The sequence below is a fragment of the Streptomyces sp. NPDC058045 genome, from assembly GCF_042885635.1.
In the GTDB taxonomy this organism is placed as follows: domain Bacteria; phylum Actinomycetota; class Actinomycetes; order Streptomycetales; family Streptomycetaceae; genus Streptomyces.
This window is the reverse complement of the sequence record NZ_JBHVRR010000020.1, coordinates 1-57,671: the sequence shown is the minus strand read 5'-3', so window position 1 is coordinate 57,671 and position 57,671 is coordinate 1. Positions and strand designations below refer to the sequence as shown.

The window sequence follows — 57,671 nt, the reverse complement described above, 5'->3', positions numbered from 1 at the left end:
AGCAGTGCCGTCCACCCCGGGGACCCGGTGTGACGGTAGACGAAGCTGCTCAGGGCGACGAAGGTGAACCAGTCACCTGTCAGGCTGAGCGCGGAAGCAGCGAAGAGACGTCGGAAGTCGGCGTTGCCGCGGATGAGCGCGACAAAGCCGACGGCCGAGCGCCGTCGGGCGAGGAACACCAGTGACTCCAGCGGTGCCACGTCCCGGCCGATACCGGGACGAACGACGGAAAGGACGTCGTGAGTGCCCCGCGGCCACCCGAGAAGGGACCGCGGAACGGCGGGGCTGGTCAGTCACCGAGGCGATGCATGGGCGGCATCGTACCGACCGCCGGAGGACAGGGGGAACGGGGGCCGGGAGGATCGGGAGGGCTCCGGCCCCGGCCGGTCACGTCTTCGTCCACACACCTTCCGCGGCGGCGTGGGCCGCTGCCCGGGCGGCGCGGTCGGCGTCGGCCCGGGTCGGGGGGCGACCAGTGTTGATCAGGGCGTAGTAGAGGGGGGCGGAGACGGCGGCGATGACGGGGTGCGGGTCGGTGCCCTCGGGGACTTCGCCGCGTCGGACGGCGTCCGTGACACAGCCCGCCCACTCTCGGATGCGGACGTCGTAGAAGCGGTAAAGGGCCTGCGCCGCCTGCTCGTTGCAGAGTGAGGCGGCGATGAGGGATCTGAAGAGGGGGCCCTGGCGCTCGTCCGTCAGGGTCTCGGCGACGAGGCGGGCGTTGGCCCGCAGGTCGCCGAGCAGGCTGCCGGTGTCGGCGCGGGCCACGGACTGCTCGGCCATGTCCGCGAGCAGATCCGCGGCGAGCGCGCCGGGGGTGCCCCAGCGGCGGTAGAGGGTGGTCTTCCCCACGTCGGCCTGCCGGGCGATGTCCGCCAGGTCCAGGGAGTCGAAGCCGGACCTGGCCAGGGTGTCACCGGCGGCGCTCAGCACCGCCTCCCGCACCCGGGCGGTACGGCCTCCGGGACGGACGGTGCCGGGCGACTGCGGGGCTGCCGAGGGACGGGGCACGGGCTTCCTCCTGATCCTGCTGACTCTGCGATGGCCAGCCTATCGGATCCACAGTTCCCTTACCCGCCTTAACGGTGCTACAGTCCCGATTCATAACGGGACTCCAGACCCTTTACTGGTTCTGGTGCGCCCCCGTACGAGCCGTCCCACCCCGCAGTAAGAGAGGGAACCGCCATGTCCACCACCGAAGCCGAACCCGGCGCCGAATCCGGAGCCGTCGACAGGGAGAGAGGGGCGAGAGGTACGGGTGCGGAGCCGGTGCCCGCCGGGCTCACCGGGCGGCTGAAACTGGTCCTGGCCGTGCTGCTCGTCGCGCAGTTCATGCTCGCCGTGGACTTCTCGATCCTCAATGTGGCCCTGCCCGCCATCGGCGACGGCCTCGGCTTCAGCCTCGCCAACCTCCAGTGGATCGCCACCTCCTTCGCCCTCTGCGCGGCCGGCTTCACCCTCTTCTTCGGCCGCATCGGCGACCTGCTCGGCCGCAAGCGGATCTTCATCGGCTCGCTCGCCCTGCTGGGCGCCGCCTCGGTCCTCGGCGGACTCGCCACCTCGCCCGCCGTACTGATCACCGCCCGGGTCCTCCAGGGCCTGGCCACCGCCGCCGCCACCCCGGCCGGGCTGTCCCTGCTGACGACATCCTTCCCCGAAGGGCCGCTGCGGCAGAAGGCGTTGGGGATGAACGGGGCCCTGATGTCGGCCGGGTTCACCGCCGGTGCCGTCCTCGGCGGCGTCCTCACCGACCTGCTGTCCTGGCGGTGGGCGTTCTTCATCAATGTGCCGGTCGCCGCGGCCGTCGTGGCCATCGCCCCGGCGATCATCAAGGAGTCCCGGCCCACCGAACGCCCCAGGCTGGATCTGCCCGGTGCGCTGGCCGTGACCCTGGGTCTGCTGGGCCTGGTCTTCGGCCTCACCCAGGCCGGGGAGTTCGGCTGGGGCGATCCGCGGGCCGTCCTCGGGCTGATCGCCGGAGTGGTCCTGCTCGCCGGGTTCTTCGCCGTCGAGCGCCGGGCCGAACAGCCGCTGGTCCCACTGAACGTCCTGGGGCGCCGGAACATCGCCTGGGGCAACCTGGCCGGGCTGCTGGCCTTCGTCACCGAGACCTCGCTGGTCTACCTGCTCACCCTGTATCTGCAGAAGACGCTCGGCTTCTCCCCGCTGGCCGCCGGTGCCACCTTCGGGGTGCTGGGCGCGGGCACCGTGGTCGGCGGCCTGCTCGCCCCCAGGGTGATCGCCCGGCGGGGCACCCTGCCGACGCTGGTGACCGGGGCGCTGGTCCAGGCCGGGTTCACCGCCGCGCTGCTGTTCCTCGGTGAACAGACCGGCCCCGCACTGGCGTTGCTGCTTCCGGCCACCTTCCTCGGCGGGGTGGGCAACATGCTCACCATCGTCGGTTTCATGGTGACCGCGACGACCGGTCTGCCCGACCGCGAACAGGGCCTTGCCACCGGACTCGCCTCCATGTCCCAGCAGGTCGGCATCACCATGGGCACCCCCATCATGTCCGCCGTCGCCACCGCGGCCACCGTGGGTGCCACGGGTACGGCCATCCACCACGGCATCACCGTCGCCATCGCCGTCAACGCCGCGCTGGTCCTGCTCACCGCCGTCCTCGCCGCCACCTTCCTCCGCACGGGCAGCGGAAAATGACGGGCGTCCGCCCGCCCCGTACTGCTAGCGTCCCCGCCATGAAGCGCGCTGCGAGGACGACGACGCCGGAGAGTGTCCCGGCGCGCTGACAGTCGATCCGACAGTTGATCTGATCCGAAGCCCCGGGGCGAGTGCCCCGGGGCTTCGCCGTGCGGTCACTCCCCCATCCCTTGAGGAGACCGCATATGAACGACCACCGCCGACTCGGCCGCGAACTGGGCCTGTTCGACACCGATCCGCTGATCGGCGCCGGGCTGCCGTACTGGCTGCCCGACGGTGCGACCGTACGGCACACCCTGGAGGAGTACATCCGGGACGTCGAGCGGCGGGCCGGGTACCGGCATGTGTACTCGCCGGTGCTGGGCAAACGGGAGCTGTACGAGATCTCGGGGCACTGGGCGCACTACCGCGACGACATGTTCCCGCCGATGGAACTCGGCGGGGAGCAGGTCGTGCTGCGGCCGAGCCTCTGCCCCCATCATGCGGTGATCTACCGCTCCCGGGCGCGCAGTTACCGTGAGCTGCCGCTGCGCCTGGCCGAACTCGGCGGGATGTACCGTTCCGAACTCTCGGGCGTACTGGGCGGGTTGACCCGGGTGCGGGCCATCCAGCTCAATGACGCGCATGTCTTCTGCACCCTGGACCAGGTCGCCGAGGAGGCGGCGGCAGCGCTGGAGCTGATCCGCCGGGCGTACCGGGCTCTCGGCATCACCCCGGTCCGCTACCGGCTCTCGCTGCCCGGCCCCGGCGCCAAGTACGTGGCCGCACCCGGGAAATGGCGGCGGTCCACCGCCCTGCTGACCGATGTGCTGGACGGCTCCGGGCTGCCGTACGAGGCGGTCGAGGGGGAGGCCGCGTTCTACGGGCCCAAGATCGACGTGCAGGTGGCGGACGGCGCGGGCCGCGAATCCACCCTGTCCACCGTCCAGGTCGACTTCCACCAGCCCGAGCGGTTCGAGCTGCACTACATCGGGGCGGACGGGGACCGGCACCGCCCGGTGATGGTGCACCGCAGCATCATCGGCAGTGTGGAACGCGCCGTCGCCCACCTCATCGAGGAACACGGCGGCGCCTTCCCACCCTGGCTGGCCCCCTTCCAACTGGTGGCCCTCCCGGTGTCCGAGGCCGAACTCCCGGGCGCGCAGGCCCTGTTGCGGGAGTGCGCGCGCCTCGGGCTGCGGGCCGAGATCGCCGGTCCGGAACGCGGCAGCCTGGGTGCCCGGATCCGGGCGGCGCGGCTGGTCCCCTACCAGGCCGTGATCGGCGCCCGGGAGGCGACCGCCGGCCAGGTCGCCCTGCGCCTGCGGGACGGACGGCGCCTCGAACCGCGGCCGGCCGCCGACGTACTCTCCCGTGTCAGCGGTCCCGTCCAGGGCAACAGCACCGAACTGTGGGCCGTCGATTCGTAGTTGGCGGCACCGCGTGGTGACCGGGCAGGGGCGACACGCGCGACGCCCATACCCGGATATGCGTTCCGTTATCCATATGGCGGGAAAAGGCCACGGCGCAAACCCGCCTTGTACATCGCGCCCTTACCGCCCGTCACTCTGCCAAGGTGACGCCATCGCAGCGACAACACCCGCAGGGGACACGGGGCTTGGGGCCCCGGTGTCCACCTGCGCAGTCACCTAGGGAGAGCGATGCGCACGATATCGCGAGTGGCACTGGGGACGGCAACAGCCGCAGCCCTGGCCGTCACTGCGGCCATTCCGACCGGAGCCGTGGCGAACGCCACCGCGGACGAGGGACGGCCCCTGGTCGGCAGCCCCGCCGCCCACAAGGGAAAGTCCGCCACGGTCACCCTGGTGACCGGCGACCGCGTCCTGGTCACCACCACCGCCGACGGCACCAGCACCGCCACGGCCCTGCCCGCGGAGGACGGCAGCACACCACTGCTGCAGACCCGGCAGGAGGGCAAGAACCTCTACGCCTACCCGGACAGCGCCGTCACCGCGCTCGCCGCGGGCCGCGTCGACAAGGAACTCTTCAACGTCACCGCACTCATCCGGCAGGGCTACGACGACGCCCGCAGCAAGTCGCTGCCGCTGATCGCCACTTACGACAAGTCCGTGGACGTGGCCCGCAGTGTGCCCGCCACACCGAGCGGCGCCGAGCGCGGGCAGGTGCTGGAGCCGGTCGACGGTGTGGCCCTGCGCGCCGACAAGAAGAAGGCCGCCGCGTTCTGGGCCGATGTCACCAGCACCGAGTCCCGCGCCGGCGGCAAACTGAAGAAGCTATGGCTGGACGCCAAGGTGAAGGCGCTGCTCGACAGGTCGACCAAGCAGGTGCACGCCGACCAGGCGTGGGCCGCCGGGTTCGACGGCAAGGGCACCAAGGTCGCCGTCCTCGACACCGGCGTCGACACCGACCACCCCGACCTCAAGGGGCGGGTCTCCGAGTCGAAGAACTTCACCGACTCCGACGACACCGGCGACCAGCACGGCCACGGCACCCACACCACGTCCACCGTCGGCGGCAGCGGTGCCGCGAGCGACGGCAAGAAGAAGGGTGTCGCCCCCGGCACCACCCTCCTCAACGGCAAGGTCCTCAACGACTATGGCAACGGCGCCACTTCGTGGATCATCGCCGGTATGCAGTGGGCCGTCGACCAGAAGGCCGACGTCATCTCCATGAGCCTCGGCAACCCGTCCGAGCTGGACTGCTCCGATCCCATGTCGCAGGCCACCGCGGAGCTGGCGAAGTCCGCGAAGGACACCCTCTTCGTCATCGCCGCGGGCAACGCGGGCCCGAGCAACAACACCGTGTCCTCGCCCGGTTGCGTACCCGAGGTCCTCACCGTGGGCGCCGTCGACCGCGACGACTCCACGGCCGGTTTCTCCAGCCGCAGCCCCGTGCAGCGCACCCACACCCTCAAGCCGGAGATCGCCGCCCCCGGTGTCGCCATCTCCGCCGCGGCGGCGGGCGGCCGCGGTGTGTACGCCTACCAGTCCATGAGCGGTACCTCGATGGCCACCCCGCATGTCGCGGGTGCCGCCGCCATCGTCAAGCAGCGCCACCCCGACTGGGACGCGCAGCAGATCAAGGCGGCACTGGTCTCCTCCGCCAAGAGCGACATCCCCGGTGACGTCCGGGAGACCGGCGGCGGGCGGCTCGATGTGAAGGCCGCCATCGACCAGACCGTGTTCGGCGCGGACGCCGTCCAAGCCGGCACCTTCAACTGGCCGCAGAGCAGCGCCGACCGCACCACCGTCCAGGTGCCGTACACCAACACCACTGACAAACCAGTGGAGTTGAAGCTGGCCGTCGACCGGGTCACCGGCAACGACGGGTCCACCGTGTCCACCCCGGTCGCCAAGCTCGACCGCAATGTCACCGTCCCGGCGAACGGCACCGTCAAGGTCCCGCTGGCCGTCGACTCCACCGCCAACCTCAAGGCCGCCCAGTACGGCGACGTCACCGGACGGGTGCTGGCCACCGGGCCCGGCGGGGTGCACATCAGCACACCCTTCTCGCTGTATGTGCAGCCCGAGACGGTCACCCTGCGCGTCAAGGTCATCGACCGGCGCGGCAAGCCCGCCGCCGGCGTCACCTCCATCGATGTGATCGGCACCGACGACGCCACCGGCCAGCGCAGCTACAACAACGGTGCGGACGAGCAGACCTACCGCATCCGGCCGGGCGCCTACTTCCTGTCCAGCTTCGTGGAGACGCGGAACGCGGCCGGTAACGCCACCGACTCCGCGACCTTCCTGGGCCGCCCGCAGGTGGACATCACCAAGGACACCACCGTCGTCCTGGACGCCCGCGAGGCCCACCGGCTCGACATCAAGACCGACCGGCCCACCGAAGTGCGCGGCGCCACCCTCGGGTTCGCCCGCACCTGGGACAACTGGGTGCACGCGGCCACCATCCAGGGCGGCCGCCAGCTCAACGGCTACTACGCCGACGTCCAGGGCCGCGCCCGGGACGGTGCGTTCGAGTTCGACAGCTTCTGGCGTGCCGCGGCACCGCAGATCTCCGAACTCGCCGTCGAGGGCGGCCCCGTGCTGCACCCGACGACCGGCACCACCGCATCCACCAACCTCGACGGCACCGGCTCCGCCCAGCTCATCGACGCCCAGTCCGGCACGGCAGAGCAACTGGCCGCCGCCAAGGGCAAGTTGGCGCTGGTGAAGCTCGGCGACAACGACTCGGTGTACTCCATCGCCTCGAACGCCGCGAAGGCCGGCGCGAAGGCGCTCATCCTCCACCGGGAGGCCGCGGGCCGCTGGTTCCCGAGCGTCAGCTTCACCGGCTCCCCGCTGCCCGTCCTCGGCGTCGACAAGGCCGAGGGCACCGACCTCGTCGCCCGTGCCGCCGCCGGGGACACCACTCTGCGCTGGAAGGCGACGGCCAAGAGCCCGTACATCTACACCCTGGCCTTCCCCGAGACCGGCCAGATCCGCTCCGACCAGACCTACCGGGTCGAGGACGCGGACCTCGCCACCAACAAGGCGACCTACCGCGCCATGGGCAAGCAGGCCGACTACCTCGACTGGCCCACCATCAGCCGCCCCAGCGGACTCTCCGCCGGCTTCGGCGAATACGCCACCGTGCCCACCCCGTTCACCCGTACCGAGCTGTACTCCCCCGGCACCGGCTTCGGCCACATGGTGTCCAGCAGCTTCCCCTGGGGCGAGTTCATGCTCAGCCCGGACCACACCTACAAGAAGGGCGAGCAGCGCACCGAGGAGTGGTACGGCGGTGTGGTGGCACCGACCACCCCGCTCGACGACAACGGCAAGCAGGTACTCGCCGCCGAGCGCCAGGGCAACCTGATCGGTGTCGCCCCCGGCTTCTGGGGCGACACCGAACACCTGGGAGTCCAGGGCGGGTTCGGCGACCTGGGCAGTGTGTCCCTGGACCGCGACGGCGAGCGCATCGGCTTCAGCTCCTGGCCGTACGGGGTCTTCAGGGTGCCGTCCGACGACGCCGCGTACGACCTCACCCTGAACACCAGGAAGCTCGACAACAGCGGGGTGTGGAGCCGCTCGAAGGCCACCACCACCGTGTGGTCGTTCCGCTCCCACCTCGACGAGAAGGTCTACTCGCAGGGCATCCCGCTCCTCTTCCCGCACCTCACACTCCCCGAGGACGGGCTGAAGACCCTCCCCGCCGAGGCCGGCCAGACCATCGGCATCACCGCCACCGGCCACACCGGCTACACCCCCGGCACCCTCACCAAGGTCTCCCTCGCGTACTCCTACGACGACGGCAAGACCTGGACCGAGGCCAAGACCGCCCAGCAGAACGGCACTTGGACCGCCACCGTCGACCACACCGGTGCCACCGGCAAGGGCGTCACCCTCAAGACCACCCTCACCGACTCCCACCACAACTCCGTCACCCAGACCGTCACCAGGGCCTACGACATCCGCTGACCCACCGTGAAACGGCCGGGCCCGACTCCCAGAACCCCAGGGAGCCGGGCCCGGCCCACGTGCGTGGACCACCCTCACTGCTCCCCCCACAGATAACTCTCCGGCAGCAAGCCGGTGATGGGCACGGTGTGGCGCTCGGGGCCGTTACCGACGATGACGTGCAGGGTCGGGAAGTAGTCCAGAAGCGTCTGCCGGCATCGACCGCACGGCGGGATGACCCCCCGCTCCCGGTCCCCCACGGCCACCATGGTGTCGAGTTCATACGCCCCCTGCCCCGCCGCCGCCCCGATGACGACAAGCTCCGCACAGGGCCCACCGGTGAAGTGGTAGGCGTTCACCCCGGTGACGATCCGCCCGTCCCGAGCCCGCGCCGCAGCCGCCACGGTGTGATTGTCCCGACGACACCACCTACGAGCCACCTCAACGGCAGCCTCCACCAACTCCCGGTCATACCCGCCCCGTTCACCGTCCCCCTGGGACCGAGTGCTCATCTACGCCCCCTTCACTCCGCACTCCGAACCGCCTGCCGGGGTCAGCGTGTCACGGGGAAGGGGGGCGATCGCTTCGCGACAGGGGTCGTGAGGCTTCCGCTCTCTGCCGGGTCCGCCGGACCCGGCGACCTGCTCGATACCTGGCTGGAACGCCCCGGCGAATGCCGTGACCCGCTCCAGGAGAAGGAAACGGGAAACAGCATCGATCGCCTTGTCCGCCCGAGCAGGCGTGCCGCACGCTCTTGTGCAGCACCAACTCGCCCTGGGTGGAGGGGCTTTGGAGGAAACCCATGACGGATCCGTCCACCGAGTTCGGCGAGGAACTGAGGAAACGGCGCCTGCGGGCGGGACTGAGCCTCACGGCCCTCGCCGGCGCCGTGCACTACAGCAAGGCCCAACTGAGCAAGGTCGAACGAGGCCTCAAGACACCCAGCCGCGACCTGGTGCGGCTGTGCGACGCGGCACTCGGCGCCGACGGAGCCCTGGTCGCCCTGGCCACCAGGACCGCCCCCGCCACACCCGACGAAGACGAACCCGGCCAACTCGAAGAGGAGGAGTGGATCATGGAACTCTCACCGGACGGCCCGAACCGGTTCCGAACGGTGGGTCGGCGCAAGGTCATGGGTGCCGGGGTCACCTCGCTCATGACCTGGGGAACGGCCGGCGCCGCACCTGCCGCCGCGGCCTCCGGCGCCGGAATGCTGGAAGCCTCCCGTTCCCTCTTCACGCACTACCGCAGACTCGGCCAGTCGGTGGCACCCGCACTGCTGCTGCCCGCTCTGATCGCACAGACCCACACCCTGCGGGAACTGTCCGCACACAGCAACGCCACCGACCGCCGCCAGTTACTCGCCCTCGGCTCCCGCTACGCCGAGTACGTGGGCTGGCTGGTGCAGGAGACCGGGGACGAACAGGCCGCGCTGTGGTGGACCCGGCGCGCGGTGGACCTGGCGGCGGCCGGCGGCGACCAGGCACTGGCCGGCTACGCACTGGTCCGCAGGGCCCTGATCACCATGTACCGGGAGGACGCCGAGCAGACCATCGCCCTCGCCCGCCGCGCGCAGAGCGGCGCCCTGCCACCGCGGATCCGGGGCCTGGCCGCACAGCGCGAGGCGCAGGGGCACGCCCTCGCCGGCGACCGCACCTCCTGCCTGCACGCCCTGGACCGCGCCCGCGCACTCCTCGCCCGCCATGAGGAGGGGTCCGAGGAACCCGTCATCGGCACCATGCACGTCCCCGATCCGGTCAGCATGGCCACCGGCTGGTGCCTGGTCGACCTGGGCCGCCCGGCGGAGGCGGGCGAGGAGCTCGACCGGCAACTCGCCCTGGTCGGCAGCGACGCGCTACGGACGCAGGTGCGGTACGGGGTGCGCCGGGCCCTCGCCTATGCCTCGGCCGGCGAGATCGATCACGCCTGCGCACTGACCGAACCGCTCCTCGACGGTGTGGCCATGGTGCGCTCCGCGACCGTCACCATCGATCTGCGGCGCCTCGCCCGCGTCCTGGCACGCCACTCCGACCACCCGGCCGTACGACAACTCGGGCCGCGGCTCGGCACGTTGTCGCGCTCATCCACTCAGTGAGTTCCAGAACCGAGTCCCGAGGAGGACATCACCGTGAAGGAAGTCTTCATCAACTACCGCACGGGCGACGGCGAGAAGACCGCCGCACTGCTCGACCAGGAGCTGAAGCGCCGCTTCGGCGAACAGCACATCTTCCGCGCGTCACGCTCCATCAACCCCGGCGAGGCCTATCCCGAGGTCCTGATGTCCACCCTGCAGCGCAGTTGCCTGCTGCTCGCGGTGATCGGCCCCGACTGGACCAACTTCCGTTCCAAGCTGAACAATCCGGAGGACTGGGTGCGCAAGGAGATCCTTGAGGCGTTCAACTGCGAACTCCCCGTGGTCCCGATCCTGGACGGCCGCAGGACGAACCGCCTGAGCACGGACGAGCTACCGGAGGAGCTCAAGCGCCTCGCCGACCTCCAGTCCGTCCCGTTCGACACCCACGACGTCGACACCTGCGTCAAACGCATCGGTGACCTGGTGGCCGAGATGGTGCCCGAACTGAAGGATCTGGACCAGGCCGAGGACCAGGCGCCCGCGGCCGGCACCGTGACCAACTCGACCGGCGAGGTGAGCGGAACGGCGGTGCAGAGCCGCGACTTCACCGGGGACGTCTACGGCGGAGACATCAACGGCACCGTCGTGAAGGGCAGCCAGGGCCCCGTCCACACCGGCAGCGGCAGCATCTACCAGCACTCCCGCCACCACTCCGGCGAACGGCGCATCTCCGGCGACGGCATGACCTACGTCGAAGGCGACCACCACGGCAACGTCCAGCACCGCTTCGGCACACCGGACCGGCGCGAGGACGAGGGCCGGTGAACGGAGACGGCGGTACGCGGGTCGAGCACCCGCACGGCTTCGTACACACCGGCTCGGGCCACATCATCTACACCCCGGGGGCACCGCCGGAACCGGACAGACCCGTCTTCCGTACTCGCGCCGAGGACCAGTTACGCAGACTGCGGCAGGTGCTGGTCGCCCCGCCCGGTATGGGCCGGGCCCGTGAGGTGCTCGCCGACACCGGGACCGTCGTCCTGGACGGCGCCCCGGGCACCGGCCGCGCCGCCGCGGCCCGTGTCCTGCTGCGCGAGTGCCCCCAGGACACCGGTGTCTTCCACGAACTGCTGCCCGGCGAGGACGAGGACGAACTCGCCCTCCACGACCCGGCGTTGGTCGGCTCCGGCGACCGCCTGCTGCTCGACCTGTCCGCCGCCGACGACCGCAAGTGGTCCGCGGCGAGTGCGGACCTGCCCGCGCTCCGGAAGGCGGTGCACGAGCAGCACGCCCATCTGGTCGTCGTCATGCCGGACAACATCACCCTCGACCCCGAGCTCCAGCACTACCGGGTCACCCTCCAGCGGCCACCCGGCTTGCACGTGCTGAAACGCCATCTGCGCCGGCACGGCCTGCCGTACGAGCAGTACATGCGGCCCGACTCCACCGTGACGAAGTTCCTGAGCGTCGAACGGCCGATGCGGGAGATCGCGGACTTCGCCGACCTGGTACGCCGCGCCCGTGAGACCGCCCCACCGTCCCACGGGTTCGCCGAGTGGTGTGCGACGGCCGTGAAGGCGCGCAAGGACCGGCGCAGGGAGGTCGCCGAACTCGTGGCCGAGCGGTCCGAGGCGCCGCAGCGGGCCCTGCTGATCGCTGTGTCCATGCTCCACGGGGCACATGCCGACGTAGTGCATCGAGCCACCCAGCTTCTGCTGTACGCGCTCGGCCCCACCTCGGACGGAACCCCCCTGCTCCAGCACAAGGACCTGGCCCAGCGGCTCGACGAGATATCCGCCGAGACCGGGCCCGCCGGGCAAGTGCGTTTCAAGGAGCTGGACCAGGACTCGGCCGTGCGCGCTCACTTCTGGAACCACATGCCCGACCTGCGGCCCCACCTCGGCAACTGGGCTGCGAACGTAGTGGAGTTGGACGACCCGCGGCACATCGGCCCGACGGTGCGCGACGGTCTGGTGGCGCACCTGGCCGGCGAGTATCTGCGGACCGGGCGCGCGGAGGAACTGGCGGTGCTCGCCGAGAGATGGAGCAGCCGGGCGCCGACGAGCCGAGCGCGGCAGGACGCGGCTGTCCAGGCCCTCACCTGCGGGCTCCAGAATCCGGTACACGGCAGGGAGTTCCGCGGCCGGATCTACCAGTGGTGCCAGCGCCCGCAGCCCGAGGCGTTCGCCCGGGTACTCGTCCGGCTGTGCGCCGATGTGATCACAGTCGGCCACCCGGACCAGGCGCTGCTGCGCCTCTACTACCTGGCCAGGCGCGAACGGGCCCCGGGCGGACCCGCGTTGGAGGCACTGGACGCCCTGGTGGCCGGCAACCGCCGGCTGCGCCGAAGGCTCCTCGACCGCCTGACGCGATACCGCCACTTCGAGGGCGACCTCCCCGTCTTCCTCCACACCTGCGATCCGGTCGCGCTCACCGACACCACCAACAGCACGCGCGCCCTGGTCGAGGAGGAAGAGGTCCAGCAGCCCCTGGCCGTCGGCTGGCAGGCCGTACTGACCGGGCTGCCGCGGTCCGCCTGGCAGCCGTACGCGGCCCGTTGGCTGCACCACTCGGGCGAAGTGACCAGGCACCGGGGCGAGTTGCTGCTCGACATCCTGGTCGAGGCCGCCGGAGGGTGCGGGCTGCGGCGTGGCGAGGCGCTCGCCTCGCTGTACGTGAGCGCGCGTGCCGCCGAACGCACGGCTCCGGGCGGCCCCCTACGGGCAGCCGAGACCACCGCACTCCTCTTCCACAAGATCGGCGCAGCCCAGCGCCGCGGCCCGGCCGAAGCTCCCCACACCTCGGCCAAGGAGACCTGACTGTGACGACCGCCCGAAAGACCACCACCGTCTTCCTCACCGTCCTGTGCGGCCTGCTGCTCACGATCACCGGCCTGACCCAGCGATGGCCGCTGTGGGCCTGGCCCGTGACGGCTGTACTGCTGCTCGCCCTGCCCATGGCGGCAGCCCGTGTCGCCGCACGGCGCCGCGGCTCCATCCCCGTCGACTTCGAGGAGCAGCTCACGGCGACTCCTGTGGAGCGCACGGACTGCCACGTCAACCGAGTGGTGCTGCCGAGCCTCTGGGACGACTACAGCTTTGTGTTCTCGGCGACGGTGCGCTGGTGTCTGCTCGAACGGCCCGGCGGCGGGCCCGTCCTCAATCCGGCAGGCCTCGCCGTGGACACCGTCCTGGCCCGGGCCCGCGCCGTCACCGAACAACGCGAACCCGGCCGGGCCTCACTGGTGCGGCACGAACTCAGCGGCGCGCTCAGCCGCATGTACGCGGACCCCACCGGCAGTCTCCAGGCCATGGCGGACAACATCAGCCTCGCCCTGCCGGAACCGGATCAGCAGCGGCTCGACCGCCTCGCCGACGTACGCAAGGACAAGGCCGTCTGGGAACACCAGCGCAAGTACGAGCAGAGCAGGCGCCAGTATCTGGGCGAGGACGTGCTGAAGGACACCGGCAGTGCGGTGGTCTGGTGGCTCGCCAGGAACGAGGAGCAGGTGGAGCAGACGGTGTCGGACCTGCCGCTGCTCGCCCAGCTCACCTCAGCGGCCAATGACACGGACATTCCCGAACGGCTCCAGAACCTGATGGCCCAACACCTGGGCGAGGCAGCCGACTTGAACACCGAGGAACCGGCGCCCGGACACACGGCCACCGATCATCTCGCGGGACTCTTCGACGCGATGGGCTTCCGGGAGGGCGACGTCCGGCGCCCGATGCTGGCCAGGCAGTTCGCCGAACTGCTCACGGAGCAAGATCGCCATGAGACGGCCGAGGCGTTGCGGTTCCACTTCGATCCGCCTGAGACCGCCCCGCCCGGCGACGACGAGAAGCCGGCCGACGGGAACAACGATGGGTTCTGAACCGTCAGCGCTCGCGGCCTCGGGAGCAAGCACCCTGGTCTCCCTCATGGTCACGGACTCCTGGGTCCGCGCCCGCGACCTGCTCGGCCACCTGCTGGCCCGTACCGGATCGGGTCCCGGCGTGCTGGCAGCGCTGGACGAGGCGAGATCCCACCTGCTGTCGGCCACCGGTTCCCCACAGGAGGAGCGCTGCCGCGCGGCCGTCAGATCAGAATGCCGAGCCCGCCTGCAACACCTCACCACCGCCGAACTCCACACCCTGATCACCGCTCTGCACATCCCGGCCCCGCACACCGTCCACAACAGAGTCGACGGCGGCATCCACCACGCCCCTGTCATCCAGTCCGGCCACATCACCGACCTCACCCTGCACACCCCGGACCAGCCCGGCCCCTGAACTCCCCCCGCTTACACCACACTTCAACCCAGGAACGACCACCGCACCTGCCGCTGCGCGTTGTCCACGAAGCCAGATGGGCCACCAGCCCTGCGCCGCAACTGTTCGACGGAGTCGAGGCCGCCGGACCCCGGCTCCTGCGGCCGGAACTCATCATCGGGGCTTTCTACGGCACGCACGTCGGTCCGCCGCAGGTCTGGTCGACGCGCGCCGGATAGGGCTCAGGCTCGCCATCCCCCGTCCCCTCGCGCAGGCGCTCAGGGCGGCGGCGATCCGACCTTGTTGATGAGACCGGAGAACCCGCCGTAGTCGGCGGCTGACTTGGGCGACCCCCAGGTGATCTGGGCCAGCGACCGCAGGGGGTCCCGGATTCTGGAGGCGACATGGCCCTCGGTGTAGGAGTTGTCGCTGTCGGACCAGATCGCCATCTGCGCGCCACGCAGGTGCGGGCTGTCGGCCGGGATCGCCTGGCTGCCCTTGCCGAGGGCGAACCGGTTGACCGCGAAATCGTCGTAGATGGCCTCGGGGTCGGGGTAGGAATCGTTGTCGGTGTCTCCGTACAGGAGGTTGGAGTTGCTGTTGAGCAGCGCGTAGCCCTGTTTGTGGAGGTCGCCGGCATTGGGGGAAGAAGAGCCGTACCAGTGCTCGATGGTGAGGCCGGCTCCGACCCGTACCACGCTGCCCGGGACCAACTGGTCGTTCCACATGCTGGGTTGCCTACCGTGGGCGCGCAGGTAATCCGCGAGCCGGTTGACGAAGTCGTAGGCCAGGTCCCAGCCGGTGGCGTCGGGCCCGTGAAGGCTGCGGGCCGCCCTGGCCAGTTGTGGGAAGGAATCCAGTTCGGAGGAGGTCAGCCACTCATCGGCGCCGATGCTCCATCGCGGGCCAGGAAAGACGTCCAGGTATTCGCTGATGAACGACCGGGCCAGGTCGTACGCCGCGTCCATCTGGGACAGGTCAAGGCTGAGGTATCCATTGTCCCGGCGCAACGCCAGGTCCGGGTACTGACCGAGCATCGGATTCATGTGTCCCGGCATGTCGATCTCCGGAACGATGGTGATGTGCCGGGCCTCAGCGTAGGAGACGAGATCCGCCATCTCGGCTTTGGTGTAGTGCTTCACGGCGACGGCGGCGGGATGGGTATCGCATTCGAGCCGGAATGCCTGTGTGTCCGTCAGGTGCAGGTGCAGCATGTTGTATTTGAGCCAGGCGAGTTCTCGGACAAGGGATTTGAGAAAGCCGATGGAGTAGTACTTACGGGCCACGTCGAGCATGAACGAACGCTCGGGGAAGGCGGGTGCGTCAGTGCTTCGGCCGCCGGGGATCGTGGTGCTCTGGCGGAGGAGTTGTCCGACCGTCCGAGTGCCGTGGAAGACGCCCGCATCGCTGGAGCCGCTGATGGTGAGTGCTCCGCGGACATTGAGCCAGTAGGCGTCCTTGGGCAGTTCGGGGTGGTCGAGGGCAAGGTAGATGTCCCCTGTCAGCGCGTCGTACGGAGTACCGGTCGTCACAGTCGGGGTGACGCCGGTCAGCGCCTTCACATCGGCGGCGAAGAGACGGGCGCTGGTCGACAGCAGCGGCACGGCACCGGCGGCGACGACGATTTTCGGGGACTCGCCGAGGGTGAAACCAGTCGGTCCGGCAGCCCAGTTGGACAAGGCGGGTATGACCGTCGGGGCGCTGGAAGCAGTACGGCTTCGCCTCGGTGAGGCCTGGCTGCACGCGGCTGCAGTGACAAGTCCCCCACCCCCGAGGAGCCATCCGACAAACCGTCTGCGGCTGGAAAGGCAGAGTGGGTTCGGAGGATCTTCGAGCATATGTTTCCTGCCTTTGTGATGTGAGTCCGGTCTGCACGGTGCACCTCCCGGCGGCGCCCGCGGTGCCAACGTCCGCAGGACCTCATGGCCGGGTTGACACAGGTTGGCAGTGCCACGGACCTACGCCTGCCGTGACCGCAGTGCCCTCAGATGAGCGAGGGGCCGATGGGAGCGCCTCTGGAGGCACGGATGGCGGGTCCGCTGACACGTGCGGCCATCGGCTCCCTCTCTCTGTTGCAGGCCTCCTCCAACGTGCGGCTGACCGAAGGAGCACCTCGATCGACTGCCCAGAACGGTGGCACCTCGTGCTCGGGATCCATGGTGACGGTTACCGTACCGCCGAGCGACACCCGATGATCGCCGGTGCGACAGCACCCCCGCCGAAGGGCCGGCGTTCTTTCCTCCCGTCTTGCCGACCAGCCTGCCGTTTTCGCAGACGGACTCGCCAAACATAAATGCACCGGCCTTTGTTGGGCCGCGAAGGACGACGGCGAACAGGGCAAGACCGCCTGCCCCTGGACGGGTCCGAGCGGGCCCTCGCCTGGGGAGTGCGCTGTCGCCGGAGGATCGGCGACCGCACCCAAGACGACCTTGATCACCCGGGGTCATCCCAGGAACGACAGCCGCACCTGCCGCTGGGCGTTGTCCACGTTGGTGTCGACCAGGCAGACCGACTGCCAGGTGCCGAGTTCCAGGTGTCCGGCGATCACGGGGAGGGTGGCGTGGGGTGGGACGAGGGCGGGGAGGACGTGGTCGCGGCCGTGGCCGTGGGAGCCGTGGCGGTGCTGCCAGCGGTCGTCGGCGGGCAGCAGGGTGTGCAGCGTGGCGAGCAGGTCGTCGTCGCTGCCGGCGCCGGTCTCGATCACCGCGATGCCCGCGGTGGCATGAGGCACGAACACATTGAGCAGGCCGTCGCGTCCGGCCGCGGCCCGGCTGAGGAATTCCTCGCAGGCGGAGGTCAGATCGGCGACGCGCTCCTCGGATCCGGTGCGGAGGGTCAGGACGTGGGTGCGGAAGGCGTCAGGCATGTCTCCCATCGTGCACCGGCGGCGCGGGAAGATCTCGCCGGACCAGGTGGTTGGTGGAAGCGTGAACGATTTCGGGGCGGGCTTCGGGCAGCGGCCGGGACCGGACTGGTCCCCCGCCGTGGACGCGGGCACGGTGCGCGAGGTGGCGGTGGTGGTCATCGGTGCCGGTCAGGCCGGACTGTCCAGCGCCTACCATCTGCGCCGGACGGGGCTCGCGCCCAGCCGGGACTTCGTGGTGCTGGACCACTCTCCGCAGGCGGGCGGCGCCTGGCAGTTCCGGTGGCCCTCGCTCACCTACGGCAAGGTCCACGGGATGCACGCCCTGCCGGGTATGGAACTGGCCGGCGCGGACCCGGACCGCCCCTCCGCCGAGGTGATCGCCGCCTACTTCGCCCGCTATGAGCAGGCCTTCGAGCTGCCGGTGCGGCGTCCGGTGGATGTGCGTGCGGTACGGGAGGGTCCGGCGGGGCGGCTGCTCGTCGAGACCTCGGTGGGGACGTGGTCGACGCGGGCGCTGATCAACGCGACGGGCACCTGGGACCGCCCGTTTTGGCCGCGCTATCCGGGTCAGGAGACCTTCCGCGGGCGGCAGTTGCACACCGCGCAGTACCGGGGGCCGGAGGAGTTCGCCGGGTTGCGGGTCGTGGTGGTGGGCGGTGGGGCCTCCGGTACCCAGCAACTGATGGAGATCGCCACCACGGCGGCGGACACCCTGTGGGTCACCCGTCGGCCGCCGGTCTTCCGCGAGGGGCCGTTCGGCGAGGTGCAGGGGCGGGCCGCGGTGGCCATGGTGGAGGAGCGGGTGCGGCAGGGGCTGCCGCCGGCGAGCGTGGTCTCCGTGACGGGGCTGCCGTTGAATGACGCGATCCGCCGGGCGCGGCAGGAGGGTGTCCTGGACCGGCTGCCGATGTTCGACCGGATCACACCGGAGGGGATCGCCTGGGACGACGGCCGCCGGGAGGCGGTCGATGTCATCCTCTGGGCGACCGGCTTCCGTGCGGCGATCGACCATCTCGCGCCGCTGCGGCTGCGGGAGCCCGGCGGCGGTATCCGGCTGGAGGGCACCCGGGCGGCGGCCGACCCGCGGGTGCATCTGGTGGGGTACGGGCCGTCGGCGAGCACCATCGGCGCCAACCGGGCCGGCCGGGCCGCGGTCCGGGACATCCGCCGCCTGCTCACCGCCGCACCGGCCGGATCGGCTGCGGGGGCGGGGCCCGGCGATACCACCGGGGCCCGCGAAGCCGTCGCCGTCTGAGATCCGCTGTTTGAGATCCGCCGCCCGAGATCCGGGACCGGCCCGGCCGGACGCGGGAGTCGGTCGGCCGCCCGGTGGGTCAGTGCGTCCGGGTGGCCGGTTTCTCCCCGTGGCGCGCCTCGGTGAGGTCCTTGGCGTGCTGGTCGGCGCTGGCGGTGAAGCGGGTCTCCCCCTTCTTCACCGTGACGAAGTAGAGCCAGTCACCGGACGGCGGGCTGGTCGCGGCACGCAGTGCTGCTTTACCCGGGTTGGCGATGGGCGTGGGCGGCAGGCCCATGCGCGCGTAGGTGTTGTAGAGGCTGTCGGTCCTGGCGTCGGCGGGGGTGATGGGCTGCTTGCCGCGGTGCAGGGCGTAGTTGACGGTGGAGTCCAGCTTGAGCGGCATCCCGCGGTCGAGCCGGTTGTAGATGACGCGGGCCACCTTGCCCATATCGGCCTTGGTGTCGGCCTCGGTCTGCACCAGGCTGGCGATGACGACGGCCTGGTACGGGTTCATGGCGTTGCGCTGGGCGCCCGCTGCGACGGGTGCGCCGCCGAAGGCGCGGTCGGCGTTGGCGACCATCGCCCGGAGCAGGCTCGCGGATGTCGACTTGTCACTGAGGGGATAGGTCCCCGGATACAGAAACCCTTCCGGGTTGCCCTCGGCCGCGGCGGGCAGCTTGAGCTTGGCCTTCGCCAGTGACTTTGCGGTGGTGCCGGCAGGGGTGCCGAGTGCCCTGTCGACGGCGGGGTAGATCTGTGCGGCGCGCCATCCCTCCTGCACGGTCAGGGCTTTGGGGCTCTCATCGCCACCGCTGAGTGCCGACGGGACCACGATCGCTGCTGCTGCGACCGCTGCCGCGGCTCCGGTCACGATGAGGGTGAGTCTCCCTCGGCGCGTCAGTCTGATTCCGCTCCTGCGCGGGCTGTGGGTGTACATGCGGGCACGCTAACCCGCATATCGTCACAATCCCGGCATATTTTCATCCTGTCGGTTCCAGTCGGACGTCTCGGCGGACCAGTTCGGCGTATCTTCCGCCCCGCTCCAGCAACTCCTGGTGGGCGCCGCGCTCCGCGGTACGCCCCGCCTCCAGCACCACGATCTGGTCGGCCTCGCGGACGGTGGAGAGCCGGTGCGCGATGGTGAGGGTGGTCCGGTCCGCGGACAGGGCGTCGATGGCCTGCTGCACGGCCTGTTCGGTACGGGTGTCGAGGGCGCTGGTCGCCTCGTCCAGGATGAGGATCGGCGGGTCCCGCAGGATGGTGCGGGCGATGGCCAGTCTCTGCTTCTCACCCCCGGAGAAGCGGTGCCCCCGCTCCCCCACCACGGTGTCGTATCCGTCGGGCAGACCCGCGATGTGCTCATGGATCTGGGCCGCGCGGGCCGCCGCGGTCAACTCCCCGTCTGTGGCGTCCGGTTTGGCGAAACGCAGATTCTCCGCCACCGAGGCATGGAAGAGATACGTCTCCTGCGAGACGACCCCGACGGCCCGCGCCAGCGTGTCGAAGTCCAACGCGCGTACGTCCACGCCGTCGATGGTGACGCGCCCGCCGGTGACGTCGTAGAGGCGGGGCAGCAGGCAGCTCAGGGTCGACTTGCCGGATCCGGTCGGGCCGACGACCGCGAGGCTGCCGCCGGCGGGCACGGTGAGGTCGATGCCATCGAGGGTGGCGGGCCCCTCCTCGCCGTAGCGGAACTCCACGTTCTCGAACCGGACTTCGCCCTTCACCGTGTCGAGGTGTATCGGGTCGGCGGGCTCCTCGATGTCGATCGGCAGGTCCAGGTATTCGAAGATGCGTTGGAAGAGGGCGAGCGAGGTCTGTATCTGCACGCCGGTGGAGAGCAGGCTGACCGCCGGGCGGAAGAGGCCCTGCTGGAGCGAGACGAAGGCGACGAGGGTGCCGATGGAGACCGCGGCGCCGCCGAATCGGAGTGCGATGCCCGCGGTCCAGTAGATGACCGCGGGCATGGCCGCCATGACGATGGTGATGACGGCCATCCGCCAGCGCCCCGCCATGTTGGACCGTACTTCGAGATCGACCAGGCCCTCGGACTCGGCGGCGAAGGAGCGGGTGAGCGAGTCGGACCGGCCCATGGTGCGGCCCAGCAGGATGCCGCTCACCGAGAGGGACTCGGTGACGGTGGCGGCCATCACGGCCATCTGCTTCTGGCGCTGGGTGGCGATCCGTTTGCGCTCCTGCCCCACCCTGCGGCTGATCCACACGAAGACGGGGAGCAGCAGCAACGAGACGATGGTGAGCCGCCAGTCCAGCGCGATCATCGCCACCACCGTCGCCATCACGCTGGTGATGTTGGAGACCAGGGAGGTCGCGGTGGAGGTCACGGTGGCCTGCATACCGCCGATGTCGTTGGCGATACGGGACTGCACCTCGCCGGTGCGGGTCCGGGTGAAGAACGCCAGGGACATCCGCTGGAGGCGGGCGTAGACCGCTGTCCGTAGATCGTGCATGACGCGCTGGCCGACGGTGGTGGAGATGAGGGTCTGGAGCACACCGAAGACGCTGGTGACGACGGCGCCGGCGATCATCCCGAGGGCGAGCAGACTCAGCAGCCCGGTACGCCCCTGCGGGATCGCGGTGTCGAGGATCTCGCGGAGCAGGAAGGGCGTGGCGACGGAGACCAGCGAGGAAGCGCAGACCAGCAGCCCGACGACCGCGAGGCGGCCACGGTAGGGGCGGAAGAGGCGGAGGATGCGCCGGGTCTGCCGCGGCTGCTCCGGGTCGGAGGGCGGCGGCGTCCAGGCGGGCTGATCGGTGCGCATGTGTTCTCTCGTGACAACGGGTCGGGCCGGGTTCGGAGCGGAGATGACGAGGACGGCGCGAGCATAGCTCACAGTTACCTATATACACAATGAGTTGCGTCCTGATACCGTGCCGGGCATGAGCACCCCCGATGCCGACGGAATTCTCGCCGAGCAGTTGCTTCGCCTGACCCGCCGTGTGCACCGCATCCAGAAGCGCCATCTGGAGCGTTGCGGGCTGGGCATAACGCCGGCCCAGTCCCGGCTGCTCCGCGCACTGGCTCAGTACGAGGCGCCGCCCAGGATGGCTGATCTGGCCCACCGGCTGGACGTGGTGCCCCGCGCCGTGACGACACTGGTGGACGGGCTGGAGGCGAGCGGCAGCGTCCGCCGGGTTCCGGACCTGGCCAACCGCCGGGTGACCCGTATCGAGTTGACCGACGAGGGCCGCCGCGCCCTCCGCGAGCTGCGGAACGCGCGCCGTACCGCCGCGGCCGAGATCCTGGCCCCGCTGTCGCCGGAGCAGCGAGAGGTACTGGGGGGACTGCTCTCGGCCCTGGTCGACGGCATGGACCCGGCCCTCACCCGCTGACCCGCTACACCCCCGACGCATCGCATCGACCAGATCCACCGCCACCGGCCACCCCGAAGCACCGCACCGCACTGAGGAGTCGCCACATGCCGCTGCTGGAGCCCGACCCGAGCGCACTGACCCCGGAGCACCGCCCCGCGCATCCCGCCCCCGACCGCGTGGTGGAGAACAGCGCGGGCGGCACCCCCGAGCCCCTCGCCTCGGAGCTGCGCGCCCTGCTCGGCCCGGACAAGGTCCTCACCACCATCTCCGACCTGGTGAGTTACGCCTCCGACGCCAGCCCCTACCGCTTCCTGCCCCGCGCGGTGGTGCTCGCCGAGGACATCGACGACATCTCCGCCGTCCTCTCCTACGCCCGTGAGAACGGCCGCGAAGTGGTCTTCCGCGCGGCCGGCACCTCGCTCAACGGGCAGGCCCAGGGCGAGGACATCCTGGTCGACGTACGCCGGCACTGGGCGGGTATCGAGGTCCTGGACGAGGGCGCCCGCGCCCGGATCGCCCCCGGCACCACCGTCGTTCGGGCCAATGCGACGCTCGCCCGGTACGGCCGGGTCCTCGGTCCTGACCCGGCGAGTGCCATCGCCTGCACCATCGGCGGCGTGGTGGCGAACAACGCGTCCGGAATGACCGCCGGCACCACCCGCAACTCGTACCGCACGGTCTCCTCGCTGACCTTCGTCCTGCCCGGCGGGACGGTGGTGGACACGGCGGATCCGGACGCCGACGCGAAGCTGGCTGAGGCCGAACCGGGCCTCTGCGCAGGCCTGCTGGAGCTGAAGGCCGAGATCGAGGCGGACGCCGGGCTGACCGCCCGTATCCGCGCCAAGTACCGCATCAAAAACACCAACGGCTACCGGTTGGACGCCTTCCTCGACGGGGCCACGCCGGTGGAGATCCTGCGCGGGCTGATGGTCGGGTCCGAGGGCACCTTCGGGTTCATCTCCGAGGTCGTCTTCGACACCCTGCCGCTGAACCGCCGTGTCTCCTCCGGCCTGCTCTTCTTCCCCTCGTTGCCCGCGGCGGCGGCCGCCGTCCCCCTCTTCAACGAAGCCGGCGCGCTGGCCGTGGAGTTGATGGACGGCAACACGCTGCGCGCCTCCGTCAGCGTGGACGGAGTCCCGCAGGACTGGGGGCAGTTGCCCAAGGAGACCGCCGCCCTGCTGGTGGAGTTCCGCGCCCCCGACGAGGAGCTCCAGCAGGCGTACGAGGAGGCCGCGGCCCGGGTGCTGGAGGGGCTCGACCTGGTGATGCCGGTGCCCTCCGTGACCAATGCGTTCACCCGGGAAGCAGCCGCCATCGCCGGTTACTGGAAGGCGCGCAAGGCCTTTGTGTCGGCGGTCGGCGGCTCGCGCCCCTCCGGCACCACACTGATCACCGAGGACTTCGCGGTGCCGCCGGAGCAGCTCGCGGAGGCCTGCCACGCCCTGCTCGAACTCCAGACCCGGCACGGTTTCGACGCGGCCGTCGCCGGCCACGCCGCCCACGGCAATCTGCACTTCCTGCTCGCCTTTGACGCCGCGCAGCCGTCGGACGTGCAGCGTTACGCGGACTTCATGGACGACTTCTGCCGGCTCACCATCGAGCGGTTCGACGGTTCACTCAAGGCGGAGCACGCCACCGGCCGCAATATCGCGCCCTTCCTGGAACTGGAATGGGGGCCGCGGGCCACCGAGTTGATGTGGCGTATCAAGCAACTCATAGATCACGACGGGGTGTTGGCGCCCCGGGTGGTGCTGGACCGGGACCCGAAGGCGCATCTGCGGGGGCTCAAGACCATCCCCGAGGTGGAGGCGGTGGCCGACCCGTGTATCGAGTGCGGCTTCTGCGAACCGACCTGCCCCAGCCACGATGTGACCACCTCGCCACGCCAACGCATCGTGCTGCGGCGGGAGATGATGCGCCAGCCGGCCGGTTCCGGCGTGGAACGCGGCCTGCTCGAAGCCTACGGCTACGACGCCGTCGACACCTGCGCCGGGGACTCCACCTGCAAGCTGGCCTGCCCCGTGGGCATCGACACCGGCGCCATGATGAGGGACTTCCGCCACACCCGGCACTCCGCCCGCGAGGAGGCGGCGGCCGCGGCCACCGCACGCAACTTCAAGGCCGTGGAGACCGCGGCCCGGCTGGCGGTCGCCGCCGGACACCGCGTGGACGACCGGCTGGTGGCCGCGGTCACCCGCACCGCCCGCAAGGCCGTACGCCCCGATCTGATGCCCGAGTGGCTGGCCGGTATGCCCGGTTCCGCCGCCCGTAGACTGCCCGCCACCAGCCGCACCACCGCTACCGCGGTCTACTACCCGGCCTGTGTGAACCGCATCTTCGGCGGCAGCGAATCCTCCGAGGAGCCGTCGCTCTTCGAGGCCATCGTCACGGTCTCGGCCCGCGCCGGGCGCCCGGTCTGGATCCCGGACGACATCCGGGGCACCTGCTGCTCCACCATCTGGCACTCCAAGGGCTATGAGGAGGGCACCCGGATCATGGCCAACCGCATCGTGGAGGCCGCCTGGGGCTGGACCGCGGGCGGCAGGCTGCCGCTGGTCGTGGACGCCTCCTCCTGCACCCTGGGCATCGCCCACGAGGTGGTGCCGTTCCTCACCGAGGACAATCTCGCGCTGCACGCCGAGTTGACCGTGGTGGACTCCCTGGTCTGGGCGGCGGAGGAGTTGCTGCCGCGGTTGAGCGTGGAGCAGCGGGTGGGCTCCGCGGTGGTTCATCCCACGTGTTCGATGCAACACCTGGGCGACGCCGGTGCGTTGGAGGTGGTGGCGGCGGCCTGCGCCGAGGGGGTCTATCTGCCCGAGGACGCGGCCTGCTGCGGCTTCGCCGGGGACCGCGGCATGTTGCACCCGGAGTTGACCGAGGCGGCCACCCGCAAGGAGGCCGCCCAGGTGACGGCCCGCCAGTTCGACGCGCACCTCTCGGCCAACCGGATGTGCGAGATCGGCATGGACCACGCCACCGGCCGCTCCTACCACTCCGCCCTCCAGCAACTCGAACGCGCCACCCGCCCGGCAGCGGAGGACGCCTGACAAGAGAGCGATCCAGCCGGGAGGCAGGGGAGGGCACATGCTGAAACTGCTGGGCTTCTTCGACGAGTTCGGCTACCCGCCCGAGATGTCCATGGTCGTGTCCGGAAAGTCCCTCCGTCGCCCGGAGGGTGGCCCCGCGGCTCCCCCAGCCTGGCCGCTGGGAGGTGCCCCCATGGTGCGTGCTCGCGGCGTGCCGGCCGAACGCCCTCGTACTGGACGTACTTGGGCGTTTGGCCGGTGCGGCGAGAGTGCGTGCCAGGCGTCGCGGGGCTGGGGGCACCTCCCGGCCGGAGGCTGGGGGCACCTCCCGGCCGGAGGCTGGGGGAGGGACTTTCCGGACACGGCCATGGGCCCGCTGCACGCTCAGGTGCGGGCCTCCGGCGAACCGGACGAAGCGAAGCTGGTGGAGTACCTGGACGTCGGGCATCGTGTCACGGATTTCATGGAGGCGGGGTTCGACGTCCTCACCGGCGAGGCTCATCGGCACACACCCGGCTGCTCCTCGCTCGTCACCTACGGCTTCTGGGTGTGGCGCGCCGATTTCGCGCACTATCTGGAGGCGTACCACGTGCCGCTGCCCGGTACCTTCGCCACCCGAGTGCGGGGCCTGAACTACCGGATGCCGCCACTGGTGGGCGCCGACTTCGCCCCGCTGTACGAGGAGATCCTTGATGGATTCGGTATGAGCGGGGCCGGCCCGTGGGACCGGGAGTCGGTCCGGAGTCCTTGGCCGCGACTGGTTCCGACTCGTGCTGAATTCCTTGCGAGGGCCCGCCGGGAACGGCCTGCCGGCCGGTGGGGGAAGTCGCCCCGCAAGCTCCGCTGAAACAGGGACCGGCCCACGCCCGAGGACGGGCCGGTCCGGGACGGGAGGCTGCGGGCCAACTCAGGTGAAAGCGGCGGTCGTTGAGCCCTCGACGGCCAAGTCGGTCAGGGCGCCGGTTCCCAGCCGTTGGTCAGTAGGTCGAAGACGGTTTCCACGGCGGACGCCGGGTCGGTGCGGCCCTCGGCCAGGGTGGGGATCTGCAGGACGAAGCGGGCGAGGGCGGCGCTGGCGAGGTCGTCCGGGGCGCGGCCGGTCTCCTCCGCGATCGCGGCGGCCAAGGCGTCGGTGTGCCGCATCCACATGCGCTCGCCGTACTCGCGCAGTATGGGCGTCCCGTTGACCAGTGCGTTGAACCGGGCGCGGCGCGGGTCCTCGGCGATGTGCACCCAGGTGGTGAGGGCGTGACCGAGCAGGGCCTCGACCACGCTCTGCCCTTCCGGGCGTTGGCGGACGGCGGCCGTCATCGCGGCCTCTATCTCCTCGGACCGGTCAAAGACCAGTGCCTCCTTGCCGGGGAAGTGCGCGAAGAGGGTCGTGGTGGAGACATCGGCGCGTTCGGCGATGTCGCGGACGCTGACCTGGTCGAAGCCGTGCTCGCTGAAGAGGTCCAGGGCGGCGTCCGCGATGGCCTGCCGGGTGGCGGCCTTCTTCCGCTCGCGGCGGCCGGGGGGCGGGGTGTCGGGCATGGGACCACTCTAACCCATCACTGGAACGAGACAGAAACTGTAACGGTTGCAATTATGGACTTGTTTCTGCTTTGGTGGGTGCAGCGACGAAAGGAACCCACCATGGAATCCGCGGAATCCGTGCTGCCCACACGCGCCCGGATCAGCATCATCGGCGCCGGACCCGGCGGCCTGATCTGCGCACGCATCCTCCAGCGGCACGGCCTCGCGGTCACCGTCCATGAACCGCGACACCCGGGCGCACTCCCGCGACCAGGGCGGCTCCCTCGACCTGCACGAGGAGGACGGCCAACTCGCCCTGCGCGCAGGGGGGGTGCTGGACGGCTTCTTCGCCCGTGCCCGGGTTCGAAAGGCAGGAGATGCGCCTCCTCGACGCGACGGGGAACCTGCTTGGCTCTCTCGAACCGGGCACCGTCCGCTGGGGACACACCCTCGCCTCGGTGAGCGGCCCGTCCGACGGACCGCGCACCCTGACCTTCACCGACGGCACCACCACGGCCGCCGGCCTGGTGATCGGCGCGGACGGTGCCTTCTCCCGGGTGCGCACCGCCGTCTCGGCCGCCGTGCCCCGCTACACCGGGGTGAGTTTCCTGGAGGCGTAGTTCGACGATGTGGAGCGCGCGCACCCGGAACTGCCAGCGCTGGTCGGCAACGGCTTGCCCACGCCGCGGACGGCAGCCGGGCCCTGTTCGCACAGCGCGGCAGCGGCGGCCATCTGCGCGTCTACCTGATCCAGCGCACGCCCGCGGACTGGCTCGCCGCCGACGGCCTCCGCCCCCACGACACCGAGGCCATCCGCAGCCGACTACTGGAGACGTACGCGCAGTGGTCGCCGCCGCTGCTGCGGATGATCACCGACAACGTCGGGCCCTATGTGGACCGTCCGCTCTTCGCCCTGCGGGTGCCGCACCGTTGGGAGCATTCCCCCGGGGTGACACTCCTCGGTGACGCCGCCCATCTCATGCCGCCGCTGGGTGTCGGCGTCAATCTCGCCCTGCTCGACGCGGCCGAACTCGCCCTGGCCCTCGCCCAGTCGGCCACCGTCGCCGAGGCCGTGCGCCGCTACGAGGAGACGATGCTTCCGCGCTCGGCCGACACCGCCCGGCTTCTCGACGGCGGCGCCGAGCAGTTGCTGGCCGTCCCCTCCGCTGCCGAACTCGCGGCGGCCGGCCCGCCCCGGCGCTGATCCGCCCCCGCACGTCGGACCAGCTCAGGCCGCGTCGAGGTGGGGGCGGTCGCCCATCACGACCACCGGATGCATCGCCGGGTCAATGGCGCGTAGCAGATAGGCCATCCCCGGCTTCGACAGGCTCACGCAGCCCGAGGTGCCGCTGCCGTGGTCCATATGCAGCCAGATGCTGCCGCCCTTGGACTGGCCTTCGGGGCGGGTCGGGTCAGTGGGCGAGGTGCCTTTGACGCGGTTGTAGTCGATGGCGATGACGTAATCAAAGTCGTGCCAGTGGGACTTGGGCCAGGTGTGCGATGCCTGGAAGGCGCCGGACGCCGTGTACGGCAGCTTGGCGCCCGGATCGGGGAGCACTCCCCCGGCGTCGGTGAGGGTGAAGACCCCGGTGGGGCTGCGCTTGTCGCCCTCGCGGTGATCGGTGGTCCAGCCCCGCTTGCCGTTGTGCGCGGGCCAACTGTTCGTCCGGTGCCAGGTGCGGCCCTGCTTGGTGTAGAGGACGACGGTGGCGTCCGCGGAATCCTCGCCCTTGCCGTAGACGGCGATCACCTGACGGCTGCGGGCGGGGATCTCACCGCGCAGACGCGAGCCGACCCCGGGGATGATCCGCGTCGTGGCCCCGGTACGCCTGTCCGCCGCGTCCGCGGTCGACCGGTGCCCTGATACGGAGTCCGCCGTCCGGTCCGGTCCGCCTTCGCTGCCGCACGCACCCAGTAGGGCCGCACAGACCACCGCTCCGGTCGTCGCTCGCATCAAGTCCGCTGTACGCATGGGCTCATGCTCGCACTTGCTCCGGGGCGCACCTGCCGCTGCGGGCACGGCGCACGGAGGTGCAGGCCGATTCTTTGCCGCCGGACGGAAAATCGTTTGCCTGCCACCCCTTTCCACAGCGAACCTTGCACGGTTTCCCCGTCCCCCGCCGCACACCCCTGCCTCCGCCCCCACCCCTCTTCCCCTTGTCCCTCTCCCCCTGCCCTCTTCTTCCGCTGTCCGACTAGCGAGTCCTGGGACCTCATGCAGATCCACGATCTTCCCTATGCCGATCCCGGAGTGCCGGACGCACGCTCGGGTCCACGGTTCCTGCTCTGGCTCGGCCGGAACCAGCTCGGCGGCCAACTGAAGGCCCTCGCCTGGGGCTTGCTGCACTTCCTGTCCGTCGCGGCCCTCCCGTACGGGGTCGGCTTCACGGTGCAGGCCGTGGTCGATCGGGACGGCGGACGGCTCGCCCTGGCCGGTGGGTTGATCCTGCTGATGGGGGCGGGCATCGCGCTGGGCGACACCATGCTGCACCGCACCGCGGTCACCAACTGGATCACCGCCGCCGCCCGCGTCCAGCAGTTGCTGGCGCGGCAGACGGCCCGGTTGGGTTCCGCGCTGACCCGGCGGGTCGCGGCCGGCGAGGTGGTCGCCGTGTCCACCGGGGATGTGGAGAAGATCGGCTGGTTCGTCGAGTCGCTGTCCCGGTTCGCGGCCGCGGCGGTGACCGTGGTCGCCGTCTGCGTCGGCCTGTTCGTGTACCAGCCCGCGCTCGGCGGGGTGGTGATCGTCGCGGTACCGGTGCTGGCGCTCTCCGTGCTGCCCCTTCTGCCGGCCGCGACCCGCCGCGCCGATGTGCAGCGGGAGAAGGCGGGCCGGGCCACCGAACTGGCCTCCGACACCGTGGCCGGACTGCGCGTCCTGCGCGGCATCGGCGGCGAGGAGCTCTTCCTGGACCGATACCGCCGGGCGTCCCAGGAGGTCCGCCGCGCCGCGGTGCGCAGCGCCAGGATGTGGTCGCTGATCTCCGCGGTCCAGGTGCTGCTGCCCGGGCTGCTGCTTCTGGTGGTCGTCTGGCACGGGGTGCGACTCGCCCGCGAAGGCCGGGTCTCCGTCGGCGAGTTGGTGACCGTGTACAGCGCGATCACCATCCTCAACTTCCCGCTGCGGCACTTCGAGGAGATCGCCATGGCGTACTCGTTCTCCCGGCCGTCCGCGGCCCGGGCCGCACGGGTCCTGGGGCTGAACCGGCTCACCGACGACGGCACCCTCACCGCGGCCCCGGTTCCCGAGGGCGACCTCTACGATCCGGCGACGGGTGTGCTGGCCCCGGCAGGGCAGTTGACCGCTGTGGTGTGCGGCGATCCGGACGCGGCCGGGCGGCTCGCGGAACGCCTCGGCGGCCACCCCACCCAGGAGGACGGAGCCGAACAGCCGTCGGTACTGCTCGGCGGCGTGCCACTGGATTCGCTCCCCCTGAACACGGCACGCACCGCAGTACTCGTACAGGACAAGGACCCGGTGCTGCTCTCCGGCACGCTGCGTGAACTGCTGGATGTGCCGGCGTCCGCCCAGGCCGCGGCTGCCGCGGCGCTGGACGCGGCGCAGTGCGGCGATGTGCTGGACGCTCTGCTGCAAAGCGCGCCCGGGGTGACGGATCCGATGGACGCCCACCTCACCGAACGGGGCCGCTCCCTCTCTGGTGGGCAGCGGCAGAGACTGGCGCTGGCGCGGTCCCTGGTCACCGATCCGCCGGTGCTGGTGCTGGACGAGCCGACATCCGCGGTCGACTCGCACACCGAGGCGCGTATCGGTATCGGGCTCAAGGGGCTGCGTTCGGGGCGCACCACGGTCGTCCTCACCTCCTCGCCGCTGCTTCTGGACCGGGCCGACCGGGTCGTGCTGGTCCATGAAGGCGCGGTGGCCGCGGTGGGCCGGCATCAGGAACTCCTCGACGGCGATGCCCGGTACCGGTCGGTGGTGACCCGGGACGAGGACGCCGACACCGTCACGCCCATCGCCGTCGGACCCGGCGGCTGCGCGGAGAAGCCAGCCGACGAGGCAGGCGGCCCCGGCCCGTTGGCCGGAATCGGCGTCAGGGAAGAGCAGGCGGAGCGGGAAGAGATCGAGGAGACCGCATGATCGGCGTAGCGCGCCCGGCTTACGATCCGGACGCACCGACGACGGCGCACACCCTGCCGGTGGGCTCGCCCGCCACGGTCCGGGCCTATGTCGCCGACCTGTTCCGCCGCAATCGGCGGGCGTTCCTGCTGCTGGTGGGTGCGAACACGGTCACGGTGACCGCCTCGATGGTCGGCCCCTATCTGCTCGGCGGCCTGGTGGAGCATCTCTCCGACGGGCTGGCCACGGCGCGGGAGTTGCATCTGGAGCGCACTGTCGCCCTGTTCACGCTGGCGCTGCTGGTGCAGGCGTTCTTCATGCAGCAGGTGAAGCTGCGCGGGGCGATGCTCGGCGAGCGGATGCTCGCGGACCTGCGGGAGGACTTCCTGGTGCGCTCGGTGGGTCTGCCACCGGGCGTGCTGGAACGGGCCGGGACCGGGGATGTGCTGTCCCGGATCACCACCGACATCGACCGCCTCGCCAACGCGATGCGGGAGGCGGTACCGGAGTTGGCCGTCGGTGTGGTGTGGGCGGGGCTGCTGCTGGCCGGGCTCGCCGTCTCGGCGCCCCCACTGGCGCCGGCCGTGCTGATCGCGGTACCGCTGCTGGTGGTCGGATGCCGCTGGTACTTCCGGCGGGCGCCGTCCGCCTACCGGTCGGAGGCCGCGGGGTACGCGGCGGTCGCGGCGGCGCTGGCGGAGACCGTGGACGCGGGGCGCACCGTGGAGGCGCATCGTCTCGGCGCCAGGCGTATCGCGCTGTCCGAGAGGCGGGTGGCCGAGTGGACGGCTTGGGAACGGTACACACTTTGGTTGCGTTCGGTGCTGTTCCCGGTGATCAATCTGACGCATGTGACGGTGCTCTGCTCGGTGCTGATGGTCGGCGGGGTGTTCGTGCTTCAGGGGTGGATCGGGGTGGGGCAGCTCACCACCGGGGCGCTGCTGGCGCAGATGCTGGTGGACCCGGTCGGCCTGATCCTTCGCTGGTACGACGAACTCCAGGTGGCGCAGGTGTCGTTGGCCCGGCTGGTGGGGGTGCGCGAGATCGAGCCGGAGGACGGGGACGGTTCGCTCTCGCCGGAAGGCCGGACGGTCGACGCGGACACGGTGCGCTTTGGCTACCGGCCGGATGTGGATGTGCTGCACGAGGTGTCGATGCGGGTGGAGCCCGGTACCCGGCTGGCGCTGGTGGGCCCGTCGGGCGCCGGAAAGTCGACGCTGGGGCGGCTGCTGGCAGGGATCTACGCGCCGCGTACCGGCCGGATCACCCTGGGCGGCGCCGAACTGTCGCGGATGCCCGCGGAGCAGGTGCGTACCCATGTGGCGCTGGTCAACCAGGAGCACCATGTGTTCGTCGGTTCGCTCCGGGACAATCTGCTGCTGGCGAGGACGAGCGCATCGGACACCGAACTGTGGGCAGCGCTGGGCGCCGTCGACGCGGACGCCTGGGCGCGGGCGCTCGATGAGGAGCTGGACACCGAGGTCGGCTCGGGCGGGCATCCGCTGACTCCGGCGCAGGCCCAGCAGATCGCGCTGGCGCGGCTGGTCCTCGCCGATCCGCACACCCTGGTGCTGGACGAGGCGACCTCGCTGCTGGATCCGCGGGCGGCCCGGCATCTGGAGCGGTCGCTGGCGCGGGTCCTGGAGGGGCGGACGGTGGTGGCGATCGCACACCGGCTGCACACGGCGCATGACGCGGATGTGATCGCGGTCGTCGAGGACGGCCGGATCAGCGAACTGGGCAGCCACGACGAACTGGTGACGGCCGACGGCGCGTACGCGGCGCTGTGGCGCTCCTGGCACGGCCGACCCGCCACGTAGTCCCCCTCCACCCGGTGACACGACCAACCCGCCGCTGTACAAGGGCACTTGAGCCGACCGGTCCGCGAGTACCGGCCGCTCCGAGTGGCCCGGCGGGCGGGGCGGAGGGAGTTGAGGAAGACGGCGCCGTGGCGGATGGACTGGGGTCAGATCATGTTGAGCGCGGCGGCGCAGCCCACGCCGCCGAGCACCATGAAGACGGGCATCAGCACCTTCAGCTCGACCCAGCTCCCGGCCCGGAACCGCATGAACTTCGGCGGGCCGAGCGGATACCAGCGCTTGTGGCCGATCGGGATGGGCCACAGCACCGGGCACCCGGAGACCGTCAGCGCGTCCCCGATGTCGTGGACGACGGCGCCCAGCACGATCGGCAGCCCCAGCCAGAGGTACTCCTGGCCGGGCTCCGTGAAGAGCCAGCGGGCGCCCATGCCCGGCTGATCCAGGATCTCGGCCAGCAGCCAGGCGCTGGTCGCGGCGAGCAGCCAGACCAGGACGGTGCTGCTGTGGCCTCGGGCCGCCCGCCACAGCAGTCCCTCGATGGCCAGGACCATATGGACGAAGAGGATGCCGAGGACCGCCCAGCGGCCGCCGTTGATCGCCAGGAGTGAGGTGCCGCCGCCGATCAGTACCGCCCAGACCCAGGTGTGGGTGAGGGTGCGGTGGCCGCCGGCTCTGCTGGGGTCGCCCTTCAGCCGCGTCGCCTGGTAGACGGCGTGCGACAACTTCTCGATGATCTCGCACAGGGCCTGCGACAGCGGGCCGAACGCCGTCGATATGGTGGCCGGCTTGTGGTCGAGGTCGGGTGCGAGTGCCGCGCCCGCGCAGATCAGTGCGCCGACCAACAGCACCGGCCACGGCATGGTGTGTCCGGTCGCGGCCGCCGCCGCTCCGACGCCCAGCCAGGCTGCCGCTCCCGACAGTGAGTGCGCCGGTCCCATCATTGGTGCATCCCGCCCCGATCCTCTTGTCCGCGGGCGCAGTTGACCGCGGACCGCGTTCTTTCCCAGGCGGGTCAGCGTATCGTTTGCGATCTTTGCCTGGGCAGCCGATTCCATGATCGGGTGGAGGGACAGGCAAGATGGGGGTGTGACCCTTATCGATCAACTGCCGCAGACCGCAGATCCCGACGCCCTCTACGAAGCCTTCGAGTCGTGGGTGCAGGAGCGCGGTCTCACGCTCTATCCGCACCAGGAGGAGGCGCTGATCGAAGTGGTCTCCGGTGCGAATGTGATCGTCTCGACTCCCACCGGGTCCGGGAAGAGCATGATCGCCGCCGGTGCGCACTTCGCCGCGCTGGCGCGGGACGAGGTCACCTTCTACACGGCGCCGATCAAGGCCCTGGTCTCGGAGAAGTTCTTCGAGCTGTGCAAGCTCTTCGGCACGGAGAACGTGGGGATGCTGACCGGCGACGCCTCGGTCAACGCGGACGCCCCGGTGATCTGCTGCACGGCCGAGGTGCTGGCGTCGATCGCGCTGCGCGACGGGCGGCACGCCGACATCGGCCAGGTCGTGATGGACGAGTTCCACTTCTACGCGGAGGGCGACCGCGGCTGGGCCTGGCAGATTCCGCTGCTGGAGCTGCCGCAGGCGCAGTTCATCCTGATGTCGGCGACGCTGGGCGACGTCTCGATGTTCGAGGAGGACCTCACCCGCCGTACCGGACGGCCCACTTCCGTGGTGCGGTCCGCGACGCGACCGGTGCCGCTGTCCTACGAGTACCGGGTCACGCCGCTCACCGAGACGCTGACCGAACTGCTGGAAACGCAGCAGGCGCCGGTGTACATCGTGCACTTCACTCAGGCGCAGGCGGTGGAGCGGGCGCAGGCCCTGATGAGCATCAACATGTGCTCGCGCGCGGAGAAGGACGAGATCGCCGCACTGATCGGGAACTTCCGCTTCACCACGAAGTTCGGCCGGAATCTGTCGCGTTATGTGCGGCACGGGATCGGTGTGCATCACGCCGGAATGCTGCCCAAGTACCGCCGGCTGGTGGAGAAGCTGGCCCAGGCGGGACTGCTGAAGGTCATCTGCGGTACGGACACGCTGGGTGTCGGGGTGAACGTCCCGATCCGCACCGTGCTGTTCACGGCGCTGACCAAGTACGACGGGAACCGGGTGCGGACGCTGCGGGCACGGGAGTTCCACCAGATCGCGGGACGGGCGGGGCGGGCCGGGTTCGACACCGCCGGGTTCGTGGTGGCGCAGGCGCCGGAGTACGTCATCGAGAACGAGAAGGCGCTGGCGAAGGCGGGGGACGATCCCAAGAAGCGGCGGAAGGTGGTCCGGAAGAAGGCGCCCGAAGGGTTTGTGGGCTGGACCGAGAACACCTTCGAGAAGCTGATCGCTTCCGAACCGGAGCCGCTGACCTCGCGGTTCCGTGTCACGCACACCATGCTGCTGTCGGTCATCGCCCGGCCCGGGAACGCCTTCGCCGCGATGCGACATCTGCTGGAGGACAACCACGAGCCGCGCAGGCAGCAGTTGCGCCATATCCGGCGTGCCATCGCCATCTACCGTTCGCTGCTGGACGGCGGCATCGTGGAGAAGCTGGACACTCCGGATACCGAGGGCCGCATCGTGCGCCTGACGGTGGATCTGCAGCAGGACTTCGCGCTGAACCAGCCGCTGTCCACCTTCGCGCTCGCCTCTTTCGACCTGCTGGACCCCGAATCCCCGTCCTACGCCCTGGACATGGTGTCCGTCGTGGAGTCCACGCTGGACGACCCGCGGCAGATCCTCGCCGCGCAGCAGAACAAGGCGCGGGGCGAGGCGGTGTCCGCGATGAAGGCGGACGGCGTCGAGTACGAGGAGCGGATGGAACGGCTCCAGGACATCACCTACCCGAAGCCACTGGAGGAACTGCTCTTCCATGCCTACGACACCTACCGCAGGAGTCACCCGTGGGTGGGGGACCATCCGCTGTCGCCGAAGTCCGTGGTGCGGGACATGTACGAACGGGCGCTGTCCTTCACGGAGTTCGTCTCCTTCTACGAGCTGGCGCGGACCGAGGGGATTGTGCTGCGCTACCTCGCCGGGGCGTACAAGACGCTGGATCACACCGTGCCGGACGATCTCAAGTCGGAGGATCTGGAGGATCTGATCGCGTGGCTGGGTGAGATGGTCCGCCAGGTCGACTCCAGCCTGCTGGACGAGTGGGAGCAGTTGGCCAACCCCGAGGAGATGACCGCGGAGGAGGCCCAGGAGAAGGCCGACCAGGTCAAGCCGGTCACCTCCAACGCGCGGGCCTTTCGGGTGCTGGTACGCAATGCGCTGTTCCGCCGGGTGGAGCTGGCCGCGCTCGACCAGGTCGAGGAACTCGGCGAGCTGGACGGCGAATCGGGCTGGGACGCGGACGCCTGGGGCGAGGCCATGGACCGCTACTGGGACGAGTACGACGACCTCGGGACGGGGCCCGATGCGCGTGGGCCCAAGCTGCTGATGATCGAGGAGGACGCGGCGCACGGGCTGTGGCGTGTACGGCAGACCTTCGCCGATCCCAACGGGGACCACGACTGGGGCATCAGTGCCGAGGTCGACTTGGACGCGTCGAACACCGAGGGGCGTGCCGTGCTGCGGGTGACGTCCGTCGGGCAGTTGTAGCCTCCGTACCTGCCCGTTCCGCCGCCCGACGAGGAGAACCGAGACCATGACGACGAATCCCGCGGAGCGGCTGGTCGACCTGCTCGACCTGGAGCGGATCGAGGTCGACATCTTCCGGGGGCTCAGCCCGGAGGAGTCGCTGCAGCGGGTCTTCGGCGGGCAGGTCGCCGGGCAGGCGCTGGTGGCGGCGGGCCGCACCACGGACGGGGACCGGCCGGTGCATTCGCTGCACGCGTACTTCCTGCGGCCGGGCCGGCCGGGGATGCCCATCGTGTACCAGGTCGAACGGGTGCGGGACGGGCGGTCGTTCACCACGCGCCGGGTGACGGCCGTCCAGCAGGGCAGGACCATTTTCAATCTCACCGCTTCCTTTCATCGGCCCGAGGAGGGCACGTTCGAGCACCAGTTGCCGCCGGCGCGTGAGGTGCCCGATCCGGAGTCGTTGCCGACGATCGGGCAGGAGTTGAGGGAGCGTCTGGGGGCGCTGCCCGAGCAGTTGGAACGGATGGAGCGGCGGCAGCCGTTCGACATCCGCTATGTGGACCGGCTGCGCTGGACCCCGGAGGAGGTGACCGGGGCGGAACCGCGGAGCGCGGTGTGGATGCGTGCCGTGGGCCCGCTGGGCGACGATCCGCTGGTGCACACCTGCGCACTCACCTACGCCAGCGATATGACGCTGCTGGACGCGGTGCGTATCCCGGTGGAGCCGCTGTGGGGGCCGCGCGGCTTCGACATGGCCTCACTGGACCACGCCATGTGGTTCCACCGTCCCTTCCGTGCCGACGAGTGGTTCCTCTACGACCAGGAGTCGCCCATCGCCACCGGAGGCCGCGGTCTGGCCCGGGGGCGTATCTACGACCGGAGCGGGCAGTTGCTGGTGTCCGTGGTCCAGGAGGGGCTGTTCCGCCGGCTGTCCCGTTGACCCCGAGTCCTCCGGAGGCGGTGCCGGGGAGGGGCGCCGCGCTTCGTCAAGGCAGAGGGCGAGGCTCGCTCGGAGCCAGTTGATCTCGTCCGGGTCGGCTGCGGTCATGACGCGAGTCAGGGCACGCCGTGCGGAGGTGCCGGTGCCGGCGGGCGGCGCGGGCCTGAGCCGGTGCAGCCTGGCTCGTTCCACCGGATCGTGGACGAGGTCGGCGAGGTGCCGGTCGTCTAGGTGGGCGGCGGTGATGGCGGCACGCGCCCAGGGGTCGGCGGTGCGGCGCAGGAGGTGCCCGGTATGGCGGCCGCGCCAGTTCCGGGCGCGCAGATCGGTGCCGTTGGTGAGCTGGGTGCGCAGCGATTCGGGCAGGCGGCGGCCGAACAGGGGCCGATGGCTGCGGTTGCCGGCGAAGTCGTACAGGTCCTGGACGCCGTAGAGCCAGAGGATGGTGCGGTAGCGGTGGAGGTAGAAGTGGATCGGCGCGAGGAGGCCCAGGCGGGCGAGTTCGGTGAACCTGCCGGTGCCGATGCGCAAGATGCGGGCACCTTGCGCGGCGCCGACGCTCCGCTCGGTGGGACGCGAAGTGCCGTTGTGGCAGGGGCGGTTGAGGTGGTCGGTCATATCGGATCTCTCCCGAGTCGTGGTCTTGGCCGGGAAAAGAACCGTAGCCGGATCTGCCACCTGCCCGTCTGGCCTGTGGATAACTCTCCGCCAGAGAGCGTTTCCACAGGTCGTGCGGCTACTGCTCGTTGGTGGGCCGGTGCTGGGGCTGGCGGGTGCCGACGCCGAGGTGTTCGCCGACGCGGTTGACGAGCAGGGTCATCTCATAGGCGACGAGCCCGATGTCGGCCTCGGCGCTGCTGAGTACGCAGAGGCAACTGCCTTCGCCGGCCGCGGTCACGAACAGCACCGCGTCGTCGAACTCGATCACGGTCTGGCGTACGTTGCCCGCGCGGAAGTGCCGGCCCGATCCCTTGGCCAGGCTGTGCAGCCCCGAGGCCACGGCCGCCAGGTGCTCCGCGTCCTCACGTTTGAGGCCGCTGCTCGCCGCGGTGACGAGCCCGTCGTTGGACAGCACCAGTGCGTTGTGGATGTGTTCGACGCGCTGGGTCAGGTCGTCCAGCAGCCATCCCAGCCCCTTGCTCTGCGCCATGTTGCGACTCTCCCCGGTCGTGTGGCCCCCGCGTCTCCCCCATCCGGAGAATCCGCCTCGCCAGCCTTACCCACTCCGTGCGTCCCGGCAAGGAGGATGGAAGCCATGGCACACAAGATGACCGACGAAGAATGGCGGGCGTTCGTCTCGGAGGGCACCCGCACCGGCAAGCTGGCCACGGTTCGAGCCGACGGCAGCCCGCATCTCGCACCGATCTGGTTCGTACTGGACGGGGACGACCTGGTGTTCAACACCGGTAAGACCACTGTCAAGGGGCGCAATCTGGCCCGGGATCCGCGGATTTCGCTCTGCGTGGACGACGACCGGCCGCCGTTCGGCTATGTCGTACTGTCGGGGAGGGCGGAGATCTCGGAGGATCCGGGGCAGTTGCGGACCTGGGCGGCGAGGATCGGAGGGCGGTACATGGGCGCGGACCGGGCTGAGGAGTTCGGCGCGCGCAACGGCGTTCCCGGCGAGCTGCTGGTGCGGATGCATATCGACAAGGTGTCCGCGCTGGCGGACGTGGCGGACTGATCCAGCGGTCCGGTCGCGGCCGGGCGTCCGGTCGCGACCGGAGTGCGGAATCATGCGGTCCATGAGCGACTACGACCGGGCACATGTCCAGGAGTTCTTCACCGCACGGGCCGCGGACTGGGACAGCAAGTTCCCGGGGGACACCCCCGCGTTCCGTACGGCTGTCGGCGAGTTGCGGCTGCGGCCGGGAGACCGGGTGCTCGACGCGGGCTGCGGAACGGGGCGGGCGCTCGCGGCGCTGCGGGAGGCGGTCGGTTCCGGGGGCGTGGTGCTGGGGGCCGATCTCACTCCGGCGATGCTGACGGAGGCGGTCCGGGCGGGCCGGGACGCGGATGCTGCGCTGCTGCTGGCGGACGTGGCGCGACTTCCGCTGCGCGCCGGGGTGCTGGACGCGGTGTTCGCGGCGGGACTCATCGCGCATCTGCCCCATCCCGCCGAGAATCTACGGGAGTTGGCCCGGGTGGTGCGGCCGGGTGGGCTGCTGGCGCTGTTCCATCCGGTCGGCCGGGCGGCGCTCGCGGCGCGGCACGGCCGGGCGCTCACTCCGGACGATCTGCGGGCCGAGCCCAATCTGCGCCCGCTGCTCGCTTCCGCGGGATGGCGGCTGACCTCGTACGTCGACGAGGATGACCGATTTCTGGCGCTCGCGGCGCGCGACGATGAGCCGGGCGGGCGCGTGGGCGGCTGAACCAGCCCTCCGGAACCGGCTGTTCAGCCCGCGCCGGCGCCGAACTCGCCTGGTTGTGCAAGACCTTGGCGGCTCTGGCTGGGCTGAGCCGCACCCGCGAGTGAGGCGCGCCGGCGTTCACGGAGTGACCACCCGCCGCACACCCCGCCGCCACAGCGGACGCACGCTGGGATCACAACACCGCAACGGCCTGCCCCAGACTCTGGCCAACTGGTCGGCTCCCGGGAGAAATTCCTGCTCAACACGGATCGACGGGGCGATCCCGGAGTGGTTGGGTTGCGCCAACGGACCATGCGAGGGGAGACGGCGATGGCCGGGACGGACGAGGGGCATGTCGCCGCTCAGGACGACGCACTGTTCGTCCTCACGGCGGTACTGCTGACGCCCGCACAGTTCCCGAGCGTGCTCGGCGACGACTACCCCGAGGCCTGCGCGGCGCTCCAACTGGCGCCGGTGGCCGAGGGATACGGCCTGGTCCTCGGTCAGGACGGGAACGGCGCCCGCTGGACAGTGGTCGTCGACGACGTGTCTCTGGTGGCCGTGGCGATCGCCTCCTGGGACTGCGGGATGGAGTACGACCTCTCCCCCGACGAGCGGTCCATGGTGGTCGCGCTGCCGGGCTGGCCGCTGGCCCTCGCGGTCGCCGCACCCGGCGTACCCGCCCCGCACGACCCCGAGCCGAATCCCGAACTCACCGACCGCACCCCCCTCGTACCGCCGGACACCACGGTGTGGGGGCCCGCGCAGCGGCGTATGGGCGCGGACGAGATCGCGCTTCAGTGGGCGGCCTGGCGGGAGCAGATCGACGACGCGAACTTCGCCGGTGACACCAGGCCGGCGGCAGACGAGGCCTCGGTGCGATCGGCACAGGCCGGCCCGCGAGGAGTCGACACGGTGCCGGAGGAAGCCGGGGCCACCCCCGCGAACGAGAACGGGGGCGCGGACACGGACGCAGCCGCGGAGCCGGGCGCGAGCGCGGCTGCCGAGGCGACCGGTACCGGCCCCGCTGCCGCGGTCGACCCGGCCTCCACACCTCCCGAGCAGGACGCGGAGGCCGTGTCGGATCCAGCGCGGGCGGCTGCTCATCGGGGTATCCGGCGGGTGCTGGCGGAGGCACGGGCATATGTGGACTCACCGCCTCCGCCAGGCCGGGTCCGCTCCTCCTTCGCTCCCGGTGATGCCCGCACCCTGCGTGCCGACGGGCCGGGCTGGTCGATGGTGGCCAGGACCGACGACATCGCCTTCGTGCTGCTCGACGACGAACCCGGCGAGGTGCTGCCGGTGGGCCGCGGCCCGGAACTGCCCGGACTACTGGCCGCACTCGACCGCATGGCCGTCCGCCCCTCCTGAGCCACCCCTGCTCAGCACAGGCTTGAACCGTTCCGGCCTGTCCGGCCTCGGACGATCGTGTCCGGGACCGGACGGTCGGGCCCACAGGCCAGGGACGCTCAACCGCTCCGAAGGGCGCGGCTCAGCGGCGCAGCTCTCGGCGGGACACCCGGCGCAGTCGGTTGCGCTGGGACGGGTCGAGTGCCAGATAGGCAGCGGCGGGCACGCCCAGCACGATCAGGAGTGCGGCCCACCAGGGCAGCCAGATCAATAGGATGATGCCGGCCGCCACACCCCCTGCGGCGATCTTCGCCCTGTTCGACATGTGTGTCGCCTCCTCTGCGGCTGTTGCCGCTCTCTGTCGTGGAAACGTCCTCGCGCCGCTCCTGGTTCCGGCCCACGCCCCTGAGCCGACCCTGACCTGACCCTGATTCCGACCCCACCCGGGGGTGGACCCGGCTCCACCCTCCCAGGGTGTGCCGGGCCGGTCGGTCACGCCTGCCGGAGCGGCTCCCCCACCGCGTGCAGATGGTGCAGCGCCTGCCGGTAGGAGTCCACCAGTCCGGTCTCCGTATAGGGGACGCCGAGGTCCCGGCAGTGGGCCCGTACCAGGGGGCGGACCAGGGTGAGATGGGGGCGGGGCATACTCGGGAAGAGGTGGTGCTCGATCTGGTAGTTGAGGCCGCCGAGGAACCAGTCCGTGATGGCGTTGCCGCGGATGTTGCGCGAGGTGAGGACCTGCCGGCGCAGATGCCCCCACCGCTCGCCGTCGGGGTCGGGCATCTCCATGCCCTTGTGGTTCGGGGCGAAGGCGAGCCCGAGGTGAAGTCCGAAGAGTGCCTGGTGAAGGACGGCGAAGAGGACGGCCTTGCCGGGGGTGAGCACGGTGAACAGCAGGGTGAGGTAGCCGATGACGTGGAGCGCCAGCAGGGTCCCTTCGACCAGGCGCTCACGCGGGCTCTGGCGCCGCAGGTCCTGGAAGCCGTAGACCTTCAGCGCGATGCCTTCCAGCAGGGTCAGCGGGAAGAACAGCCAGGCCTGGTGGCGGGTGAGCCAGCGGCGCAGGCCGTCGCGGACCGCGGCCTGCCGGCTGGTGAAGACGAGGACATCGGCCGCGACATCGGGGTCTTTGTCGACATGGTTGGGGTTGGCGTGGTGCCGGTTGTGCTTGTCGTTCCACCAGGCGTAGCTCATGCCGAGCAGCAGATTGCCGTGGATGAGGCCGATCAGCCGGCTCTTGCGGCGGTCTCCGGTGATCTGGGCGTGCCCGGCGTCGTGGCCGATGAACGCGGTACGCGCGGAGAGCACGGCCAGTACGGGGGCGAGCAGCAGGGTCCACCAGGTGTTGCCGAGCAGGACCATGCCGGTGACGGTGGCGGCGAGGAACACCGCGTTCACGATCATGGTGCGGGCGTACCAGCCGGTGCGCTGTTCCAGTAGTCCCTGGGATTTCGCCACACGCAGCAGCGGGGCGAACTCGCTGCCCGTCCGCCGCCCGCCGGCCCCGGAGTCGGGGCGCGGCAGTGCGGGCGGTGCGGCGGGTACGACGGTCTGGGCCATGGCGGTCTCCGGTCTGCGAATCCGTGCTGACCTGAGCAAACGTAGATTCGGGCGGGTGTCGGCAACCATGGCGTCACCACCCGGATTGCGGCCGGTGCGCACCCCCTGGGGCTGCGGGTGCTGACCACACCGCGGAGGTGGGGATTTCCCCAGGGCGCTCGGGAGGCGCCGCGCAGGGTGGCGTCATGGTGTACCCTCGGCCGCCGGTCATCCAAGTAGTCAAACTTGACGAATGGAGTCTGTCCTGCCCACCACCTCCTCTCCCCCCGCTTTTCACTCCCCTCTCTCCGCTTCGTCCGATCCCGACGTCCTCCGTGAACTGCTCGGCTGTGCGGCCGTGTTCGAGCCCGCGGATCCGCCACGGCTGGGCACGGTGGCCTTCTGGCGGGCCGACGGCACCGCTCTCCCTGCCGTGCCCGGTGCCGCCGCCGCGTCGCTCACCGTGGTCCTGCCCGGCGAGGACGGCGTGCGGACCTCGGTCGTCCCTGCGGTGCGGGTGCCGATCGGAACGGCGGTGGTACCGCTGGCCCGCGCCCGTGCGGAGGGCTCGGCTCCGGCCGGGGGTTCTGAAGTGGTGCATCCGGCAACGGAGTTCTGGGGTGCGGCGGCGCTGCTCGCGCTCGGTTTCGCGGCGCGCGGACTGCTGCTGCCGGGGATCAGCGCCTCGGGCCACGACCTCTGGCGCTGCGCCCCGCTGCTCGCGGAGGAGCTGCGGGCGGTGGGTGGACTCGCCGCGGCCATGCCCGCCGCGGCACGTGCCGTCCCCCTCCCCGGCGCCCCGGGGGCGGCCGCCCACGCCCCCCGGCTGCCCCGGGCCGAGCCGCTGCTGCGGGCGTTTCTGGATGCGGTGGCGGACACCCTGCCGCGCTCTCCGGCCGCTGAACGGGCGGCGGGTGGCGCCTGCTTCGCCGCCGAGGAGCCGCAGCACCGTCCGGAACTGCGGCCCTGGGCAGACGAGTTGACGGCCGCGCACGACGCCGGGGTGCGGATCTCGCTCCGCGTCGAGGTCGACGGGCTGGATCCGGAGGGGTCCGGCGCCGAGGGCGAGGCGGCCGAAGTGCTGGACGGGCCCGGGGTGTTCCGCGTCGTCGTGCAGGTGCACCGCGCCTCGGATGCGGCGGTCGTCGCCGATGCGAGCGAGGTGTGGGCGGACCGCACCGGCGGAGCCACCGGCTTCGGTCCGGCCGATCGGATGACCGCGCTGGTCGCGGTCCGGCGCGCGGTCCACGCCTGGGCGCCCCTCGCTCCGCTGCTGTCCGCCGCCGTCCCGGACTCGGTGGAACTCGACGGGGAAGAGGTGACGGAGCTGCTGGGTGCCGGGGCCGGAGCGCTGGCGTCCGCCGGTGTCGCCGTGCACTGGCCGAGGGCGTTGGCCCGCGGGTTCACCACCTCCGCCGTCGTCGGCCCGGAGCCCGCGACCGCGCGGGGCGACGGCTCACCCTCGCTGCTGGGGCCCGAGTCGCTGCTCGCCTTCAACTGGCGTTTCGCGGTGGGCGGCGAGCAGCTCACCCGTACCGATCTGGACCGGCTCGCGGAGGCCAACCGTCCGCTGGTACGGCTGCGGGACCGCTGGATCCTGGTCGACCCGGAGGAAGTGCGCCGGGCACGGCAGCGGCGGGATCAGCGGATCGCGCCGGTCGACGCGCTGCGGGCCGCGCTGACCGGTACCGCCGAGACCGCCGTGGGCCCCGTCGAGGTGGAGGCGGAGGGCGCGCTGGCCGAGCTGCGGGCCCGCCTGTCGGAACCGGAAGGGGCGCAAGCGGTCGGTCAGCCTGCGGCCCTCACGGCCCGGCTGCGGGACTACCAGCTCCGCGGGCTGAACTGGCTGGCGCGGATGACCTCGCTCGGCCTCGGCGCCTGCCTCGCGGACGACATGGGCCTGGGCAAGACCATCACCCTCATCGCACTCCATCTGCACCGCCAGGAGTCCGAGGCCACCGCGGGCCCGGCTCTCGTGGTGTGTCCTGCCTCGCTGCTCGGCAACTGGCAGCGCGAGATCGAACGCTTCGCGCCGGGTACGCCGGTACGCCGGTTCCATGGTCCGCGCCGTTCGGCGGTTGACCTCGCTCCCGGCGAGGTGGTGCTGACGACCTACGGCACCATGCGGCTGGACGCCGAGGCCCTGGCCACGGCGGGTCCCTGGGGGATGCTGGTCGCGGACGAGGCACAGCATGTGAAGAACGCCTCGGCCGCCACCGCGAAGGCGCTGCGGTCCATCGGCTCGCAAGCCAGAGTGGCGCTCTCCGGCACCCCCGTGGAGAACAATCTGTCCGAGCTGTGGGCCGTCCTCGACTGGACCACCCCCGGACTCCTCGGTTCCGTCAGCGGCTTCCGGGCCCGCTACGCGGACGCGGTGGAGGGCGGCCGGGACCCGCTGGCGGCCGAGCAACTGGCCCGTCTGGTACGGCCGTTCCTGCTGCGCCGGCACAAGTCGGACCCGGGGATCGCCCCGGAGCTGCCGCCCAAGACCGAGACCGAGCTCGCGGTGTCCCTCACCCCCGAGCAGGCCGGACTGTACGAGGCGGTGGTCCGCGAGACCCTGGACCGGATCTCCGCCGCGGAAGGCCCCGCCCGGCGCGGGATGATCATCGCCCTGCTGACGGCGCTCAAACAGATCTGCAACCACCCCGCCCAGTACCTCAAGGAGGACGCTCCCCTCCTCACCGGTCGCTCCGGCAAGCTGGATCTGCTCGACGAACTCCTCGGCGCCATCCTCGCCGAAGGCTCCGCGGCCCTCGTCTTCACCCAGTACGTGCAGATGGCCCGGCTGCTGGAGACCCACCTCACGGACCGCGGCGTGCCCTGTCAACTCCTGCACGGCGGAACCCCGGTGGAGGTACGCGAGCGGATGGTGCGCCGCTTCCAGGACGGTGAGGTTCCGGTCTTTCTGCTCTCCCTCAAGGCGGCCGGGACCGGCCTCAATCTGACGCGGGCGGAGCATGTGGTGCACTTCGACCGGTGGTGGAATCCGGCGGTCGAGGCCCAGGCCACCGACCGCGCCTACCGGATCGGGCAGGACCGTCCGGTGCAGGTCCACAAGCTGGTGGCGGAGGGAACCGTGGAGGACCGCATCGCGGAGATGCTGGCCCGCAAGACGAGACTGGCGGACGCGGTCCTCGGCGGCGGTGGCGAGGGCGCCCTCACCGAACTCGGCGACGAGGAACTCGCCGCACTGGTCCGACTGCGCGGAGGCGACCGGTGACCGGCATGGACCTCGACGGGACGGACGACGACACGGTGACCGAAATGACCGAGCCCGAGCGGACGTTCGCCGCGCTCCCGCCTGCCCGCGGCCGGGGCTTCGCCCGCACCTGGTGGGGCCACGCCTGGCTGAAGGCCCTGGAGGACACGGCCCTGGACGGCACCCAGCTCAAGGCGGGCCGCGGACTCGCCCGGGCCGGAGCGGTGGGCGCGGTCTCGGTACGGCCCGGCCGGATCACCGCCATCGTGCGGGAACGCGACGGCAGCGCGCACCGTGCCGACGTACTGCTGCACCGGCTCGATGACGAGGGCTGGCGGCGCTTCCTCGGTATGGCGGTGGAGCGGGCCGGGCATGTGGCGGCACTGCTGGAACGGGAGATGCCGCCGCAACTGGTGGCGGACGCGGCCGAGGCCGGACTCGAACTCCTTCCCGGTATCGGGGAGTTGGAGCCGGAGTGCGAGTGCGGCGCCTGGGACCACTGCGCGCACACCGCGGCGCTCAGCTACCAGATGGCCCGCCTGGTCGACGAGGACTCGTTCGTGCTACTGCTGATGCGGGGGCGCGGTGAAGGGCAGTTGCTGGACGCGCTGCGGACCCTGCACGATCGCCAGGCCGAGGCGGTGGCGCACACCGAGGACGGAGGTGCGGCTCAGGCGGCGCAGGACGGTGTCGAAGCCGCGGCGGTCCTCGCCGCCGAACGGGATCTGCCGCCGCTCCCGGATCTCCCTCCGGACCCGGAACTTCCCGGCCTGCCTCCCCCGTTGGACATGGAGACGGGACCTGCGGCAGATGTCGAGGTGCCGGCGGTGGAGTTCCTTGGCCGGGCCGCCGCCGTCACCGCGTACGGACTCCTGGCGACGCTGCGCGCTGCCCATATCCCGGTCGGCAGTGGGCTGCACGAGGCAGCGGCGGGCCGAGCGGGGCTGACGGAACACGAGGACGCGGTACGACTGGCCGCCGCCGGGCGCGGTCGGCCGGCCACCGAGCCGGGGCCGCGGACATCGGACAGTGGAATGGAAGAGGTGATGGCACGGCTGGCGGCAGTGGGCGGACGTACCGGGTCCGAGCTCGAAGCGGCCGTACTGGCTTGGGAGTTCGGGGGCGTTGCCGGGCTTGAGGTGTGGGAGGAGCAGTGGGTGCCGGATGAGCGGGCGGCCGCGCTCGCCGTGGCGGCGGTGGCGGACGCCCGGTCGGAGGGCGAGGTCCCGGACCTCACCGCGTCCGGGAACCGCTGGACCACCGGGGACGGCCGTGTCCAGATCCGCTACGGCCAAGGCGGCGCCTGGTGGCCCTTCCACAGGCCGCGCCACACCGCGAACGGGACCTGGACCCCGGCGGGCGGACCCTGCGACGGACCGGGCGAGGCACTGTCCCGCGCCCTGGAGGAGGCGGAAGCGGAGCGGTAGGCAAAGCGTAGGAGGGTCAAACGAAGGGAGGTGAGGGGCAGGCGGGACGGCCGGTTAGGCGTGCGGTTCAGTCGCGGGCGGCCAGCAGGTGGTCCATGGCCAGTTGGTCCAGCCGCTCGAAGGCCATCCCGCGCTCGGCCGCCGCCGTCACATCGAACTCCTCGAACGCGCCCCGGTCCGCGAGCAGTCCCGCGAGACCGTCCTCCGCCGTGGGCCGCGCCAACTCGTCCAGCCGGGAGGCGCGGAGGGCCTCCTGGACCTCCGGATCGGCACGGAACGCGGCCGAACGCTCCTTCAGGATCAGATAGTTCCGCATACAGCCGGCGGCGGACTCCCACACTCCGGAGAGGTCCTCGGTCCGCGGCGGCTTGAAGTCGAAGTGCCGCGGCCCGGTGTAACCGGCCCGCTCCAGCAGGTCCACCAGCCAGAACGCCGCCCGCAGATCACCGGCCCCGAACCGCAGGTCCTGGTCGTACTTGATGCCGGACTGGCCGTTGAGGTCGAGATGGAAGAGCTTGCCGGCCCACAGTGCCTGGGCGATGCCGTGCGGGAAGTTCAGCCCGGCCATCTGCTCATGGCCGACCTCCGGGTTGACGCCGTACAACTCGGGGCGTTCCAGGCGCTCGATGAAGGCGAGGGCGTGTCCGACGGTGGGGAGCAGGATGTCGCCGCGGGGCTCGTTGGGCTTGGGCTCGATGGCGAAGCGCAGGTCGTAGCCCTGCTCGATGACGTACTCGCCGAGGAGGTCGAAGGCCTCCTTCATCCGGTCGAGGGCGTCCCGGACGTCCTTGGCGCCACCGGACTCGGCGCCGTCCCGGCCGCCCCAGGCCACATAGGTCCGGGCGCCGAGTTCGGCCGCGAGATCGATGTTGCGGATGGTCTTGCGGAGGGCGTATCGGCGGACATCGCGGTCGTTGGCGGTGAAGCCGCCGTCCTTGAAGACGGGGTGGGTGAAGAGGTTGGTGGTGGCCATCGGCACGACCATGCCGGTGGCGTCGAGGGCCTGCCGGAAACGCTTGATGTGGCCCTCGCGCTCCACGTCGGAGGAGCCGGCGGGGATCAGGTCGTCATCGTGGAACGTGACGCCGTGGGCACCGAGTTCGGAGAGGCGCCGCACCGACTCGACCGGGTCGAGGACGGGCCGGGTGGCGTCGCCGAAGGGGTCGCGGCCCTGCCAGCCGACGGTCCACAGGCCGAAGGTGAAACGGTCCTCGGGCGTGGGCTGAAAACTCATCACACGACTCCTCGCGTCCTCGCGTACTCCGATGATTTCGTCAGGTGGCTTTACAAATTAGTATGCGCGGGCGGCACTGGGAAGACAGCGGCGGGAATCGGGTAGCCCCCAGCGGACGATCCGACGCGGCGGCCACCATCCCGAACCTTCGCGGGGCCGGAGCCCGCAGCAGCCGGTCCGCAGGAGTCCGCAGGAATGGAGAACCTGATGTCAGCAGCCCAGGGACCACTCGTCGTCGGGGTGGACAGCTCCACGCAGTCCACCAAGGCCCTGGTCGTCGACACCGCGACCGGCGCGGTGGTGGCCTCCGGGCAGGCCCCGCACACCGTCACCTCCGGAAGCGGCCGCGAGAGCGACCCCGAACAGTGGTGGGACGCCCTGCGGACCGCGCTGCACCAGTGCGGAGCGCCCGCCCGGGAAGCAGCCGCGGTCTCCGTCGGCGGCCAGCAGCACGGCCTGGTCACACTCGACGCCCGGGGCCGTCCGGTGCGCCCCGCACTGCTCTGGAACGATGTGCGATCCGCGCCGCAGGCAGCCGAGTTGACGGCCCGGCTCGGCGGCGGCGAGGCGTGGGCGGAGCGCGTCGGCAGCGTCCCCGCCCCGTCGTTCACGGTCACCAAATGGGCGTGGCTGGTCCAGCACGAGCCGGAGTCGGCACACGCCGCCGCCGCGGTACGCCTGCCGCACGACTATCTGACGGGCCGCCTCACCGGTGACGGCACCACCGATCGCGGCGACGCCTCCGGCACCGGCTGGTGGTCCCCCATCACCGAGCGGTACGACGAGGAGATCCTCGGCATGGTGGGCCTCGACCCGGCGCTGCTGCCGCGTCTGGTGCCCCCGGGCGAGGCCGCGGGCACGGTGCGCGAAGCGGACGGTCTGCCGCTGGCGCACGGCACCCTGGTCGCGGCCGGCACCGGGGACAACGCGGCCGCGGCGCTCGGCCTGGGGGTGCGGCCCGGCGTGCCCGTCCTCAGCCTGGGCACCTCGGGCACCGTCTACGCGGTGTCCCGCCGCAGGTCCGCCGACCCCACGGGGACCGTCGCCGGTTTCGCCGACGCCCGGGGCGACTGGCTGCCGCTGGCCTGCACCCTGAACTGCACGCTCGCCGTGGACCGGGTCGCCGCCCTCCTCGGCCGGGACCGCGAGGCCGTGGAGGCGGGCGGTACCGCCACCCTGCTGCCGTTCCTGGACGGCGAGCGCACCCCCAATCTGCCGCACGCCTCCGGACTGCTGCACGGCCTGCGCCACGACACCACCCCCGGCCACCTGCTCCAGGCCGCCTACGACGGGGCCGTGCACTCCCTGCTGGGCGCGCTGGACCTGGTACTGGACGAGGAGGCGGACCGTTCGGCGCCACTGCTGCTGATCGGCGGCGGCGCCCGCGGGCAGGCCTGGCAGCAGACGGTACTGCGGCTCTCCGGCCGCCCCGTGCAGGTGCCGCAGGCACGGGAGTTGGTCGCATTGGGCGCCGCCGCCCAGGCCGCCGGGCTGCTCACCGGCGAGGACCCGGCGGCCGTGGCACGCCGCTGGGGCACCGCCGAGGGCCCGGTCCTGGCGGCGGTGGAACGGGACGAGGCGGCGCTGGACCGGATCGGCCGGGTCCTGTCGGGCGCGTCCCCCTTGCTGGACCGCCCTGCCTCCGACTGACCCGCGCTCACCGTCCAGGCCCGCGCAGTCCGCCGCAGTCCGCCGCAGTCCGCCGCCCCGAGGAGTACCCGCGGAATGACCGCTCCCCCGCACCAGTCCCGCAGCCGCACCCCTGACACCCAGCAGGGGATGCGGCGGCGCAATCTGTCCCGGGTGATGTACACGCTGGCCGCCGAGGGTCCACTGTCCCGTGCCGCGGTCGCCTCACGCATCGGCCTGACCCGGGCGGCGGTCTCCACCCTGGTCGATGAACTGCTGCGGTCGGGAATGCTGGAGGAGTTGGGTCCGGAGCGCCCCGGCCGGGTCGGACGGCCCGGCTCCGCACTCGGTGTCAGCGGCAGCGGGCCGGCCGGTCTGGGCGCGGAGATCGGCGTGGACCATCTCGCGGTGTGCGTCGTGGACCTGCGCGGTCAGGTACGCACCCGGGCCGAGCGGCAGGTCGGCAACCGCGGGCGGGACCCGCGGTCCGTGGTGCGGGATCTGGCGGCCCTGCTACGGCGGGCCGCCATCGAGGCGACAGCCGAGGAACTGCGGCCTGCGGGGCTGTCCGTCGCGGTACCGGGACTGGTCGGGCGGGACAGGGGCACCGTGGTCCGCGCCCCCAATCTGGACTGGCACGACATCGAACTCCCCGCCCTGCTCAGCGAGTTGATGCCCGATGAGATGCCGAAGGCACTTCCGGTGGCGGTGGAGAACGAGGCGAATCTGGGCGCTCTCGCCGAACTCTGGCTCGGCGAGGACACCCCCGGCGACTTCGTGCATGTGTCGGCGGAGATCGGTATCGGTGCGGCGGTGGTGGTCGACGGACGGCTGCTGCGCGGCACCCGAGGCTTCGCCGGTGAGCTGGGGCATGTCCCGGTGCGTCCCGACGGCCCGGCCTGCCCCTGCGGCAGCCATGGCTGCCTGGAGCAGTACGCGGGTGAGGAGGCCGTACTGCGTACCGCGGGCCTCGAATCCGGCGCCCATGCCCGGGAGTTGCTGGCGGAGCGGGCCGCGGCGGGCGACAAGCGGGTCCGCGATGCGCTGCACACCGCCGGAACTGCGCTGGGGGTGGCGCTCACCGGGGCGGTCAATCTCCTCGATCCGCGTCTTGTGGTGCTGGGCGGCGCCCTGGCCCCCCTCGCGCCCTGGCTACTGCCCGCCGCCGAGGAGGAGTTGGCCCGGCGCGGGGCGAGCCCCGCGCATGGGATCGCCGTCTCGCGGTTCGGGTCGCAGGGACCGCTGCTCGGTGCCGCCCATGCGGTGGTCCGCTCGGTGCTCGACGACCCAGCCGGAACATCCGCGACCATCTGAACCTTACTAACACTCCGTCATCGCCCGTTGCACACAGGGCTGTTCCCTCTTCCGGGTGACGAAGTTCTCCACAACTTCGCAGTTGTCCCCAGATCTTCCCCGCGCTCTTCCGCACCTACGTCCGGCGCTCGTACCGTATGCGTCGCCGGGCATCTCGGCATCAAAGTCGACGGTGCGTCACAGACCATGGAGGGGGGAACGCGATGCTGACGGATTCGAGCGGGGCGGACCCGGTCCTGCGAGGAGCGCGCGGCACCCTCATCACCGCCACCGATACGCCTCCCCCTCCGAGGGCCACCTCCCCGATACCCCAACTCCCCACGCAGCCAGTCGAGTCACCCCTCTTCGACAGCTCCGACGACTCCCGTACGACGGGGCTCCGCCGCGCACCACCCTGAACGTGCCGGGACTCTCCGCCGCTGAACCGGCAGGGTCCCGGCAGAGCACAAACAACAACCCCCCACGAAAGGCAGGGCACTTATGTCACCCGCCGAATTCCAGCCCGGCAGACGCCGTCTGCTCCAGGGCGCCGCGCTCGCCGCGGTCTCCACAGCGCTGCTGCCCGCCACCGCACGGGCCGCCGCACGGCCGAAGGCCGTGGACTACCCGCCGGCCGAATGGGTCCCGGCCAGCCCCTCCAACTACACCAAGTCCACCCGGCCCAACCAGTACGCCATCGACCATGTCGTCATCCATGTGACGCAGGAGACGTACCAGGACGCCCTGGCCATCTTCCAGAACCCGGCCAAGCAGGTCTCGGCTCACTACCTGGTGCGCTCCAAGGACGGCCACATCGCCCAGTGCGTCCGTGACAAGGACGTCGCCTGGCACGCGGGGAACTGGGACTACAACACCCGCAGCATTGGCATCGAGCACGAAGGCTGGGTCGACAAGCCGGAGTACTTCACCGACGCCCTGTACGAGCAGTCCGCACTCCTCACCAAGTCGATCTGCTCCACCTACGGGATCCCCATGAACCGGGAGCACATCATCGGGCACGTGGAGGTACCGGGCACGGACCACACCGACCCGGGCCCGTACTGGGACTGGAACAAGTACCTCAGGATGGTGAACCTGCTCTGACCCCGGGCCTCGGGCAGGCCCACACCACCTGCCCGGGGCACCTCCGCCCCTACTCGCTTCCCAGATGGATGCCGCATCGCCCCGAGTCCGGAAGGGAGGGCGGATGCAGCTACGTAACGTCTCAACTGCCGATGTCGAGGCCTACGTTCGAATGCGCTGCGATCCCGTCATGATGGCTGACCTGGGTGGGCCGCTGCCGCGTGCGGGCATGGCGGACAAGGTCCATCGGGACGCCCGGGAGGCAGCGGAGGACATCGCGTGGTTGAAGATGATCGTTCCCGATGCGACCTGCCCCGATGCGGTGGCAGGGATGGTGGCTCTCTGGGCCCACGACAGCGACGACGGACCGGTCTCCGAGATCGGTTGGATGGTGCTGCCCGAATTCCAGGGGCAGGGGCTCGGCAAGCTCGCCGTACGCACGCTGCTGGAACAGGCCGGGAGAGCGAACCGCTGGGGGCTCGTTCATGCCTTCCCGGCCGTCAACAACGCCGCGTCGAACGGCATCTGTCGCTCTGTCGGTTTCCAACTCCTCGCCGAGACAGCGGTGTTCTTCTCGGGGCGGCCCCTCAAGTCCAACCACTGGGTCATAGACCCGGCGCAAGTCCTGAGCTGATGTCAGTGATGATCTCCACCGCCCCACCTAGGCGAGTTCGTCGACGAGCAGCAGGGCGACGAGGCTGGCGGTCACGGCGCTTGTCCGTGCTGCGGACGCCAACCGTCGGTGCGGCCCGTCAGAAGTGGGTGCCGCCGTCGATGCGGACCTCGGTGCCGGTGATGAACGCGCCGTCGTCGGAACCCAGCAGGGCCACCACGGAAGCGACACTCTCCGGTCCCGCGAAACCGGCACCGATCGCCGGAGACAGCTTGGCGAAGAGGCTCATGTCCGCGTCCGCGGGCAGACCGGGGCCACGGCTCTGGCCGCTGGCGCCGGAGCCGTCGGTCATCCCGGAGGATATGGATCCGGGCTGCACGGCGGTGAAGCGGATGCCCTGCTTGCCGTACTCGGCGGCCAGCGCGTGCGTCATGGACTGGATCCCGCCCTTGCTCGCCGCGTACGCCGCCATATACGGGTGGGCGAACATCGCTGAGGTCGAGCTGAAGTTGATCACCGCGGGACCGTTGCCCTGGAGGAGGGCCGGTATCGACTCGCGGATCACCAGGAAGGTGCCCACCAGGTTGACCTGGAGGATGCGGGTGAAGTCGTCGAGCGAGGTCTCATGGCTGTGCGAGGAGCGGAGGATGCCCGCCGCGTTCACGACGACGTCGAGTCCGCCGAGGGTCTCGACGGCGAAGGCGACGGACGACCGTACGGAGGTCTCGTCGGAGATGTCCATGACGAGGGTGGTGAGGCGCTCGGCGACACCGGCTGCGGTGGCCTTCTCCACGGTGTCCCGCAAACCGGCCTCGCTGACGTCGGCGGCGGCGACCTGACCGCCCTCCGCAAGAATGCGCAACACGGTGGCCTGGCCGATGCCGGAGCCCGAGCCGGTGACGAGTGCCCGGCGCCCCTCGTAGCGATTGCCGTTCACGATCTGCTTCATGTTCTGGTCCATCACTCTGCTCTCCGTTTCGCACGATGCCCGGCGGCTCATCCCGAGCACACGACTGTCACCATACGCCTTCATTGCACGTTTTGCCATAGAAGCAAAACGTGACATCGGAGCTTGGCTAGGCCTATCCTTGACGGGTGACGCCGACCAGAGAGCCGACCCCCGAGCCCACGCTGACCGAGCGCCGTAGAGCGGCCACCCAGATCGAGATAGCCACCGCGGCAGCCCGGCTCTTCGCCGAGCGCGGGCCCGACGGCACCACGGCCGAGGACATCGCGCGCAGTGCGGGTGTCGCGCTGCGCACCTTCTACCGGTACTTCCGCAGCAAGCAGGACGCGGTCGGCCCGCTGCTGGCGGCGGGCGGCGACGCCTGGCGGGCGTTGCTGGCGGAGGCCGATCCCGACGCGGGTCTGCGCACCGCGCTGGAGCAGGCGGTCTTCGATGCTCTTGCCGAACCGGGAGAGCGCACACCGGATCAACTGGAGACCACCCGCGGCCTGTTGCGCGCCGCCCGGGACGACGCGGCGCTGAGGGCCGTCTGGTACAGGGTCAACCAGGAGTCGGAGGAGCGCCTGGTACCGGTTCTGACCCGGCTCGCGGGAGCGGACGCCGACCCACTGGAGGTGCAGTTGACCGCGGCCGCCGCCACCGACTCCATCCGCCTCGCCCTGGAGACCTGGGCGGGCACCGGTGACGCCCCGTCGAGCGGGCCTCGGGCACCGGCCGAGTTGGCGGTGCGCTGCCTGCGCCGGCTGACCGCGGGCATCCCGCTCCTTGACGAGAGACCGGCGGCGCGCTGACCTGAGCAGGCCAACACCCCTTCCCCGCTCAGGGGTTGAGCCGGCTGACCAGGTCCGCGGTGGCGACGAGGCCGTCCTGGATGGTGGGCGCCATGCTGGTACCCGCGAGCGAGAATCCGAGCAGGACACAGACCAGGGCGTGCGAGAACTTCAGCGCGCCGCTACGGAGGAACACCACCGCCAGGATCAGCAACAGCAGCACCGCGGAAATCGAAATCGCCATCTTCACCCTCCTGGGCCGCGACGGTTGAACCGGTTACGCCGTATTACGTCGGTTCCGCGGCTTTCGGCGGTCAGTGTGGCGCAGGACGGGGCCCGACCGGGCGAACGGCATGTCCTCCGAACGTGTGGGACGCCCGGCCGAGAGGTGACGCGCAGTCAACTGAGCGTCCATGAAGCGTTGGTGGGCTCCCACTAACAGGTGTGGGCGACGGTCTTGCGTCGGAGGTGAAAGTGACGGTGTCGTGCAGCCTGCGGCAGCTATTCACCGGCGGCGCAGGCTGGCCCCCCGGCACGGCAGCCCACAGCGCTCCCGCCCCGGGCACAGGCCCCCGGCGAAGCGGCCTGCGCCACGCGATGATGCGGCGCTCGAAGGCGATGCACGTGGTGGAGTGGGCGTAGACCTCGCCGCGGGTCGGGTCGTGCACAACGTCGGCTGTGCGGCCCCGGACCAGGATCTGCCCCGGGGCCGGGGGGCGGATGCCGGTCCATCGGCACGCCGAGCTGTCGCTCACCGGCGGCTCTCGCCCCCCCCTCGCCGCAGGCCGTGCGTTGGCCCTCGGCTCAGCGGACGACCGCTCGGGCGCGGGCGGTGCGTACCGCCGTTGTGAGGCCGGCCATGTCGTAGGCGCCGTGGTGGCGGAGGCCGTTGACGAAGAAGGTGGGGGTGCCGGAGACGCCGCTGAGGTCGGCGGACTCGACGTCCTCGGCGACGCGGCCGGCACCGGCGTGGGTGCGCAGATCGCGGTGGAAGCGCGGCACGTCCAGGCCGGCCTCCTCCGCGTAGCCCAGCAGATCGGTGGCGGTCAGGGCGCCCTGGTGTTCCAGCAGCAGGTCGTGCATCGGCCAGTAGCCGTCCTGGCGGGCCGCGGCCTCGGCGGCTTCGGCCGCAAGTTGGGCGTGCGGGTGGACATCGGTCAGCGGGAGGTGCCGCCATACGTAGCGCACCTCGCCGTCGCCCTCCAGCAGGGCCCGGACGACGGGTTCGGCGAGCCCGCAGTAGGGGCATTCGAAGTCGCCGTACTCGACCACGGTGACCGTCGCGGCTTGTGGGCCGCGGATGCGGTCGCGGGCCGGGTCGACGGGGACCGCGAGGTCGACGATGGACTCGGCGCGGCCGAGCAGTGCCCGCAGCCGGGTGCGCTTGGGCAGGGCCCGTACCAGTCGGATCACCAGCCAGGTGGTGATCGCGGAGCCGACGACGGCGCTCAGCACGCCCGTCTTGGCCTCTTCCAGGTGCCGGCCGCTGAAGGCGAGGGTGGCGATCAGCAGGGAGACGGTGAAGCCGACTCCGGCGATGGTGCCGCCCGCGGTGACCGCGCCCCAGCCGGCCGGGGGCCGCAGCCGGCCGCGGCTGACGGCGGTGGTGAGGGCCGCGGCGGTGACGATGCCGGCGGGTTTGCCGAGGACGAAGGCGCCGAGGATGCCGAGGGTGACGGGTGAGGTGAAGGCGTGTGCCAACTCCTCGCCGCCGAGCCGGATTCCGGCGTTGGCGAGGGCGAAGAGCGGCACCACCGCATAGCTGGTCCAGGGGTGCAGGAGCCGCTGCAACCGGTCGTTCGGGGAGATGGCGCTGGCCAGGCCCAGGCGTACGGAGCGTTCGAGTTCGGGGGTGGGTTGTTCGCGGAAGAGCCGGAAGAGTCCGCTGGCGCGTTCCAGGTCGGAGCGGGCCGCCGGGTAGGCGAAGGTGAGCAGGCCGAGGACGAGGCCGGTGGCGATCGGGTCGATCCCGGATTCCAGGAGCGCCACCCACAGCACGGCGGCGAGCAGCGCGTACCCGGCCGGGTGGCGCAGGCCCGCCGCCCGCACCAGCAGTATCGCGCCGAGGGTGGCGGCGGCGGTGAGCAGGGCGGGCAGGCTGAGGCGGCCGCTGTAGACGACGGCGATCACCACCAGCGCGACGAAGTCGTCCACGACGGACACGGTGAGCAGGAAGATGCGCAGGCCGGACGGCATCCCGCGGCCGACGACGGCGAGCAGGCCGAGGGCGAAGGCGGTGTCGGTGGACATGGCGGCGCCCCAGCCGTGGGCGGTGGCCTCGCCCGCGTTCACGGCTAGATAGATGGCGACGGGGACGGCCATTCCGCACACCCCGGCGACCAGCGGCAGTGCCAGGCGGCTGCGTTCGCGCAGCTCGCCCATGTCGAACTCACGGCGCGCCTCCAGGCCGACGACCAGGAAGAACAGTGTCATCAGCCCGCTGTTGACCCAGCCGCGCAGCGTCAGGTCGATGCCCCGGCTGCCGAGGCGCAGTGCCAGGTGGGTGTCCCAGAATCCGGTGTAGCTGCCGGGGGCCGCGTTGGCCCAGACAAGGGCGGCGAGCGCGGCGGCCACCAGGACGGCGGCGCTGCCGGTCTCGGTGCGCAGGAAGTCCCGCAGCGGCGTGTGCAGTTCGGCGCCGCGGGCGGTCTGCCCGCTGTAGCCCTCGCGGAAGGCGTGTCCGCTCACGGTGCGGACCGGTCGGGCGGAGGCAGGAGGGGGTGTGGCATGGCGGGGCGCCTCCCGGGACTCGCAGACTGCGTCACCGCCAGTCAACGGCTCCGGAACGCATCCCGCAGCCTGGGGAGGCTTCGGGCCGGGAAACTTCCGGAATCCCTGTCGCCGGGTACGGAGTGCACGGTCCGCCGGGGCCGCCGCGGTGGCGGCCCCGGCGAGCGGTCAACCGGCGGGTGCGGACTCTGACTGCTTTCCCGCCCGTCCCACGGCGACATGGAGTCTGCTGAAGTCGAGAGCCTCCCGTGCCTTCTGCTCGATCTGGTGCGCGGCCTGGCGCGCCTCGGCGACGACATCGCCGTGCTCCTCGACGAGCAGGGTGTAGATGGGCTCCGGCTTCGGGTGGGTGAGGTTCATGTACGGGTACTCCGGTGTCGCAGTGGTGCAGGTCGGCCATCCGCTACCCGTCTTCCGCGCCCCACACACGTGGACTACGTCACACTCGCGGGACCATGATCGATTTCCGGTCATGGAGAGGGGGCACGGAGCGGGGCGAGGGGCAACGGGCGGGGTCGTGGAAAGGCGGCGGGTGAGAAGGCGGTCTCGGTGGCGGCGGTTCAGGTGTGCTCCTCGCCCTGGGCGATCTCGATCCGGTGGTGGCAGTCGGACACCCCGTCCGCCGCGGCTGTGGCGGAGACCAGGGCGCAGGCCGCCAGCAGTACGGCGGTGATCTTCGCGGCTCGGGGCGGGCGGGGCGCGGTGCGGAGCAGGGCGGCCACCCGCTGGGGTACGGGTCCGGTG

44 protein-coding genes and 3 pseudogenes (1 of these 47 running past the window's edge) are annotated in these 57,671 nt (G+C 71.0%); 27 read left to right on the top strand and 20 right to left on the bottom strand.

Annotated elements, in window-relative coordinates; translation table 11 throughout:
- Together ACFVST_RS14915 and ACFVST_RS14910 are read right to left on the bottom strand one after the other, a co-directional pair.
- On the bottom strand, positions 1-200 hold the start of the coding sequence (locus ACFVST_RS14915; protein WP_390150781.1) for an MFS transporter. The gene continues 1,060 nt to the left of window position 1, outside the view; the window shows 200 of its 1,260 coding nt (coding positions 1-200); it begins with the start codon at positions 198-200; its stop codon lies off the left edge, out of view.
- Between the two features lie 187 nt (positions 201-387).
- Positions 388-1,011: a TetR/AcrR family transcriptional regulator C-terminal ligand-binding domain-containing protein gene (locus ACFVST_RS14910; RefSeq protein WP_390150778.1), complete on the bottom strand. Its 624-nt coding sequence runs from the start codon at positions 1,009-1,011 to the stop codon at positions 388-390.
- A 174-nt stretch (positions 1,012-1,185) separates the two neighbouring features.
- Between ACFVST_RS14910 and ACFVST_RS14905 the strand changes: the two genes are divergently transcribed.
- From ACFVST_RS14905 to ACFVST_RS14895, 3 genes are all read left to right on the top strand, one after another.
- Positions 1,186-2,658: an MFS transporter gene (locus ACFVST_RS14905; RefSeq protein ID WP_390150775.1), complete on the top strand. Its 1,473-nt coding sequence runs from the start codon at positions 1,186-1,188 to the stop codon at positions 2,656-2,658.
- A gap of 170 nt (positions 2,659-2,828) precedes the next feature.
- Positions 2,829-4,067 carry a threonine--tRNA ligase gene (gene thrS / locus ACFVST_RS14900; protein ID WP_390150772.1) on the top strand — a complete coding sequence of 413 codons (1,239 nt, stop codon included), beginning with the start codon at positions 2,829-2,831 and terminating at the stop codon, positions 4,065-4,067.
- A 231-nt stretch (positions 4,068-4,298) separates the two neighbouring features.
- Positions 4,299-8,039, top strand: coding sequence for a S8 family serine peptidase (locus tag ACFVST_RS14895; RefSeq protein ID WP_390150770.1), 3,741 nt, complete (start codon positions 4,299-4,301; stop codon positions 8,037-8,039).
- Positions 8,040-8,113: 74 nt separating this feature from the next.
- Here the strand turns inward: ACFVST_RS14895 and ACFVST_RS14890 are convergent, their stop codons facing one another.
- Positions 8,114-8,530, bottom strand: a complete 417-nt coding sequence (locus tag ACFVST_RS14890; protein WP_390150767.1) for a cytidine deaminase family protein — start codon at positions 8,528-8,530, stop codon at positions 8,114-8,116.
- Between the two features lie 290 nt (positions 8,531-8,820).
- Here ACFVST_RS14890 and ACFVST_RS14885 point away from each other — a divergent pair, with 290 nt between their 5' ends.
- From ACFVST_RS14885 to ACFVST_RS14865, 5 genes are read left to right on the top strand one after another with little or no spacing between them, the layout of a single operon-like run.
- Positions 8,821-10,113, top strand: a complete 1,293-nt coding sequence (locus ACFVST_RS14885; protein WP_390150765.1) for a helix-turn-helix domain-containing protein — start codon at positions 8,821-8,823, stop codon at positions 10,111-10,113.
- A gap of 33 nt (positions 10,114-10,146) precedes the next feature.
- Positions 10,147-10,917 carry a toll/interleukin-1 receptor domain-containing protein gene (locus ACFVST_RS14880; protein ID WP_390150763.1) on the top strand — a complete coding sequence of 257 codons (771 nt, stop codon included), beginning with the start codon at positions 10,147-10,149 and terminating at the stop codon, positions 10,915-10,917.
- On the top strand, positions 10,914-12,911 hold the full coding sequence (locus tag ACFVST_RS14875) for a hypothetical protein (RefSeq protein ID WP_390150760.1): 1,998 nt from the start codon (positions 10,914-10,916) through the stop codon (positions 12,909-12,911). The genes ACFVST_RS14880 and ACFVST_RS14875 overlap by 4 nt, the downstream gene beginning before the upstream one ends.
- A gap of 2 nt (positions 12,912-12,913) precedes the next feature.
- Complete coding sequence (locus tag ACFVST_RS14870) at positions 12,914-13,966, top strand: hypothetical protein (protein WP_390150757.1); 1,053 nt, start codon at positions 12,914-12,916, stop codon at positions 13,964-13,966.
- Positions 13,956-14,363: a hypothetical protein gene (locus ACFVST_RS14865; protein ID WP_390150755.1), complete on the top strand. Its 408-nt coding sequence runs from the start codon at positions 13,956-13,958 to the stop codon at positions 14,361-14,363. The genes ACFVST_RS14870 and ACFVST_RS14865 overlap by 11 nt, the downstream gene beginning before the upstream one ends.
- A gap of 257 nt (positions 14,364-14,620) precedes the next feature.
- On the opposite strand, the gene ACFVST_RS14860 is transcribed toward ACFVST_RS14865, so the two are convergent.
- The gene (locus tag ACFVST_RS14860) at positions 14,621-16,180 is read right to left on the bottom strand and encodes a glycoside hydrolase family 20 protein (protein ID WP_390150752.1); all 1,560 of its coding nucleotides are present in this window, start codon (positions 16,178-16,180) and stop codon (positions 14,621-14,623) included.
- Between the two features lie 605 nt (positions 16,181-16,785).
- Positions 16,786-17,208: a secondary thiamine-phosphate synthase enzyme YjbQ gene (locus ACFVST_RS14855; RefSeq protein ID WP_390150749.1), complete on the bottom strand. Its 423-nt coding sequence runs from the start codon at positions 17,206-17,208 to the stop codon at positions 16,786-16,788.
- Positions 17,209-17,341: 133 nt separating this feature from the next.
- Between ACFVST_RS14855 and ACFVST_RS14850 the strand changes: the two genes are divergently transcribed.
- Positions 17,342-18,463: an NAD(P)-binding domain-containing protein gene (locus ACFVST_RS14850; protein ID WP_390150918.1), complete on the top strand. Its 1,122-nt coding sequence runs from the start codon at positions 17,342-17,344 to the stop codon at positions 18,461-18,463.
- 79 nt (positions 18,464-18,542) lie between these two features.
- On the opposite strand, the gene mltG is transcribed toward ACFVST_RS14850, so the two are convergent.
- Positions 18,543-19,382 (bottom strand): endolytic transglycosylase MltG, encoded by an 840-nt coding sequence (gene mltG / locus ACFVST_RS14845; RefSeq protein WP_390150746.1) that lies wholly within the window; start codon positions 19,380-19,382, stop codon positions 18,543-18,545.
- A gap of 43 nt (positions 19,383-19,425) precedes the next feature.
- Complete coding sequence (locus ACFVST_RS14840; RefSeq protein WP_390150743.1) at positions 19,426-21,225, bottom strand: ABC transporter ATP-binding protein; 1,800 nt, start codon at positions 21,223-21,225, stop codon at positions 19,426-19,428.
- A gap of 118 nt (positions 21,226-21,343) precedes the next feature.
- Between ACFVST_RS14840 and ACFVST_RS14835 the strand changes: the two genes are divergently transcribed.
- From ACFVST_RS14835 to ACFVST_RS14825, 3 genes are all read left to right on the top strand, one after another.
- A complete protein-coding gene (locus ACFVST_RS14835; protein ID WP_390150740.1) occupies positions 21,344-21,796 on the top strand; it encodes a MarR family winged helix-turn-helix transcriptional regulator in 453 nt (150 codons plus the stop codon).
- An 86-nt stretch (positions 21,797-21,882) separates the two neighbouring features.
- Positions 21,883-24,825 (top strand): FAD-binding and (Fe-S)-binding domain-containing protein, encoded by a 2,943-nt coding sequence (locus ACFVST_RS14830; protein ID WP_390150737.1) that lies wholly within the window; start codon positions 21,883-21,885, stop codon positions 24,823-24,825.
- A 346-nt stretch (positions 24,826-25,171) separates the two neighbouring features.
- Complete coding sequence (locus ACFVST_RS14825) at positions 25,172-25,651, top strand: hypothetical protein (RefSeq protein ID WP_390150734.1); 480 nt, start codon at positions 25,172-25,174, stop codon at positions 25,649-25,651.
- A gap of 104 nt (positions 25,652-25,755) precedes the next feature.
- Here ACFVST_RS14825 and ACFVST_RS14820 read toward each other — a convergent pair whose 3' ends face one another.
- Positions 25,756-26,337 carry a TetR/AcrR family transcriptional regulator gene (locus ACFVST_RS14820; protein WP_390150731.1) on the bottom strand — a complete coding sequence of 194 codons (582 nt, stop codon included), beginning with the start codon at positions 26,335-26,337 and terminating at the stop codon, positions 25,756-25,758.
- Between the two features lie 102 nt (positions 26,338-26,439).
- Between ACFVST_RS14820 and ACFVST_RS14815 the strand changes: the two are divergent.
- Positions 26,440-27,523 (top strand): annotated as a pseudogene (locus ACFVST_RS14815) (FAD-dependent oxidoreductase).
- Positions 27,524-27,547: 24 nt separating this feature from the next.
- Here the strand turns inward: ACFVST_RS14815 and ACFVST_RS14810 are convergent.
- The gene (locus tag ACFVST_RS14810; RefSeq protein WP_390150727.1) at positions 27,548-28,273 is read right to left on the bottom strand and encodes a L,D-transpeptidase family protein; all 726 of its coding nucleotides are present in this window, start codon (positions 28,271-28,273) and stop codon (positions 27,548-27,550) included.
- A 261-nt stretch (positions 28,274-28,534) separates the two neighbouring features.
- On the opposite strand from ACFVST_RS14810, the gene ACFVST_RS14805 reads away from it, so the two are divergent.
- Positions 28,535-30,418: an ABC transporter transmembrane domain-containing protein gene (locus tag ACFVST_RS14805; protein WP_390150724.1), complete on the top strand. Its 1,884-nt coding sequence runs from the start codon at positions 28,535-28,537 to the stop codon at positions 30,416-30,418.
- A complete protein-coding gene (locus ACFVST_RS14800; protein ID WP_390150721.1) occupies positions 30,415-32,217 on the top strand; it encodes an ABC transporter ATP-binding protein in 1,803 nt (600 codons plus the stop codon). Before ACFVST_RS14805 ends, ACFVST_RS14800 begins: the two co-directional genes overlap by 4 nt.
- 146 nt (positions 32,218-32,363) lie before the next feature.
- Here ACFVST_RS14800 and ACFVST_RS14795 read toward each other — a convergent pair whose 3' ends face one another.
- On the bottom strand, positions 32,364-33,158 hold the full coding sequence (locus ACFVST_RS14795) for a metal-dependent hydrolase (protein WP_390150718.1): 795 nt from the start codon (positions 33,156-33,158) through the stop codon (positions 32,364-32,366).
- Positions 33,159-33,303: 145 nt separating this feature from the next.
- On the opposite strand from ACFVST_RS14795, the gene ACFVST_RS14790 reads away from it, so the two are divergent.
- The gene (locus ACFVST_RS14790) at positions 33,304-35,817 is read left to right on the top strand and encodes a DEAD/DEAH box helicase (protein ID WP_390150715.1); all 2,514 of its coding nucleotides are present in this window, start codon (positions 33,304-33,306) and stop codon (positions 35,815-35,817) included.
- Between the two features lie 46 nt (positions 35,818-35,863).
- Positions 35,864-36,739, top strand: a complete 876-nt coding sequence (locus tag ACFVST_RS14785; RefSeq protein ID WP_390150712.1) for an acyl-CoA thioesterase — start codon at positions 35,864-35,866, stop codon at positions 36,737-36,739.
- 24 nt (positions 36,740-36,763) lie between these two features.
- On the opposite strand, the pseudogene ACFVST_RS14780 reads toward ACFVST_RS14785, so the two are convergent.
- Positions 36,764-37,357 (bottom strand): annotated as a pseudogene (locus tag ACFVST_RS14780) (DUF6397 family protein); the annotation flags it as partial.
- A 118-nt stretch (positions 37,358-37,475) separates the two neighbouring features.
- Positions 37,476-37,889, bottom strand: coding sequence for a roadblock/LC7 domain-containing protein (locus tag ACFVST_RS14775; RefSeq protein WP_390150709.1), 414 nt, complete (start codon positions 37,887-37,889; stop codon positions 37,476-37,478).
- A 105-nt stretch (positions 37,890-37,994) separates the two neighbouring features.
- Here ACFVST_RS14775 and ACFVST_RS14770 point away from each other — a divergent pair, with 105 nt between their 5' ends.
- The 3 genes from ACFVST_RS14770 (at position 37,995) to ACFVST_RS14760 (ending at position 40,461) form a co-directional block, all read left to right on the top strand.
- Positions 37,995-38,423: a PPOX class F420-dependent oxidoreductase gene (locus tag ACFVST_RS14770; RefSeq protein ID WP_390150706.1), complete on the top strand. Its 429-nt coding sequence runs from the start codon at positions 37,995-37,997 to the stop codon at positions 38,421-38,423.
- Between the two features lie 52 nt (positions 38,424-38,475).
- The gene (locus ACFVST_RS14765; protein ID WP_390150704.1) at positions 38,476-39,111 is read left to right on the top strand and encodes a class I SAM-dependent methyltransferase; all 636 of its coding nucleotides are present in this window, start codon (positions 38,476-38,478) and stop codon (positions 39,109-39,111) included.
- A gap of 309 nt (positions 39,112-39,420) precedes the next feature.
- A complete protein-coding gene (locus ACFVST_RS14760; RefSeq protein ID WP_390150701.1) occupies positions 39,421-40,461 on the top strand; it encodes a hypothetical protein in 1,041 nt (346 codons plus the stop codon).
- A 121-nt stretch (positions 40,462-40,582) separates the two neighbouring features.
- On the opposite strand, the gene ACFVST_RS14755 is transcribed toward ACFVST_RS14760, so the two are convergent.
- Positions 40,583-40,765 (bottom strand): hypothetical protein, encoded by a 183-nt coding sequence (locus ACFVST_RS14755; RefSeq protein ID WP_390150698.1) that lies wholly within the window; start codon positions 40,763-40,765, stop codon positions 40,583-40,585.
- Positions 40,766-40,932: 167 nt separating this feature from the next.
- Positions 40,933-42,000, bottom strand: coding sequence for an acyl-CoA desaturase (locus ACFVST_RS14750; protein WP_390150695.1), 1,068 nt, complete (start codon positions 41,998-42,000; stop codon positions 40,933-40,935).
- Positions 42,001-42,232: 232 nt separating this feature from the next.
- Here ACFVST_RS14750 and ACFVST_RS14745 point away from each other — a divergent pair, with 232 nt between their 5' ends.
- On the top strand, positions 42,233-45,202 hold the full coding sequence (locus ACFVST_RS14745) for an SNF2-related protein (protein ID WP_390150692.1): 2,970 nt from the start codon (positions 42,233-42,235) through the stop codon (positions 45,200-45,202).
- 5 nt (positions 45,203-45,207) lie between these two features.
- Positions 45,208-46,608, top strand: coding sequence for an SWF or SNF family helicase (locus ACFVST_RS14740; RefSeq protein WP_390150916.1), 1,401 nt, complete (start codon positions 45,208-45,210; stop codon positions 46,606-46,608).
- 67 nt (positions 46,609-46,675) lie between these two features.
- Here ACFVST_RS14740 and xylA read toward each other — a convergent pair whose 3' ends face one another.
- On the bottom strand, positions 46,676-47,842 hold the full coding sequence (xylA, locus tag ACFVST_RS14735) for a xylose isomerase (protein ID WP_390150689.1): 1,167 nt from the start codon (positions 47,840-47,842) through the stop codon (positions 46,676-46,678).
- Between the two features lie 207 nt (positions 47,843-48,049).
- Between xylA and xylB the strand changes: the two genes are divergently transcribed.
- The 4 genes from xylB (at position 48,050) to ACFVST_RS14715 (ending at position 52,481) form a co-directional block, all read left to right on the top strand.
- Positions 48,050-49,492, top strand: coding sequence for a xylulokinase (gene xylB, locus ACFVST_RS14730; RefSeq protein WP_390150686.1), 1,443 nt, complete (start codon positions 48,050-48,052; stop codon positions 49,490-49,492).
- A 75-nt stretch (positions 49,493-49,567) separates the two neighbouring features.
- Positions 49,568-50,785 (top strand): ROK family protein, encoded by a 1,218-nt coding sequence (locus ACFVST_RS14725; RefSeq protein WP_390150683.1) that lies wholly within the window; start codon positions 49,568-49,570, stop codon positions 50,783-50,785.
- Between the two features lie 480 nt (positions 50,786-51,265).
- Complete coding sequence (locus ACFVST_RS14720) at positions 51,266-51,868, top strand: N-acetylmuramoyl-L-alanine amidase (RefSeq protein WP_390150680.1); 603 nt, start codon at positions 51,266-51,268, stop codon at positions 51,866-51,868.
- Between the two features lie 103 nt (positions 51,869-51,971).
- Positions 51,972-52,481, top strand: a complete 510-nt coding sequence (locus ACFVST_RS14715) for a GNAT family N-acetyltransferase (RefSeq protein ID WP_390150677.1) — start codon at positions 51,972-51,974, stop codon at positions 52,479-52,481.
- 118 nt (positions 52,482-52,599) lie between these two features.
- Here the strand turns inward: ACFVST_RS14715 and ACFVST_RS14710 are convergent, their stop codons facing one another.
- Positions 52,600-53,421 (bottom strand): SDR family NAD(P)-dependent oxidoreductase, encoded by an 822-nt coding sequence (locus tag ACFVST_RS14710; protein ID WP_390150674.1) that lies wholly within the window; start codon positions 53,419-53,421, stop codon positions 52,600-52,602.
- Between the two features lie 134 nt (positions 53,422-53,555).
- Between ACFVST_RS14710 and ACFVST_RS14705 the strand changes: the two genes are divergently transcribed.
- Positions 53,556-54,218: a TetR family transcriptional regulator gene (locus ACFVST_RS14705; protein WP_390150671.1), complete on the top strand. Its 663-nt coding sequence runs from the start codon at positions 53,556-53,558 to the stop codon at positions 54,216-54,218.
- 28 nt (positions 54,219-54,246) lie between these two features.
- On the opposite strand, the gene ACFVST_RS14700 is transcribed toward ACFVST_RS14705, so the two are convergent.
- The 4 genes and pseudogenes from ACFVST_RS14700 to ACFVST_RS14685 all read right to left on the bottom strand — a co-directional run.
- Complete coding sequence (locus ACFVST_RS14700) at positions 54,247-54,441, bottom strand: hypothetical protein (protein WP_390150668.1); 195 nt, start codon at positions 54,439-54,441, stop codon at positions 54,247-54,249.
- A gap of 560 nt (positions 54,442-55,001) precedes the next feature.
- Entirely contained in the window at positions 55,002-56,885 is a 1,884-nt protein-coding gene (nhaA, locus tag ACFVST_RS14695; protein WP_390150665.1) for a Na+/H+ antiporter NhaA, read from the bottom strand.
- Positions 56,886-57,095: 210 nt separating this feature from the next.
- Entirely contained in the window at positions 57,096-57,287 is a 192-nt protein-coding gene (locus ACFVST_RS14690; RefSeq protein ID WP_390150662.1) for a hypothetical protein, read from the bottom strand.
- Between the two features lie 200 nt (positions 57,288-57,487).
- Positions 57,488-57,671 (bottom strand): annotated as a pseudogene (locus ACFVST_RS14685) (M56 family peptidase); the annotation flags it as partial.

What these genes read in the sequence shown, in the direction of transcription:
- ACFVST_RS14700 (WP_390150668.1), bottom strand. Translation starts at nt 54,441, where the DNA reads ATGGCGATTTCGATTTCCGCGGTGCTGCTGTTGCTGATCCTGGCGGTG.
- ACFVST_RS14740 (WP_390150916.1), top strand. Translation starts at nt 45,208, where the DNA reads ATGGACCTCGACGGGACGGACGACGACACGGTGACCGAAATGACCGAG.
- ACFVST_RS14865 (WP_390150755.1), top strand. Translation starts at nt 13,956, where the DNA reads ATGGGTTCTGAACCGTCAGCGCTCGCGGCCTCGGGAGCAAGCACCCTG.
- ACFVST_RS14895 (WP_390150770.1), top strand. Translation starts at nt 4,299, where the DNA reads ATGCGCACGATATCGCGAGTGGCACTGGGGACGGCAACAGCCGCAGCC.
- ACFVST_RS14890 (WP_390150767.1), bottom strand. Translation starts at nt 8,530, where the DNA reads ATGAGCACTCGGTCCCAGGGGGACGGTGAACGGGGCGGGTATGACCGG.
- ACFVST_RS14825 (WP_390150734.1), top strand. Translation starts at nt 25,172, where the DNA reads ATGGGCCCGCTGCACGCTCAGGTGCGGGCCTCCGGCGAACCGGACGAA.
- ACFVST_RS14770 (WP_390150706.1), top strand. Translation starts at nt 37,995, where the DNA reads ATGGCACACAAGATGACCGACGAAGAATGGCGGGCGTTCGTCTCGGAG.
- ACFVST_RS14830 (WP_390150737.1), top strand. Translation starts at nt 21,883, where the DNA reads ATGCCGCTGCTGGAGCCCGACCCGAGCGCACTGACCCCGGAGCACCGC.
- ACFVST_RS14725 (WP_390150683.1), top strand. Translation starts at nt 49,568, where the DNA reads ATGACCGCTCCCCCGCACCAGTCCCGCAGCCGCACCCCTGACACCCAG.
- xylB (WP_390150686.1), top strand. Translation starts at nt 48,050, where the DNA reads ATGTCAGCAGCCCAGGGACCACTCGTCGTCGGGGTGGACAGCTCCACG.
- ACFVST_RS14835 (WP_390150740.1), top strand. Translation starts at nt 21,344, where the DNA reads ATGAGCACCCCCGATGCCGACGGAATTCTCGCCGAGCAGTTGCTTCGC.
- ACFVST_RS14750 (WP_390150695.1), bottom strand. Translation starts at nt 42,000, where the DNA reads ATGGCCCAGACCGTCGTACCCGCCGCACCGCCCGCACTGCCGCGCCCC.
- ACFVST_RS14760 (WP_390150701.1), top strand. Translation starts at nt 39,421, where the DNA reads ATGGCCGGGACGGACGAGGGGCATGTCGCCGCTCAGGACGACGCACTG.
- ACFVST_RS14755 (WP_390150698.1), bottom strand. Translation starts at nt 40,765, where the DNA reads ATGTCGAACAGGGCGAAGATCGCCGCAGGGGGTGTGGCGGCCGGCATC.
- ACFVST_RS14800 (WP_390150721.1), top strand. Translation starts at nt 30,415, where the DNA reads ATGATCGGCGTAGCGCGCCCGGCTTACGATCCGGACGCACCGACGACG.
- ACFVST_RS14795 (WP_390150718.1), bottom strand. Translation starts at nt 33,158, where the DNA reads ATGATGGGACCGGCGCACTCACTGTCGGGAGCGGCAGCCTGGCTGGGC.
- ACFVST_RS14775 (WP_390150709.1), bottom strand. Translation starts at nt 37,889, where the DNA reads ATGGCGCAGAGCAAGGGGCTGGGATGGCTGCTGGACGACCTGACCCAG.
- ACFVST_RS14720 (WP_390150680.1), top strand. Translation starts at nt 51,266, where the DNA reads ATGTCACCCGCCGAATTCCAGCCCGGCAGACGCCGTCTGCTCCAGGGC.
- ACFVST_RS14745 (WP_390150692.1), top strand. Translation starts at nt 42,233, where the DNA reads ATGGAGTCTGTCCTGCCCACCACCTCCTCTCCCCCCGCTTTTCACTCC.
- ACFVST_RS14810 (WP_390150727.1), bottom strand. Translation starts at nt 28,273, where the DNA reads ATGCGAGCGACGACCGGAGCGGTGGTCTGTGCGGCCCTACTGGGTGCG.
- ACFVST_RS14860 (WP_390150752.1), bottom strand. Translation starts at nt 16,180, where the DNA reads ATGCTCGAAGATCCTCCGAACCCACTCTGCCTTTCCAGCCGCAGACGG.
- ACFVST_RS14855 (WP_390150749.1), bottom strand. Translation starts at nt 17,208, where the DNA reads ATGCCTGACGCCTTCCGCACCCACGTCCTGACCCTCCGCACCGGATCC.
- ACFVST_RS14820 (WP_390150731.1), bottom strand. Translation starts at nt 26,337, where the DNA reads ATGCCCGACACCCCGCCCCCCGGCCGCCGCGAGCGGAAGAAGGCCGCC.
- ACFVST_RS14710 (WP_390150674.1), bottom strand. Translation starts at nt 53,421, where the DNA reads ATGGACCAGAACATGAAGCAGATCGTGAACGGCAATCGCTACGAGGGG.
- ACFVST_RS14765 (WP_390150704.1), top strand. Translation starts at nt 38,476, where the DNA reads ATGCGGTCCATGAGCGACTACGACCGGGCACATGTCCAGGAGTTCTTC.
- xylA (WP_390150689.1), bottom strand. Translation starts at nt 47,842, where the DNA reads ATGAGTTTTCAGCCCACGCCCGAGGACCGTTTCACCTTCGGCCTGTGG.
- ACFVST_RS14885 (WP_390150765.1), top strand. Translation starts at nt 8,821, where the DNA reads ATGACGGATCCGTCCACCGAGTTCGGCGAGGAACTGAGGAAACGGCGC.
- mltG (WP_390150746.1), bottom strand. Translation starts at nt 19,382, where the DNA reads ATGTACACCCACAGCCCGCGCAGGAGCGGAATCAGACTGACGCGCCGA.
- ACFVST_RS14785 (WP_390150712.1), top strand. Translation starts at nt 35,864, where the DNA reads ATGACGACGAATCCCGCGGAGCGGCTGGTCGACCTGCTCGACCTGGAG.
- ACFVST_RS14905 (WP_390150775.1), top strand. Translation starts at nt 1,186, where the DNA reads ATGTCCACCACCGAAGCCGAACCCGGCGCCGAATCCGGAGCCGTCGAC.
- ACFVST_RS14840 (WP_390150743.1), bottom strand. Translation starts at nt 21,225, where the DNA reads ATGCGCACCGATCAGCCCGCCTGGACGCCGCCGCCCTCCGACCCGGAG.
- ACFVST_RS14805 (WP_390150724.1), top strand. Translation starts at nt 28,535, where the DNA reads ATGCAGATCCACGATCTTCCCTATGCCGATCCCGGAGTGCCGGACGCA.
- ACFVST_RS14715 (WP_390150677.1), top strand. Translation starts at nt 51,972, where the DNA reads ATGCAGCTACGTAACGTCTCAACTGCCGATGTCGAGGCCTACGTTCGA.
- ACFVST_RS14690 (WP_390150662.1), bottom strand. Translation starts at nt 57,287, where the DNA reads ATGAACCTCACCCACCCGAAGCCGGAGCCCATCTACACCCTGCTCGTC.